The 57671-nt window shown below is 66.0% G+C and carries 46 protein-coding genes and 4 pseudogenes; 26 read left to right on the forward strand and 24 right to left on the reverse strand.

What is annotated here, in order from left to right:
- Positions 1-201: 201 nt before the first annotated feature.
- The 9 genes and pseudogenes from ABLE88_RS23320 to ABLE88_RS23360 form a co-directional block, all read right to left on the reverse strand.
- Positions 202-1530, reverse strand: coding sequence for a lipase family protein (locus ABLE88_RS23320; protein ID WP_348834298.1), 1329 nt, complete (start codon positions 1528-1530; stop codon positions 202-204).
- A gap of 219 nt (positions 1531-1749) precedes the next feature.
- A pseudogene (locus ABLE88_RS23325) lies at positions 1750-2034 on the reverse strand (transposase); the annotation flags it as partial.
- Positions 2035-2204: 170 nt separating this feature from the next.
- Entirely contained in the window at positions 2205-3218 is a 1014-nt protein-coding gene (locus ABLE88_RS23330) for an ABC transporter substrate-binding protein (RefSeq protein ID WP_348834299.1), read from the reverse strand.
- Positions 3219-3240: 22 nt separating this feature from the next.
- Positions 3241-4011, reverse strand: coding sequence for an ABC transporter permease (locus tag ABLE88_RS23335; protein ID WP_348834301.1), 771 nt, complete (start codon positions 4009-4011; stop codon positions 3241-3243).
- Entirely contained in the window at positions 4008-4868 is an 861-nt protein-coding gene (locus ABLE88_RS23340; RefSeq protein WP_348834303.1) for an ABC transporter ATP-binding protein, read from the reverse strand. Before ABLE88_RS23340 ends, ABLE88_RS23335 begins: the two co-directional genes overlap by 4 nt.
- 63 nt (positions 4869-4931) lie before the next feature.
- Positions 4932-5552, reverse strand: a complete 621-nt coding sequence (leuD, locus tag ABLE88_RS23345; RefSeq protein WP_348834305.1) for a 3-isopropylmalate dehydratase small subunit — start codon at positions 5550-5552, stop codon at positions 4932-4934.
- A 7-nt stretch (positions 5553-5559) separates the two neighbouring features.
- Entirely contained in the window at positions 5560-6981 is a 1422-nt protein-coding gene (locus tag ABLE88_RS23350; RefSeq protein ID WP_348834307.1) for a 3-isopropylmalate dehydratase large subunit, read from the reverse strand.
- Positions 6978-7868, reverse strand: coding sequence for an isocitrate lyase/PEP mutase family protein (locus ABLE88_RS23355; protein ID WP_348834309.1), 891 nt, complete (start codon positions 7866-7868; stop codon positions 6978-6980). The genes ABLE88_RS23350 and ABLE88_RS23355 overlap by 4 nt, the downstream gene beginning before the upstream one ends.
- Before the next feature lie 2 nt (positions 7869-7870).
- Complete coding sequence (locus ABLE88_RS23360) at positions 7871-8713, reverse strand: GntR family transcriptional regulator (protein WP_348834310.1); 843 nt, start codon at positions 8711-8713, stop codon at positions 7871-7873.
- Between the two features lie 170 nt (positions 8714-8883).
- On the opposite strand from ABLE88_RS23360, the gene ABLE88_RS23365 reads away from it, so the two are divergent.
- Complete coding sequence (locus ABLE88_RS23365) at positions 8884-9570, forward strand: isochorismatase family protein (RefSeq protein WP_348834312.1); 687 nt, start codon at positions 8884-8886, stop codon at positions 9568-9570.
- A 708-nt stretch (positions 9571-10278) separates the two neighbouring features.
- Here the strand turns inward: ABLE88_RS23365 and ABLE88_RS23370 are convergent.
- The 9 genes and pseudogenes from ABLE88_RS23370 to ABLE88_RS23410 form a co-directional block, all read right to left on the reverse strand.
- Positions 10279-10733 (reverse strand): annotated as a pseudogene (locus ABLE88_RS23370) (transposase); the annotation flags it as partial.
- Positions 10730-11578, reverse strand: a complete 849-nt coding sequence (locus tag ABLE88_RS23375) for a helix-turn-helix domain-containing protein (RefSeq protein WP_348834313.1) — start codon at positions 11576-11578, stop codon at positions 10730-10732. The pseudogene ABLE88_RS23370 and the gene ABLE88_RS23375, both read right to left, overlap by 4 nt.
- A 35-nt stretch (positions 11579-11613) precedes the next feature.
- The gene (locus ABLE88_RS23380; RefSeq protein ID WP_348834314.1) at positions 11614-12372 is read right to left on the reverse strand and encodes an SDR family NAD(P)-dependent oxidoreductase; all 759 of its coding nucleotides are present in this window, start codon (positions 12370-12372) and stop codon (positions 11614-11616) included.
- 326 nt (positions 12373-12698) lie between these two features.
- Positions 12699-13190: a MaoC/PaaZ C-terminal domain-containing protein gene (locus ABLE88_RS23385; RefSeq protein ID WP_348834315.1), complete on the reverse strand. Its 492-nt coding sequence runs from the start codon at positions 13188-13190 to the stop codon at positions 12699-12701.
- 2 nt (positions 13191-13192) lie between these two features.
- The gene (locus ABLE88_RS23390) at positions 13193-13432 is read right to left on the reverse strand and encodes a biotin/lipoyl-containing protein (RefSeq protein ID WP_348834317.1); all 240 of its coding nucleotides are present in this window, start codon (positions 13430-13432) and stop codon (positions 13193-13195) included.
- Between the two features lie 10 nt (positions 13433-13442).
- Complete coding sequence (locus ABLE88_RS23395) at positions 13443-14228, reverse strand: enoyl-CoA hydratase/isomerase family protein (RefSeq protein ID WP_348834319.1); 786 nt, start codon at positions 14226-14228, stop codon at positions 13443-13445.
- A complete protein-coding gene (locus tag ABLE88_RS23400; RefSeq protein WP_348834321.1) occupies positions 14225-15208 on the reverse strand; it encodes an alpha-ketoacid dehydrogenase subunit beta in 984 nt (327 codons plus the stop codon). Before ABLE88_RS23400 ends, ABLE88_RS23395 begins: the two co-directional genes overlap by 4 nt.
- Position 15209: 1 nt before the next feature.
- A complete protein-coding gene (locus ABLE88_RS23405; RefSeq protein ID WP_348834322.1) occupies positions 15210-16220 on the reverse strand; it encodes a thiamine pyrophosphate-dependent dehydrogenase E1 component subunit alpha in 1011 nt (336 codons plus the stop codon).
- 1 nt (position 16221) lies between these two features.
- Positions 16222-17370 (reverse strand): acyl-CoA dehydrogenase family protein, encoded by a 1149-nt coding sequence (locus ABLE88_RS23410; RefSeq protein ID WP_348834323.1) that lies wholly within the window; start codon positions 17368-17370, stop codon positions 16222-16224.
- A 110-nt stretch (positions 17371-17480) separates the two neighbouring features.
- On the opposite strand from ABLE88_RS23410, the gene ABLE88_RS23415 reads away from it, so the two are divergent.
- The 3 genes and pseudogenes from ABLE88_RS23415 to ABLE88_RS23425 all read left to right on the forward strand — a co-directional run bounded on the left by ABLE88_RS23415 (position 17481) and on the right by ABLE88_RS23425 (position 21470).
- The gene (locus ABLE88_RS23415; RefSeq protein WP_348834325.1) at positions 17481-19211 is read left to right on the forward strand and encodes an AMP-binding protein; all 1731 of its coding nucleotides are present in this window, start codon (positions 17481-17483) and stop codon (positions 19209-19211) included.
- 124 nt (positions 19212-19335) lie between these two features.
- Positions 19336-19790, forward strand: a pseudogene (locus tag ABLE88_RS23420) (MaoC family dehydratase).
- Positions 19791-19874: 84 nt separating this feature from the next.
- Positions 19875-21470: an AMP-binding protein gene (locus ABLE88_RS23425; protein WP_348834327.1), complete on the forward strand. Its 1596-nt coding sequence runs from the start codon at positions 19875-19877 to the stop codon at positions 21468-21470.
- Positions 21471-21572: 102 nt separating this feature from the next.
- Here the strand turns inward: ABLE88_RS23425 and ABLE88_RS23430 are convergent, their stop codons facing one another.
- Entirely contained in the window at positions 21573-22811 is a 1239-nt protein-coding gene (locus ABLE88_RS23430) for a CaiB/BaiF CoA transferase family protein (RefSeq protein ID WP_348834329.1), read from the reverse strand.
- A 654-nt stretch (positions 22812-23465) separates the two neighbouring features.
- On the opposite strand from ABLE88_RS23430, the gene ABLE88_RS23435 reads away from it, so the two are divergent.
- The 11 genes and pseudogenes from ABLE88_RS23435 to ABLE88_RS23485 all read left to right on the forward strand — a co-directional run.
- On the forward strand, positions 23466-24044 hold the full coding sequence (locus tag ABLE88_RS23435; RefSeq protein WP_348834330.1) for a TetR/AcrR family transcriptional regulator: 579 nt from the start codon (positions 23466-23468) through the stop codon (positions 24042-24044).
- 523 nt (positions 24045-24567) lie between these two features.
- Positions 24568-25833: an amino acid ABC transporter substrate-binding protein gene (locus ABLE88_RS23440; RefSeq protein ID WP_348834332.1), complete on the forward strand. Its 1266-nt coding sequence runs from the start codon at positions 24568-24570 to the stop codon at positions 25831-25833.
- Positions 25834-26081: 248 nt separating this feature from the next.
- Positions 26082-26948, forward strand: a complete 867-nt coding sequence (locus ABLE88_RS23445; RefSeq protein WP_348834333.1) for a branched-chain amino acid ABC transporter permease — start codon at positions 26082-26084, stop codon at positions 26946-26948.
- On the forward strand, positions 26945-27964 hold the full coding sequence (locus tag ABLE88_RS23450; protein WP_348834335.1) for a branched-chain amino acid ABC transporter permease: 1020 nt from the start codon (positions 26945-26947) through the stop codon (positions 27962-27964). The genes ABLE88_RS23445 and ABLE88_RS23450 overlap by 4 nt, the downstream gene beginning before the upstream one ends.
- On the forward strand, positions 27961-28713 hold the full coding sequence (locus ABLE88_RS23455) for an ABC transporter ATP-binding protein (protein WP_348834336.1): 753 nt from the start codon (positions 27961-27963) through the stop codon (positions 28711-28713). Before ABLE88_RS23450 ends, ABLE88_RS23455 begins: the two co-directional genes overlap by 4 nt.
- A complete protein-coding gene (locus ABLE88_RS23460) occupies positions 28697-29404 on the forward strand; it encodes an ABC transporter ATP-binding protein (RefSeq protein ID WP_348834338.1) in 708 nt (235 codons plus the stop codon). The genes ABLE88_RS23455 and ABLE88_RS23460 overlap by 17 nt, the downstream gene beginning before the upstream one ends.
- Positions 29391-30593 (forward strand): NADH:flavin oxidoreductase/NADH oxidase, encoded by a 1203-nt coding sequence (locus ABLE88_RS23465; RefSeq protein ID WP_348834340.1) that lies wholly within the window; start codon positions 29391-29393, stop codon positions 30591-30593. The genes ABLE88_RS23460 and ABLE88_RS23465 overlap by 14 nt, the downstream gene beginning before the upstream one ends.
- A 152-nt stretch (positions 30594-30745) precedes the next feature.
- On the forward strand, positions 30746-31369 hold the full coding sequence (locus ABLE88_RS23470; RefSeq protein ID WP_348834342.1) for an EthD domain-containing protein: 624 nt from the start codon (positions 30746-30748) through the stop codon (positions 31367-31369).
- Positions 31370-31418: 49 nt separating this feature from the next.
- Positions 31419-32789 carry an MmgE/PrpD family protein gene (locus ABLE88_RS23475; protein WP_348834344.1) on the forward strand — a complete coding sequence of 457 codons (1371 nt, stop codon included), beginning with the start codon at positions 31419-31421 and terminating at the stop codon, positions 32787-32789.
- A gap of 66 nt (positions 32790-32855) precedes the next feature.
- Positions 32856-33620 (forward strand): carboxymuconolactone decarboxylase family protein, encoded by a 765-nt coding sequence (locus ABLE88_RS23480; protein ID WP_348834345.1) that lies wholly within the window; start codon positions 32856-32858, stop codon positions 33618-33620.
- A gap of 102 nt (positions 33621-33722) precedes the next feature.
- Positions 33723-33980: pseudogene (locus ABLE88_RS23485) on the forward strand (transposase); the annotation flags it as partial.
- A gap of 573 nt (positions 33981-34553) precedes the next feature.
- On the opposite strand, the gene ABLE88_RS23490 reads toward ABLE88_RS23485, so the two are convergent.
- Positions 34554-35564: a dimethylarginine dimethylaminohydrolase family protein gene (locus ABLE88_RS23490; protein ID WP_348834347.1), complete on the reverse strand. Its 1011-nt coding sequence runs from the start codon at positions 35562-35564 to the stop codon at positions 34554-34556.
- Between the two features lie 352 nt (positions 35565-35916).
- Between ABLE88_RS23490 and ABLE88_RS23495 the strand changes: the two genes are divergently transcribed.
- The 10 genes from ABLE88_RS23495 (at position 35917) to ABLE88_RS23540 (ending at position 52268) form a co-directional block, all read left to right on the forward strand.
- Positions 35917-37152, forward strand: coding sequence for an ABC transporter substrate-binding protein (locus ABLE88_RS23495; RefSeq protein WP_348834349.1), 1236 nt, complete (start codon positions 35917-35919; stop codon positions 37150-37152).
- A gap of 26 nt (positions 37153-37178) precedes the next feature.
- The gene (locus ABLE88_RS23500) at positions 37179-37919 is read left to right on the forward strand and encodes an ABC transporter ATP-binding protein (protein ID WP_348834351.1); all 741 of its coding nucleotides are present in this window, start codon (positions 37179-37181) and stop codon (positions 37917-37919) included.
- Positions 37912-38631, forward strand: coding sequence for an ABC transporter ATP-binding protein (locus tag ABLE88_RS23505; protein ID WP_348834352.1), 720 nt, complete (start codon positions 37912-37914; stop codon positions 38629-38631). The genes ABLE88_RS23500 and ABLE88_RS23505 overlap by 8 nt, the downstream gene beginning before the upstream one ends.
- Positions 38628-39506 carry a branched-chain amino acid ABC transporter permease gene (locus tag ABLE88_RS23510; protein ID WP_348834353.1) on the forward strand — a complete coding sequence of 293 codons (879 nt, stop codon included), beginning with the start codon at positions 38628-38630 and terminating at the stop codon, positions 39504-39506. Before ABLE88_RS23505 ends, ABLE88_RS23510 begins: the two co-directional genes overlap by 4 nt.
- On the forward strand, positions 39503-40525 hold the full coding sequence (locus ABLE88_RS23515) for a branched-chain amino acid ABC transporter permease (RefSeq protein ID WP_348834355.1): 1023 nt from the start codon (positions 39503-39505) through the stop codon (positions 40523-40525). Before ABLE88_RS23510 ends, ABLE88_RS23515 begins: the two co-directional genes overlap by 4 nt.
- Entirely contained in the window at positions 40525-41502 is a 978-nt protein-coding gene (locus tag ABLE88_RS23520) for a LysR family transcriptional regulator (protein WP_348834356.1), read from the forward strand. Before ABLE88_RS23515 ends, ABLE88_RS23520 begins: the two co-directional genes overlap by 1 nt.
- Entirely contained in the window at positions 41499-42470 is a 972-nt protein-coding gene (locus ABLE88_RS23525; protein WP_348834358.1) for a LysR family transcriptional regulator, read from the forward strand. The genes ABLE88_RS23520 and ABLE88_RS23525 overlap by 4 nt, the downstream gene beginning before the upstream one ends.
- A 120-nt stretch (positions 42471-42590) precedes the next feature.
- The gene (locus tag ABLE88_RS23530; protein WP_348834359.1) at positions 42591-43871 is read left to right on the forward strand and encodes a 4-aminobutyrate--2-oxoglutarate transaminase; all 1281 of its coding nucleotides are present in this window, start codon (positions 42591-42593) and stop codon (positions 43869-43871) included.
- 21 nt (positions 43872-43892) lie between these two features.
- A complete protein-coding gene (locus tag ABLE88_RS23535; protein WP_348834361.1) occupies positions 43893-45173 on the forward strand; it encodes a Zn-dependent hydrolase in 1281 nt (426 codons plus the stop codon).
- 237 nt (positions 45174-45410) lie between these two features.
- Positions 45411-52268 carry a tandem-95 repeat protein gene (locus ABLE88_RS23540; protein ID WP_348834363.1) on the forward strand — a complete coding sequence of 2286 codons (6858 nt, stop codon included), beginning with the start codon at positions 45411-45413 and terminating at the stop codon, positions 52266-52268.
- A gap of 79 nt (positions 52269-52347) precedes the next feature.
- Here ABLE88_RS23540 and ABLE88_RS23545 read toward each other — a convergent pair whose 3' ends face one another.
- The 4 genes from ABLE88_RS23545 to ABLE88_RS23560 form a co-directional block, all read right to left on the reverse strand.
- Positions 52348-53670, reverse strand: a complete 1323-nt coding sequence (locus ABLE88_RS23545; protein WP_348834364.1) for an HlyD family type I secretion periplasmic adaptor subunit — start codon at positions 53668-53670, stop codon at positions 52348-52350.
- Positions 53667-55442, reverse strand: a complete 1776-nt coding sequence (locus ABLE88_RS23550; protein WP_348834366.1) for a type I secretion system permease/ATPase — start codon at positions 55440-55442, stop codon at positions 53667-53669. The genes ABLE88_RS23545 and ABLE88_RS23550 overlap by 4 nt, the downstream gene beginning before the upstream one ends.
- Positions 55443-55821: 379 nt before the next feature.
- The gene (locus tag ABLE88_RS23555) at positions 55822-55950 is read right to left on the reverse strand and encodes a hypothetical protein (RefSeq protein WP_348834368.1); all 129 of its coding nucleotides are present in this window, start codon (positions 55948-55950) and stop codon (positions 55822-55824) included.
- A gap of 207 nt (positions 55951-56157) precedes the next feature.
- Positions 56158-56370: a cold-shock protein gene (locus ABLE88_RS23560; protein WP_348834370.1), complete on the reverse strand. Its 213-nt coding sequence runs from the start codon at positions 56368-56370 to the stop codon at positions 56158-56160.
- A gap of 391 nt (positions 56371-56761) precedes the next feature.
- On the opposite strand from ABLE88_RS23560, the gene ABLE88_RS23565 reads away from it, so the two are divergent.
- On the forward strand, positions 56762-57625 hold the full coding sequence (locus tag ABLE88_RS23565; protein WP_348834372.1) for a transglutaminase family protein: 864 nt from the start codon (positions 56762-56764) through the stop codon (positions 57623-57625).
- Positions 57626-57671: the final 46 nt, after the last annotated feature.

Here is a 57671-nt window from a genome sequence, read left to right on the forward strand (position 1 = left end):
CGATCGGCTGCACAACCCCGACCAGCTCCGCCGATCGACCGTTGCTCAACCGGCGCACCAGCGCCAAACTCACCCGAGGACTCTGGCCTCAGCTGGATGAGAGACGGGGGGCACCGCAGATGTCCTGAATTTTCAGGACATCCCTTCAACTCCCGCGACGCGCATCGCCGTTCAATCGAAGGCCATACCGTGTAGCGGTGCTTACTCGCAGGTTCTCGGCGCAGGCTGTCCGCCAAACCGGTCGGCGATCCACTTGAGGAAATCCGATTGCGCGCGCGCCGCGAGCCGAATGTGATCTGTCGCTTCGTAGTGGGTATAAGAAATCGCGGTCCCCGAAGCACACGCCTTTGCGACATAGGCTGCTGTCGCCGCCGGCGCAACGGCCACGTCGTCATCGCCTTGGAACACGGCGACCGGCACTTGCGCCGGAACGGTCCCAAGGGAGTTTTCCTCGTACCGTCGGAGCCATCCTTCGGCATTGGCTGGCGTCTCGCGCGCGATTGGCCCCTTGTAGCTTTCGGTGTAGGTGTAGGTGTCGCCCATATGATGGTTGCACTGTCCAGCCCGAGCCGCTTCCGCGAAGAACTCCAGGCCAACAGACGTCAGCACGTCAGACAGTTTCAGCTCCGGATAAGTGACCGTCATGGCGTACCATCCCATCGTACGCTCGACGGCCTCCATCTCGCGGAGCTGTTGTCCGGATGCGACCATGCGTTCGATCACTTTGATCTGCTCTGCGACGTTGACCGGCGCCAGAGCGACTGCGCCAATCACCTTCATCCTGTCCGCAGCGTAGTCAGCAATTTGCGCCGCCCACACCGCCGCCTGGCCGCCTTGCGACCACCCCATGACCACCGCCTGAAGGCCGGCGCCCACCTCCGGCACTTGCCGAGCGGCGATTGCTGCATCAAGCACGTTGCGCGCCTCGGTCCGGCCAATCAGGTACTGGTGAATGCCTGGAGCCCCCAAGCCATTATAGTCGGTGGCAACCACAACATAGCCAGCATCGATCAGCCGTGTCAGGGCTGGAACGCCAAAATCGATGGCTTCTGAACTGTTCGGCAGGAAATAGAACGTCGCGTCACGCGCCGGATTATCCACCATCGACGGCGCACAATTTCGCGGAATGCCCGCGGTGCCATGCGCCCAGGAAATGATCGGCCTGCCGCCAGCAGGTGCTGCTGCGGTCGGGGCGATCAGCAGCCCGGAAACGGGAACCGGTTGACCATCGAGGGTGCTCGACCAATACATGATCTTCCACGCCTTCGCGCCCGGCACGCCCGCAGTGATCTCGCTTGCCCAGACGAGATCACCGTGCTGGCCGGGCCGGGTGGACGCTGGAGGGTCATAAAACGTCAACCCATCCGGACCTTTGCGCGGCGCTTCGATCTGTGATTGGGATCCTGTTTGCGCCTGCGCACCAGCTTCGATGGGAAGGAGTGTCGCGGGGATCAAGACAACGCAGGCCATCGCGGCTTGCGCGAAGAACCCATGCGATCGTTGCGGCAGGCGAAGCGAGACCCCGGTCATCCCGGCATTCCCTTATTGCTGATCTTCAAATCGCAGCATTGCGTCGATACTCTCGAACGTGCTCAAATCGACCTCATTGAGGCAACTCAAAACGACCCCGAGCAAATTGCGCCGCTGGCATTGGCAGCGTCTGGGTCGGCGCACCGTTCCAAAGGCATGATATGGGTCTTCAGCCGGGCGTTCTCCTCCTCAAGCGCCTTCAGCCGGCGGGCATCGTCACGTGGCATCGATCATGATGCGCTCGGGTTTGGGCCCTTCACCCGCCAGGCTGGCAAAGATGCGATCGAACACGCCCAGCCGGCTCCAGCGGACGAAGCGATTGTACAGCGTCTTGTGCGGGCCGTAGTCCTTCGGTGCATCCTTCCACTGCAGACCGTTGCGGATCACATAGACGATCCCGCTCACCACCCGCCGGTCATCGACCCGCGGCACGCCGTGGGCCAGGGGAAAGAACGGCGAGATGCGAGCCATCTGCTGCTCGCTCAATAGGAACAAATCACCCATGCCAGCCTCCGCAACAGAGACTGTGAATCACATCCTAATCCCGATTAATAGGTCCTGAGCCCAAGCGCTGTGGAAATCGAGCGCAGAGCCGGAATAGCTTAAATCGATGCCATCCAAACCGGGTACAGGCCAATGTGCCATTCATCCGCGCCCCTGCGGTCGTGCGCCGCTCAACGGGTGCTCTTCAACGCCTCTTCCACGATCGCATTCGTGAATGCTTCCTCCGGCTTGATCATAAGGCGACGACCGGACGTAGCTTCGATGAAATCCAGATTCTGCTGAATTCCCCGCGCGTCAATACGAGGAGTAGCCGGAAAGGCGGGCAGGTTGGTTTTAAACGCGACATCGAACACCTCGCGTTGCGTGCCCTGGAAATAGGAGATGACGGCCGTCCTGGCGGCTCCAGGGTCATCTCGTAGCAATTTCTGTGCGCGGCTAATGGCTCGCACGACCGCTGCTGCTTCGGCTGGCTTGCTTGCAAGCCACTTGTCCTGAGCAATGAGAGCGATGAAAAGGAATCCCTTCAGCGGTTCATATTGACCCGCCGCGAGGTTGAAGAGCATGAACGCGCCGCCGCTCATGGCGGCTTGGTCGGTGAAAGGCGAAGAGAGCGCGAATCCATCGATGCGCTTCTGCCCGAGTGCCGCAAGTAGAGCCGATCCGCCCCCGATGGGCACGAGGGTGAGATCGCGCTCGGGGTCAAGATTGCCGCCGCGGGCGAGGTAGCGGACCAGTTGATCAGTGGCGCTACCCGGACCGGTGATGCCAATGCGCAGCCCCTTGAGCGCGGCGAGACGTTCGGCCGTAGAGGATGCGTGCGTGAGCCCGGCCTTGCGCGCGGCTTCCTCGCTGATCACAACGTTTATGGCGTACTCAGTCATCACGGCGCCGAACGCCTTTACGGCCTGGCCTTTGGAGCGTGCTTCAAGACCAATCGCCGGCACTCCGACATAGACTTGCGCGCTGCCTCCGATCACGGCCGACATGGCGGTTGCGCCGCCTTTAAAGGATACGACCTCCGCGTCTATCCCCTCTTCTGCAAAGTATTTCTTGCTCACGGCGATATAGATAGGTGTAAAAAGAAAGCCATCACTCGACTGAGCAATCGTGATTTTTTCGCCTGCAGCGGCATTCGAGATGCCGATGGCCGCCAACGCCAAGCCTATAGCAAATCTCCGAAGCATGATATTTGATTCCTTTCTGGGCTTACACGGAGAATTCTCGGTCTTCCTCGACCTTCCGCCAGGGCATGAATGCCTTCTCGGCGAGTTTGACGAACAAGTTGAAGGCGAGGGCGAGGAACATGATGCCGGCTAGTGCCGCAAACGTGCCGGCCGTATCGAATTGCGAGGCCGCATGGGCCAGCATGAAGCCGAGCCCTCGATTAGAGGCGATGATCTCGCCGACAACGGCTCCGATCAGCGCGTTGGGTACGGACAGGCGCAAGCCGGCGAAGAACCACACGATGGCGGATGGGATGACTACCTTGCCGAGGAGATGGAACTCGTTCGCGCCCATAAGGCGAAGAATCGTAATCTGCTCCGGGCTTACCTGCTTCACGCCTATGTAAGTGTTGAAGAAGACGAAAAAGAAGACGATCGACGCTGCGAAGATGATCTTCATGTCGATGCCGATGCCCAGCCACAGAACAAACAGCGGCGCAAGTGCAGCCTTGGGCAGGCTGTAGAACGCCATGAGATAGGGCTCGCAAATATCCGCGAGCTGTGGTGTGCGCCCGAGCAAAAGCCCGAGGATCACACCGGTGATTGCACCGATAGCGAAACCGCCGGCGGCTTCCGTGAGGGTTATGCTGAGATGGTAGACCATCGATCCGTCGACGAGCGACTTCCAAATCGACTCGCCTACTGCCCCAGGGGTCGACAGAAAGAACTCGGTTCCGAGGAACTTCGACACCAGATACCAAACCGTCAGAAGAGCAATGCCCAGCAACGCTCGGTAGAGTGTGACGGCGCTCATTGCGTGGCCTCTTGCGCAAACGGCAGCAAGGCAGGCTCGTCTTCTGTTCCTACCCTGGCGATCTCCGGTGTGAGGCGCCGCCAGAGACGGGCGCATTCCTTCTGGTATTTGGAATCGAACCGTAAGCTCTTGAGGTTGCGCTCCACCGGGAGGTCAATCATGAAATATTCTGCGATGGTACCGGGTCGTCCCGTGAAGACCGCGCAGCGGTCGGCGAGCGCCACCGCCTCGTCGATGTCGTGGGTGACGAAGAGCACCGTCTTGCCCAAGCGCCGGCACAAGCCGCGCAATTCGATCTGCAGCAGCAAGCGCAATTGCGCATCCAGCGCACCAAAGGGCTCGTCCATAAGTAGCGTGTCTGGATCGCCGGCAATTAGGCGCGCGAGCGCAACACGCTTGCGCATTCCCCCCGAAAGCTGGGAGGGGTAGGAGGCTGCGAACTGATCGAGCCCGACCAGAGCGAGCAGTTCGTCGATCCGCGCCTTGATCTGCCGGCGAGGCAGGCCCGCGATCTCCAAAGGCACCGCGATGTTGCCGGAGACGGTGCGCCACGGCAGCAGATGATCGGCTTGAGTCATGTAGCCAACCTTGCGATTGAGCGCACCGACGGGGGTCCCATTATAAAGTACGCGTCCACTTGTTGGCGCGAAGATGCCCGCCACCATATTGAGCAGTGTGGATTTTCCGCAGCCGGAAGGTCCCACCAAGGTGACGAATTCACGAGGTGCGACCTTCAAGTCGATATTCTGAACCGCAACCCGTGCTCCCGCGAACGACTTACTGACGTCCTCGAACAGGATAAGCGGTTTTGTCTCCTCGTCACAGGTTGTTAGCGCAGGTTTAGCTTGTTGTCCCATCTCTCGTCTCTGGTTGGTTCGTCATTGTTCATCGAATGCACTTGATGCCGGCCACCGGCCGCGTCATTCCCCAGGCCACCAGATCCAAGGCCGCAAAGTTCGATCGGCGGTGAAAAACCGTTCAATCTCCTCACATCTGCCGAAAGTCCAACCGATGGGATCGAGACCCAGAAGCAACATTTCTCGCTCGCGCGATCCGATCTTGAATGCGAAGGTCCGGCCGCCCTCCGTTCGCACTTCGCAAGCGAGCAGATCAACTTCGAGTGTTAGTGGGGTTGTATGTGCGAGGGTCGCGAGTTCATCAATGTGCTCCGCGGGCAGTGTCACCGCGAGCAGACCATTGTGCAGGCAATTATCTGCGAAGATGGCCCCGTAGGAGGGAGCGATGAGGCAACGCAGGCCGAACTGCCTCAACGCCCATACCGCCATTTCACGGGAGGAGCCGCATCCAAAATTAGCGCCGGTGAGAAGGATTGCCGAACGGCGATAGGGCTCCTGGTTAAGGATGAAGTCTGGGTTTTCTCGACGCCCCTCTTCCAGATAACGCCAGGACGCAAAGGCCTTCTCACCAAAGCCTTCTCTGCTCGGCGAAGTGATTTCGCGCGACGGAATGATGATGTCCGTGTCGATGTTCGCTTGCAATAATGGCGCCGCGATGCCGATCAGCTTCTCGAATTTTTCCATTGTGCTCTCAATGTCGAAGGTGCGGGCGCGGATCGGCGATGTGCCCGGCGACGGCGGATGCAGCCACCGTCAGCGGGCTGGCAAGATGGGTGCGAACCCCGGGTCCTTGTCGCCCTTCGAAATTGCGATTGGTGCTGGAAATGATCCGCCGGGCGCCGCTAAGACCCTCACCGCCGGCATAGAAGCAAAGACCGCAGCCGCTCTCGCGCCACTCGAATCCCGCCTCACGGAACACGCCATCGAGGCCTTCCGCCTCTGCCGCGGCCTTCACGCTGCTGGAACCCGGAACGACGATTGCCCTTACCCCTGGTGCGATCTTCGCTCCCTTGATAACGGCTGCCGCAGCCCTCAGGTCTGACAAGCGCGCGTTCGTGCAAGAACCGATGAAGGCGGCATCAATGGGTAAGCCCACCAACGCATCGCCGGGCTTAAGCTCCATATATGAGAGTGCCCGCTCACACGCAGCCCGGTCTGCGGCGTTCAAGCCAGAGTCGGGACAAGGAACAACCCCGCCGATGTCGACCGCATGCGCTGGGCTTGTACCCCATGTCACCTGCGGAACAAGGTTCGTGCAATCCACGTTCAACTCGGCATCCCACACAGCATTCGCGTCGGATGCAAGCGACCGCCAATGAGCGGTCGCCCGATCGAACAAGGAGCCAGCCGGCGCGAAAGGACGACCGGCGATCCACTCAATAGTGGTGTCGTCCGGAGCGATGAGGCCAGTCCAGGCTCCGAACTCAACAGCCATGTTGCACAACGTAAGCCGCGCTTCGACAGGCAATGTGCGCACGGCCGCGCCGGTGAACTCGATGGCGTGGTTGCCGCCGCCCGCTGCACCGTGGTTCTTGATGAGCGCGAGGATCATATCCTTGGCGCTGACACCGAGGCCGAGGCTCCCTTCGAAGTTGACGCGCATGCTGCGGGGCCGCTTGCGGATGAGCGTCTGAGTCGCAACCGCGTGCTCGCCTTCCGTGGACCCGATGCCCCAGGCGAGCGCGCCAACACCGCCCACCGTACCAGTATGGCTGTCGGGACAGACCAAGGTCATACCTGGCAAGGCAAGTCCTTGCTCGGGTGACACTACATGAACGATACCCTGCCTGGGGTCGCCTAGGTCGAACAGGGTTATCCCGAACGCGCCGCACCTCTTGCGAAATTCCGCAATGAACTGTTCTCCGCCTTTCAGTGGCGTGCGATCGCCACGGCCCGGCCGAGTCTCAACGATATGATCCATCAAGCCGAACACGAGCCGCGGATTGGCTGGCCGCCGGCCGGCCGCCGCGAGGCCGGACAGAAGCGCGGGTCCAGTGCGCTCATGCAGCAGAATACGGTCGATCTGCAGTAGGCATTGGTCCGCGCCGAGATTGGCAACGACGTGCGCGTCCCATATCTTTTCAATGATATTGCGGGCCGGTGACGGGTTCATGGCGCGGCCTTTTCGGCGTGCGGCGCCAGATATTTGCGCTCGAGCGCGAAGACTTCATCGAAGCCCGCCAGATGCTTAAAGTCCTCAAAACTCGCGACAATCTGGCTACTCGCGGAAATGCCGCGGGCGTGCCGTACCGCCGACAACGCCTCGCGCATGCCGCGCACCGCTGCCAAGGCCAAGGTAAGAGGCAGGCTTACCCTCGCTATGCCGACACGCTCCATTTCGTCGAAGTCAAAGTCCGTTGGCGATTTACCACCTTCCACCAGGTTGATGGCGACCGGTCCACGAATGTTTCGCACCGCCTCGACGGCAAGATTACGAGATGTAAGGCCATCGATAAAGACCATAGTTGCGCCGGCAGCGAGATATGCATTGCCGCGTCGGATGACTTCGGCAATGCCGCACATCGCCAGTGCATCAGTTCGGGCATTGATGACAAAATCAGGATCGGACCGTGCATCGGAACAGGCCCGAATCTTGGCAACAGCCTCATCGATTGGCACAATGCTCTTGCCGTCGAGGTGGCCGCACCTCTTGGGCATGACTTGGTCTTCGATGTTGATGCCTGCACAGCCGATGCGCTCGAACGCTCGCACCATGTGCCACGCATTGACGGCATTGCCGAAGCCGGTGTCACCATCCGCCATTACCGGAATGTCCACCGCATCGACGATCTTCTGCGTCACCGCAAGCATATCGCTCATGGAGAGAAAGCTATAGTCGGGCAACCCCAGATGGGTGACCGACATAGCAAAGCCGGAACACTGAGTTGCCGTGTATCCACCCTCCTCTACGATACGCGCGCTCAGCGGGTCGAAGCAGCCGGGCATCACCAGCAGTTCTGGCGCAAAGATGAGGTTTTTCAGGCGTGTGGTGCGTCTCATCGCTATTCCTCGGGGGAATCTGTTGAGACCTGGACCTGGATTCGGCCGCTCTCGCGCGTCAATCGCAGGCGGTACTCGTAGTATTCAGGGCGGAACACGCCCCAGAAATACTGGATCGGAGTGCCGACCTCGTCCTTCAAGACACGCTTGACCGACAGAAGGGCGGCACTCAGCGGAACGCCGAGGTTTTCTGCCATTTCAAGCTCTGCATTGTGCGCGCTCAGCACCTCCTCGGCTTCCGCGGCCTGCATCCCATGTTCGTTGAGAATGCGCAGAAGCGGTTCGGTTCTGAGGCGCTCCACTGCCAGCTCGGGTATGGCGTGGGCTGGCAAATAGACGAGGCTGCGCGCCATGGGCAATTCGCCCTGAAGACGCAATCGCACGATGCGCCAGACCCGGGCACCTGGCATTAACCGCAGGATGCGGGCGATGTCATCGGGGGCCTCGACGATTTCGGCCGAAAGAACGCGCACCGATGTTGCCAATCCCATCTGGAGGACACTGTCCATGAGCCCTTCGAAAGGGTTCATCGACCGTCTCGGATCGTCAGCGCCAGACTTGCGCCGGAAAACCACTTCCGTGCCGTGGCCGTGCTTGCGCGTGATGAAACCATCACGTTCAAGGGCTTCGAGCGCAGTGCGAACGGTGATGCGCGCCGCCTCAAACTCCGCGGCGAGTTGCCGTTCGCCCGGCAGCAACGAGCGGAAAGGGAACTCGCCTTCAATGATGCGATTACGCAGAAGCAGATAGATGTGATGGTAGCGGTGCAGCGGGGCCATAGCCGGCCGAGATGTCTCGGCGATGGGCCCGCTTGATTTCGGATTTTCCGAACTGGCGTTCCGCATCTTTCGTCCCTTCTCATCCCCCTGCTGCCCAAGTCGACGTTGCCTCACAGTAAGAATGCCGAACGAGGTTCTGTCAATAGAACCATATGGCCTCATTGACCAATCCAGACGGATCGTTAGTGAGTTCTCGGAGGCAGCCGTCCTGCTGCTAAAATTGGGCGAGATCGTAGATGAACGGGCCGAGCACTCTCCCTGACCATGTCATCGCACGCGTCAAGTTTAAGCGCGGTAGACTACGCGTTTTCGAGCGGTTTGATCTGGAGAAAACTGCGGTCCTTGTCGTAGACATGCAGCGTTACTATCTGCCGCGCATCAGCGGCATCCGCGAGATCGTGCCCAAGATCAACGATGTGGTGGCGCGCTTGCGCGCGCGGGGAGCGACGATCGCGTGGATCATGAACACGCTGGCGCGCAACGGCGTGTCGACTTGGCCATTTTATCACGCCCATTTCTTCAATGCGTCCGGCGCGGAAGACCACCGCAATGGCCTGATGGCGGGCGCCCCCGGCCATGCACTTATTTCCGACCTCATCCCGACAACCGACGACCTCGTCGTGGAAAAGACGCGCTTTTCCGCCTTCGCACCTAATTCCAGCGAACTGCCGGCTCTGCTCAGGAAAAGGGGTGCCGAAAATCTCATCATCGTCGGCACCGCGACGAACGTGTGCTGCGAATCTACCGCGCGCGATGCCATGATGCAGGACTATCGTGTCGTCGTTCTCTCAGATGCCACGGCGGCGATAACACAGGAAGACCACCTAGCTGGGTTGTCGACGCTCTATTCCTGCTTTGCGGACGTGATGACGACAGATGAGCTCCTGCGAGTCGTCAATTGTGCGGCCCTTACGCACGAATAATCCAGAGCGCCGCGTTCGCCCTGCGGGTCTGCCAGAAGGCCTTCGGGCTCGACTTCTGGCGGCCTGGCAAAACACTCCCAAAGCTGATGTCGCGTCACCGGCCTTGCAGCATGATCCTCGGAGTTCATCGTTTGGCCCGTGACGAGTCAATTCCCAGATTTGCCTAATCCCACGGGCGTATGTTCCGGCGGACCGCAGCGGCCGTCAATGCCTCGCCGGGGTGTCTGCCTTTCCGCTTCAAAAAAGACTCCCTTTCGGTCCCCGCATCACACCCCACACCTTGAACTGATGGGGTGGATGCCCCCTCCGGCCGGCATCGTATGATGTCTGTGCAGCGCCTTGGCGGCGCTTTCAGGGGAGGAGCACATGCCAGATGTTCACTTCAGATGCGCATTGATCCGACGAAAATGGACTGAGAGCCTCGCAGTTTGCCAATGGGGCTCCCGCAACACTCCCGATATAGCTGATGGCCGTCACCCACTTCGAGCACGCTGGTTCCGTATGGTCCTATAGCCGAGAATCTATTGTCCCGCGTTTGTCCCGTGTTCAGCGCCCCATCGCCGATCCTTTCGATCACCGCCTGGCTCGTGCATCTTCGCTAATGCAGCTCAAATGACGTTGCCCCCAAGCTTTATCCAGCGGTGAGTTCGCTCCGGCGGGTGGTTTTGGCCTGTTCGGCGGTGTGAGCGGCGTGCTGTGACCCCCGTCTCTCATCCAGCCGAACCGCCGCCGCTCCGTCGCCAGTTCCCGCAGACGACCACGCAGCACGTCGTCGTTCCGCCGGGAGCGGTAGCGGATGGTCGATCGGTCGGCACCGATGATGGAACACGCCCGCCGCTCGCTCACGTCGTGCTCGCGCAAGACGTGAGCGACGGCTTCCCGAACGGCGGCGGGCGTCACCATTTTTTTGCCAGCAGGTCTTTCAGGACGGAGGCGTCGAGAATGGCGTCGGCCAACAGTCGCTTCAGCTTGGCGTTCTCCTCCTCGAGCGCCTTCAGCCGCTTCGCCTCGGAGACCTCCATGCCGCCGAACTTCGCCTTCCAGGCGTAGAACGTCGCAGTGCTGATGCCGTGCCGGCGACAGACGTCGGCCGTCTTGCCGCCCGCCTCCTGCTCACGCAGCACGCCGATGATCTGTTCTTCCGTGAACCTCGCTCGCTTCAGCGTCCGGTCCTCTCGCTGGGCCGGACTCTAGCGTCAGATGGATCTAAATGCGGGGGGCACAGCACCACCGCCATACCCACCTCGATCACCGGCAGGGCGGTTTCGCGAAGCAGGTGGCGCGCCTCTTTCACGCGCAGACTGATGAAGTACTGCCGCGGTGAGAAGCCCACTGATCGTTTGAACATCCGGCTGAAATGGAAAGGACTCAACCCCGCGACCGAAGCGAGTGCGACGAGCGAGAAGGGCTCAGCGAGATGGTCGCGCATGAACTGGACCACGGCACGCAGCCGGGTCGAGGGCAAGACACCCCGGCGGCTGAGTCGGGCGCTAGAGTCTGTGAAGCGCCGCAGCACGCACACAGCTAGCGCTTCACTTACCCCTTCAAGCAGGAACGCCGACGGTGTGCCGGCACCTGTCATCTCGCGATGAAGGGTGTCCAGCAGCGCCGAAATGGACTCGTCCCGAGCGCCGGACGGTTCGCTCAGGCTCGGCCGTTGGCGTTTACCATAGATGGCGAGCGCCGCCGCCTCAATGAGCGCGACGCCCGGATAGATGTGGAGCGCCTGAAAGGACGTCCCAAGCGCTTGCCAGCGCAACTCGTAAGGCTCGTCCGAATCGACCACGAACAGGTCCCCTGGGACGACCTCGATGGTGCGCCAACCGCAGCCTTCGGTGCGCTCCTCCACTCGGGCTGCTCCAGCGGCGATCCAGACCAGCAGAGGCTCAGCGACCGCAGGCACGAGCACAGGCGCCTCGATCGTGCGGTGTGCAAAAAGATGCGCGGTCAGGCCGCCTGGTCCTGTGTCCACCTCGGCGATCAACTCACCCGGCACGTGGCCGAGCAACCAATTCGCCTTGGACTCCGGGGCAGCTTTATCGATCACCCGACAGGAACGCTCATTCCGCCGTCTGCCATCAGAACGGCACCGACTATGAAGCTCGCTCGGTCGGAAGCCAAGAAAGCGACGATCTCGGCGATCTCGCGCGGTTGCGCCGCACGACCGATCGGCGCTTTGCCACCGTGCTCGGCCAGAAACTCGCGACCGTCCTCGCGGAAGTGGTTGAGAATGTTGGTCACCGTGTCGCCCACGCCAATCGCGTTGACACGGATGCCGTATGGGATCGCTTCCAGAGCCTGCGTCCGGGTGAGCTGCGCCAGCGCCCCCTTGGATGCCGCGTAAGCGGAGATGCCAGGGAAGGTGAAGAAGGACGCGTAGGAGGCGATGTTGATGATCGCGCCGGAGCGCCGGGGCATCATGGCTCTTTGCGCTTCACGCGAGTGGAGGAAGGCTCCCGTCACGTTCGTCCGCATCTGCCAGTCCCACTCCTCGCGGCTGAGATCAACGATGTCCTTGTAGACGATCCGCCCGGCGTTGTTGACGAGAATGTCAAGGGCGCCGAACTTTTCCAAGGCAAGCGAGACCGCGCGTTCGGCTGCGCCATCTTCGGTGATATCGGCGACGAGCGGCACCAAGCCGTCCAGAGCAAGCTCCTCGACCACCGGGTTGACATCCTCAGCCACAACCTTGGCTCCACGCTCGTGCAGCAACTGCGCCACGGCGCGGCCGATGCCACTCGCCGCACCTGTCACGATCGCGACCTTGCCTTCGACCTCCCTGATAAGCGTGCCTTCTGTCATCCTGTTTCTCCACTGGACTGCTTCACCGCACGAGTCGTTGGAGCAAGGCGGCCGATGCATGCGATTAACGTGCCGAGTGAAGGCGGCCCTTTCGCTCGTCGGCTTGCGCGCACTGTCGCGATCTTGCGCAAGACTTTTGATCTTCCCTCGTTTCAGCGGACATCGATGCGCCAGGGCTGGAGATTGGAGCCGCTAGGCGCGTCCTGCTGTCGCCAGCAACGGCTCGATCATTGGGCGCGGAATAGGGCCGGGCCGGCCCCCGGATGCCGCGCCGGCCCTCGATGGCTCGGCCACGCTCGGGGCCGTGCGTGCGCTGCCTCGATCGGTCATGACCGCTCCTGCCGGGTCGGCCCGGGCGCAGCGGAGCCCCCCGCCGGGCGGGCCGCCACGAGGGCGGAGAGCGAGAAGGTGAGAACGATGTCCCCCGCAGCGTCGCGGGTCATCATGTCGATGCGCACGATGCCACGACCTGGCTTCGTCGATGCCCGCACCTCCGCCAGCGCATATTCCACTTGGATCGTGGCACCGGGCCGGAGCGGGCGGTGAAAGCTCATCCGGTCAATGCCCAGCCCGGCGAGCGCCGTTCCCTTGAGCAAGCCGTCGTCATAGTAAAGCCGGTAGCTCAACAGCAGCGTCTGTAGCCCGCTTCCGACCAGCCCGCCGAACACGCTGTCCTGCGCCGCGATCGCATCCACATGGAATGGCTGGGCGTCCCACTCCATCGCGAAGCGGATCACCGCGTCCTCGGTGACGGTGAAGCGCGCTGTCTTGTATTGCGCGCCCTCCCGAAGCTCGTCGAAATAAAGCCCACGCTGCATCGCTAGCCGATCTCCACCAGGGCGATCTCCCCGCCCACCGGCACAACGTCGCCTTCCGAGGCCAGTTGTTTCAACAATTTTCCGGCGGCCGGCGATGTCACCTCGAACGTGGCCTTGTCGCCCTCTACGGTAGCGATCGTCTCGTCGGCGCCGACGTTGTCGCCCTCTTGCTTCTCCCAGGTCGAGAGGGTCACCTCCTCGACGGTCAGCCCCACCTTCGGAACCTTCACTCGGATCTTCATCGCTCGTTCCCTAGTTGCCGGTGTAGCGGGGCGGACGCTTTTCGAGAAAGGCGCTCATCCCTTCCTTCTGGTCGGCGCTGGCGAACAGGCGCACGAATTCCTGCAGCTCGTATTCGAGCGCCACGTCGAAGCTTGCCTCGGCGCCGGTGTTGACGGTGGCTTTCGCGGCGCCGAGGGCGAGCGGCGCCATCTGCGCCAGCTCCTCGCACAGGGCCATGGTCTCCGCCTCCAGCCGGTCCTCCTCCACGCACCGGTTGGCGAGCTGCCACTCCACCGCCTCCGGGCCGGGGAGCAGGCGGCCGAGCATCAGCAGTTCCTTGGCGCGCAGCCGCCCGACCCAGCGGGTGAGCCGCACGCCCGCTCCGGCCCCGGGGATCACGCCGATCTTGATCTCGCTGAGGCCGAACCGCGCCGAAGGCGTGCAGAGGACGAAGTCGCAGGCCAGCGAAAGCTCGGTGCCGCCCCCAGTTGCCCAGCCCCGCACGGCGGCGATCACCGGCTTGCGGCTGGCCTCGATGCGGCGGAAGAGGTCCAGCCAGTCGCGGTTGTAGCTCAGGATCTCGCGCGGGCCGAAGTCGCGTAGCTCGCTGATGTCGGCGCCGGCAGTGAAGGCCCGCTCGCCGGCCCCGGTGAAGACGATGCTCCGCACCTCGGTGGCATCGCCCGCCTCCACCACCGCCACGATGCTCTCGCGGATGCACTGGCGGTTCATGGCGTTCAGCACGCGCGGGCGATTGAGCTTGATCCAGCGGGCGGCGCCGCGATCCTCGACGGTGATGGTCTCGAACGCCATCATGCCGGCTCCAGCATGGCCCTCACCGTCTGCGCGATGCGCTCGGGCGAGGGCAAATAGAGCGCCTCCAGCGACGGGGTGAAGGGGCTCGGCGCGAAGGGCGGGGTGACCCGCCGGGGTGGGGCTTTCAGCGGCACGCCCGCCTCGCACACCGAGGCGATCACCTCCGCGCCGAGGCCGAAGAAGCCGTGCGCCTCGTGCACGACGCACAGGCGGCCGGTGCGCAGCACCGACGCCAAGACCGTTTCCATGTCGAGCGGGCTGATGGAGCGCGGATCGATCACCTCCGCCTCGATGCCTTCTTCGGCCAGCAAAGACGCGGCCTTCAGGCCCGCCTGCACCATCTGCCCGGCGCAGAGCAGCGTCACGTCGTGGCCGGCGCGTTTCACATCCGCCTTGCCGAGCGGGACGAGATGGTCGGTGCCGAGGTCGGGAACGTCGCCGGCGGAGCCGATCAGCTTCTTGGAAAGGAGGCAGATCACCGGATTGTCGTCGCGGATGCCCGACTTGACGAGGCCGAGCACGTCGGTCGGCGTGGACGGCTGGATCACCTTCAGGCCAGGCACGTGGGCGAACCACGCGGCGAGGCTCTGGGAGTGCTGTGGCCCCGCATTCACCCCACCACCGCCGAAGGTGTAGAGCAGCAGCGGGATGCCCACCTGCCCGCCGAGCATATAGCGCAGCTTGGCCGCCTGGTTCACGAGCGGATCCATGCAGGCAGTCACGAAATCCTCGAAGCCGATCTCCACCACCGGGCGCAGGCCGGTCATGGCCGCCCCGACGGCGGCCGAGACGAAGCCGTTCTCGGCGATGGGCGTGTCGCGCACCCGGTTAGCGCCGAAGGTCGCGTAGAGGCCGCGGGTCTGGGCGAAGATGCCGCCGCTCTCGCCGACGTCCTCCCCCATGAGGATGACGCGCTCGTCGCGCTGCATCTCCTCGCGCAGGGCGCGGGTGAGCGCTTGGTAATACTTGGTCTTTGCCACCTCACGCCTCCGCATATACGTCTTCGGTGAGCGCCGAGGCGGGCGGGCTCTGCAGCCCTGCCGCCCAGGCCGCGGCGGCATCGATCCGCCCGCGCGCCTTGCTCTCGATGTCGTCGAGCTCGTGCGCCTTCAGGCCCGGGACATCGGCCGCCTGCTGCCGCGCCAGACTGATGGGATCGAACGTCTGGGCCTTGGCGTGGTCGGCGTCCGACTTGTAGTTCTGCGGATCACCCTCGTAGTGCCCGTGCCAGCGGAAGGTCTTGGCTTCCACCAGGGCCGGGCCGCCGCCGCGCCGGGCACGCTCGACTGCCTGCCTTACGGTGGCGTAGACGGCAAAGACGTCCTCGCCGTCGACGGTGATGCCGGGAAAGCCGTAGGCGGCCGCGCGCTGCGCCACATCGGGCACGCTCACGTGGGTCCCGAACGGCGAGAGCTCGGCAAAGGCGTTCGCCTCGCAAAAGAAGATGATCGGCAGCTTCCAGATCGCCGCCATGTTCATCGCCTCGTGGGCGATGCCGGCGCCGGATGCGCCCTCGCCGAAGAAGGCGATCACAACGTTGTTGCGCCCCTGCACCTGCAGGGACAGCGCCGCGCCGATGCCCAGGCCCATGGACTGGCCGACGATGCCATTGGCCCCGAGGACGCCCGCCGCCACGTCGGCGATGTGCATGGAGCCGCCGCGGCCCTTGCCGTAGCCCTGCGCCTTGGCGAACAGCTCGGCCATCATGCGAGCCGGGTCAGCGCCCTTGGCGAGGCAATGGCCGTGGCCGCGATGGGTGCTGGTGATGTAGTCGCCCCGCTCGAGGGTCGCGCATGCGCCGGCGGCGCACGCCTCCTGGCCGAGCGAGAGATGGATGAAGCCGGGCAGTTCGCCCAGCTTGTAGCGCTCGCTGGCCACCTCCTCGAAACGGCGGATCTCGCACATGGTGCGGAAGAGGCGGCGGGCGACGTCCGCGGAAATGCCGGCGCCTTGGGCGCCGGGAACGGAGACGTTGAATGCGCGCGACTTCATCTCAGCACCCGAGCGCACGGGCGACGAGGATCTGCTGGATCTCGTTCGTGCCCTCGCCGATGGCGAGGATCTGCGCCTCGCGGTAGAGGCGGTTGACGCGATATTCGTGCATGAAGCCGTAGCCGCCGTGGATCTGGTAGGCCTCCGCCGCGGCCTGGATGGCGAGCCGCGTGCCGACCAGCTTCAGCATGGCCGCTTCCGTGTGGCAGTCCTGCCCGGTGGCATGCATCCACGCGACCCGGTGGGAGAAGCTGCGCACCGTCTCGGCGTGGGCCGCCATGTCGGCCAGCTTGGCCTGGGTGAGCTGGAACGTGCTCAGGGCCTTGCCGAACTGCTTGCGCTCCTTGGAATAAGCCAGCGCCTCGTCGAGGCAGGCCTGGATGAGCGCGCCTCCGAGCGTGCCGAAAACGATGCGCCCCAGATTGAGGCCACCGAGCGCCTGCTTGAGCCCTTCACCCTCGATGCCGAGCAGGCAATCGTGCGGCAGCTTGACGTTATTGAAAACGAGCTCGCGGTTGTCCATTCCGTGCCAGGCCATCTTGTCGAAGGACTGGCCCAGCTCGTATCCGGGCGTGCCCGTAGGCAGGATGAAGGACGAGATGGCCTTGCGTCCGTTCGGACGCTCCCCGGTCACCGCCATGACGACGGTGCCGTCGCTGATCTTCGTCCCGGCGTTGGAGATGAAGATCTTGTCACCGTTGAGAATCCAGTCTTCGTTGGACTCGCGCACGGCGCGGGTGCGCATGCCGGCAGTGTCGGAGCCGGCGCCGGACTCGGTCAATGCGATCGCGCCGAGCTTATCGCCGCGCGCGAAGGACGGCAGCCATTGCGCCTTCTGCTCGGGCGAGCCGAGCTGCACGTACATGTTGGCCACCAGCACGTGGACCTGCCAGATGAGCGCGAAGGTCTGGCTGATCCGACCCATCTCCTCCATGGCGAGGATGTAGGTGAGAGAATCGAGGCCGCTGCCGCCGTAAGATTCCGGAATGAGGATCCCGGCCATGCCGAGATCGCTCCACTTGGCCCAGACCTCGTAGGGAAACTCGTGATCGCGGTCCATCTGCTCCTGGGCGCGCGCGACCTCCGTTTCTGCGAAGTACCGCACCATCGTGCAGAGCTCCCGCTGCTCTTCGCTGAGAGCGAAATCCATTGCTTGCCTCCCTTGAAAATTGCGGCGCGCCACCCTTCGGCGGCGGCTCTGCGGAGGGCCCGCCTCATGGCCGAGCGGGCCCACATATCGGCAATTAGAAGATCAAACGCTTGTTCAAATGTCAAGGCGCGATGGTGAGCCAAAAACCCTGTTACAGCTATGTTTCTATTGCATGTGTTGAGCGGTTGGCGTATTTGACGTCAACAGATGCATTCAAACAAGACATTGATTGGGGAGGGGTGATGGCCGGGACGTACGCTTTCGATGCACTGCCCGACACGCTGCACCATTTGCTGGATGAACAGGCGGCGCGGCACGGCGAGCGCACCTATGCGATGATGGGTGATACGACCTGGACCTATGCCGAGATCGCCGCCTTCTCGCTGCGTATCGCCTCGGGCCTCCAGAGCGCCGGCGTGCGCACAGGCGAGCGGGTCATGCTGATGCTCCCGCCCGGCGGGCTGCATTTGGGATTGTGGTTCGGGATCTCGCGGGTCGGCGCCGTGGAGACGCCGGTCAATCCGGCCTACAAGGGCATGCTCCTGCGTCAGTTGATCGAGACTGCTGAGCCGTCCCTGTGCGTGATCCACCAGGACTTCATCGTGGAATTCCGCTCGGCGGCCGAAGGCCTCGTGGCCCCGGATCGGATCGTTCTGCCGGACACGATCGAAAATGACATGCCCTTCGCGCCCCCGGCGGTCGAGGCCGATCCGCGACAGCCGTCCTGCATCGTCTTCACCTCCGGCACCACGGGCCGCTCCAAGGGCGTGGTGATGAGCCATCGCCACCAGATGTGCTTCGGCCAGTCATTCCGCGAGATCGCTGGACTCACGGAGGCGGATACCACCTACAATTTCCTGCCCTTCTTCCACGTGGCGGCGAAGTTCGTCGCACTCGGCACCATGCTGGCGGGAGGCCGCATGCTGCTGCGCTCGGTCTTCAGCGTCTCGAACTTCTGGACCGACGTTCGCGCCCATCAGGTTACGGTATCCGCGGCTGTCGGCGGCCTGTGCCACATGCTGAACAGCCAACCCCCGCGACCCGACGACGCCGAAAATCCGCTGCGGATCATCTATGCGGTGCCGGTTCCCTGGGAGTTCAAAGCGGACTTCCAGAACCGCTTCGGCGTCGAGTTCATCGAGGGCTATGGGGCGACCGAGTCCAATCTCGTCGCCTATTCACGCCTCTCGGACCCGACCCCGCGCGGCGCCGCCGGCCGGGCGAGCCCGCATTTCGAGATCGAGATCCAGGATGCCTTCGGTAATCGCGAGAAGCCGGGTCAGGCCGGCGAGATCTGCGTGCGCCCGCGCCACCCGGCGACCATGATGTCAGGCTACTTCGGCATGCCGGACAAAACTTTGGAAGTGCTCACCGATTGCTGGTTCCACACCGGCGACCGCGGATACCTGGACGAGAACGGCTACCTCTATTTCCTCGATCGTCAGAAGGACGCCATTCGGCGCCGGGGCGAGAACATCTCCTCGTTCGAGGTGGAGCGTGTCCTCAACGCCTTCCCCGCCATCTCCGAGTGCGCGGTCATTCCCATGCCTTCGGAAGTGGGCGAGGAGGAGGTGAAGGCGATCATCGTGCTGAAGGAGCCCGGCAGCGTGACGGCCGAGGACATCTTCCATTTCGCCATGGCCAACATGCCCTACTTCATGGTGCCGCGGTTCATCGAGTTCCGCAACGAGCTGCCGCGCACGCCGACCATGAAGATCCGCAAGACCGAGCTGAGGGTGCCGGGCAACTCGGAAGCCACCTGGGACTGCGAGAAGGTCGGGCTGAAGATCAGCCGCGCGGCTGCCGCCGCGGCCGCGCAGAAGGCGCGAAGCACGGGCTGAGTCCCCTAAGGGGGCGCCAGGAACCTCCCGTGCGGGGGAGACGAGCGGCAGCGGGCGCACCGGCGCCGGTCTCTCTCCGCGCGGTGCACGGGAAGCTCCAGAACACCGGACCGAGGACAACGCCATGACCTATCCGACGGCCACCGACCTGTTTCTCGACGATTTCTGCCTCGGCCAGGTGGCGGAGCGTCGCCACGTCATCGAAGATGCTCACATCGTGACGTTCGCCGGCCTCACCGGCGACTACCGCCCGCTGCATGTGGACGACGAATTCGCACGCGCTCGCGCTTCGGCCGGCGCCTTGCGCACGGGCTGCTCACCTCCTCCTTCATCACCGGCATCATCGGCATGGAGCTGCCCGGTCGCAACGGCATCTACATGAGCCAGACCCTGCGCTTCCGCCGTCCGGTTTTCATCGGCGACGAAATCCTCGTGCGCGCGACCATGGCGACCATCGACGAGGAAAAGTCCCGCATCACGCTCGCCACCAGCTGTCTGGTGGACGGCGAGGTCGTAGTGGAAGGCGAGGCGCTCATCTTCGTTCCGCGCCGCCCGCACCAACAGGCACCGGCCGCCTGAGGTCGCAAAAGGCGCGCAGCCGCGCCACGCATCACACAAGAACGCGGCCACCCCGAGGGCCCGCCGCCAAGATGGGAGAGACGTGTGCTAGACTTGACGCTTGAGGAGCGGGTCGTCACCGCTCGGCTGCGCGCCGCCGCCGAGCGAACGCCGGAGGCACCCTTCCTCCAATTCGGCGACGATGTCACAACCTACGGCGCCTTTCACCTGCGCACCAACCGCGTGGCCAACGCGCTGGCGGAGTGCGGGCTCGGAGCGTTCGCGAAGATCGCCGTGTTCGCCCGCAACTCCCCCGGCTTTCTCGACGCCTGGTATGGCGCCACGAAAATCGGCGCGATCTACGTGCCCATCAACACTGAGTACAAGGGCGAGATCCTGCGCTACCAGATCCATCACGCCGACGTCACCCACATCGTCATCGACCCGGAGTTCGTGGATCGCCTTGCCGATGTCATCGCCGGCCTCCCCCAGCTCAAACACGTCATTCTCACCCAGCCGGCGCCTGTGCCCGACGCCATCACGCGCCACGCCGACATTCACCTGCTGGGGGACTTCCTCGCGGCTCCGGATCGCGATCCCGGCGTCGAGGTGGCATACGACCACCCCCACGCCATCAGCTTCACGTCCGGCACCACCGGCCCGTCAAAGGGGGTGCTGTGCCTGAATGCCCACGTAACCACCTTCGCCCTCGACTGGATCCGCTTCCTGGCGTTCCGTCCGCACGAATCCATCTACACACCCCTCCCGCTGTTCCACGCGATCGGCGCCTGGCTGGGCGTGGTGCCGGCCATGCTCAGCGGCGCGCGCATCAGCGTCTCGGCGCGCTTCTCCGCCTCGGGCTATTGGGACGACGTGCGCCGCGCGAACGCCGACGTGGTGCACGGCATATTCTCCATGATTCCCATCCTGCTGAAGCAGCCGGAGCGAGCAGACGACGCCACGCAGCCGGCGCGCGCCTACTATATCGGCAACCGTAATCCCGCGTTCGAGGAACGCTTCAAGTGCCGGATCGTGGAGGTCTACGGCGCGACGGAGACCGGGATCGTCTCCGCTCACGACTTCGATGCGGAACGTCGGCCGAAATCCTGCGGCAAGCCCAACGTGGATACGTTTGACGTCGCCGTGCTCGACGACAAGGACCAGCCTGTTCCCACGGGCGAGGTGGGCGAGATCGCCGTGCGCCCGCGTCGGCCCTTTTCCATGGTCAAGGAGTACTACGGCCGCCCGGACGCCACGCTGGAAACCTTCCGGAACCTGTGGTTCCACACCGGCGACAACGGAAAACTGGATGAGGACGGATATCTCTACTTCGTCGACCGCAAGAAAGACGCGATTCGCCGCCGCGGCGAAAACATCTCCTCCTATGAGCTCGAGTTCGCGGTGAACCAGCATCCGGCCGTGATGGAGTGCGCGGCGGTCGCGGTGACGTCCGATCTCGGCGAAGACGAGGTCAAGGTCGTAGTGGTGTCGCGTCCCGGTGTGGAGCTGAGCGCGGAGGAGCTGTGGCGCTTCTGCGAGGCGACCATACCCCGCTTCTGGATCCCGAGCTTCATCGAATTCCGCGGCGAGCTGCCCAAGACGGCAAACCAGAAGATTCAGAAATTCCTGCTGAAGGACCGCGGCGACGACGCTTTGCTCTTCGAGCGGGACTGGAAGACCGGGGAGATCAGCGCGCGCTGAGACCTTCGCCCCAGAGTACCGGGCAAAGAAACGCCCGCGACCATGTCGCGGGCGAGTTGGCGGTCCGGCCCCAGGAGGATCGACCGGAGTCGCAAGAGAAAATCAGATGACGCCTGCGTCCCGCATCTCGCGGACCTCCTCTGCCGTGTATCCCACGGCCCCAAGCAATGACTCACTATCGGCGCCAAGCCGGGGCGCAGGACGGCAAGCATTGAAAGCCTTCCCATCGAATCGCAGCGGGCTTCCCGCATGCTTCAGCTTGCCCTCGATGGGATCGTCAATCTCAAGAACGATCCCGCGCGACGTCACGTGCTCGCACGCCATCGCTTCCCGCGCGGACAGCACAGGCGTCACGCACGCCTCCGATTTGGCGAACAGGTCCAGCCATTCGTGACGAGGCCGGGACAGAAAGGCCGTGGCAATTGCGGCACGCTGCGCGTCCTGCTCGACTCCCTCGACCCACTGACGGTCGATCCACTCGGGAATGCCCAGCACCTCGCAGAGATTGCGCCAGAACTTCGGCTCGTACGCGCCCACCACCACGTGCTTGCCGTCCGCCGTCTCATAGACACTGTAGAATGGCCGGTCGAAGGGAGCATCGAAGGGATTGTCCTCCTCGGCGAGCTCGGGCGCGTTCCACCGCGCCGTGACGAAGCTTGCCCAGGTGAGCAAGCCGTCGGCGACCGAAACATCGACGAAACGGCCCTTCCCGGAGCTGCGCGCCTCGACCAGCGCTGCGAGGATTCCGCCGAGCGCCATCAGCGATCCGCCTCCCACGTCCGCCAGCGGAATGCCGGTGGACCGGAGGTTCGTGGCGGATCCATTGACGAGCTGCAGGAGGCCCATCATGCCGGTGTAGTTGAGATCATGCGCTGCCAGCTTGGCGAGCGGGCCATCCTGTCCGAAGCCGGTGAGCGCGCACACGACGAGGCGCCGATTGCGGGCATGGAGCTCCGGCGGCGAGAGCCCGAGCCGGGCCATGACGCCGGGACGAAAGCCCTCCAGCAGGACATCGGCTCGCTCAGCCAGCCGCAGGAGCGCCTCTCGCCCTGCGGGCGCCTTCAGATCGAGCGTTATGCTCCTTTTGCCCCGGTTGAGCGCCAGGAACTGCACGCTCTGAGTCTTCACGACCGGTGGGATCCAGCGCCAGTAGTCGCCTTCACCCGGCTGTTCGACCTTGATCACCTCGGCGCCCATGTCGGCAAGCATTTGCGTGCAGAAGGCGCCGGGCAGGAGGCGGGTCAGGTCGAGAACCACAAGACCGGCGAGCGGCCCCGACGACTCTCGGCCTGATGTATCTTCAATGAGGATCTCGTCGGCATCTCCGACCCCGCCAAGCATATCCGGTCTCTCCTTGTAATAATATGGAAAATTTTATTGTGGAGATCACATTCCAGGGCGGCTGGTGATTGCGGACCGCGTAGGCAAAGGCTCGGAGAGCGAACTGCGATTCCATGTGTACGCCGCACCCTGCAGCTACTACATCCCGCTCGGGAGAATGAACCGCCAGAGGATCAAGGCACAACTAACAATCAAACGGTAGTTTGGGACACAAGAACTGTCAAGGCGGGAATCGAGTGCAAAGGCGAGATCGGCGAGCCCTTGGCGCGAGCCTGGGAACCCGACAAGCCCAGACGAACACACCGGCATCTCTCGCTTACAGGCTGCGGCCTGCAATGGGGAAGTGTGTGAAGGCCGCAGCCGGTCGCCGCTGCAAGGTAGAGGCCTCGCCGCCCGCCAAGCCCAGCGTCGGCATGCGGGCTGCACTCTCTGCCAAATCGGCACGAGCGAGCCCACAAGGTGCGCCAGCCTCTTTCAAACGCTCGGTAGATCGTCGTAAACTGCTTGCTTGGCTGGAGGAGATCGACCGGGTCGACCGGGCGGTGCCGTTCAGTGAGGCGGAGGCCAATTGGCGGGAAGAGGTCGGCGCATTGCCGCTGGCCGACCCATTGATGGCATCTGCACCTTGCGGGCTGGTGGAGAGTCGGGGAAGAGATGGCAACTGCATTGGCTCAGGGAGTGGCGCGTCGCGAAGTCGTCGTCGAAGCCGCAGCGAAGCAATTCGCCAAACACGGGTACGATGCAACCACGATGCGAAACATCGCCGCATCCACAGGTATCCTCCCCGGATCACTTTACTATTATTTTTCTTCGAAGGAGGAGCTTTTTGCCGCCGTCCACGAGCGGGCGATCAACCATATCTGCACAGGCGTCGTAAAGGCCATCAATCCGGAGGCTGATCCCTGGACGCGGCTCGAGCAGGCCTCGCGGGGCTACCTCGATGCAATGCTGAACAGCTCGATCTACGCAAGCCTGATCGTCACAGAATTTCCGCGGCGTCGCTCGAAGAAGCTGCGAGAGCGATTGATTGCAGACCGTCAGCGATTCGAACAGATGTTTGTTGAAATTATCGAGGAACTCCCGCTGGCGCGCGGCGTGGACCGCAGCTATTGGCGCCTCGCCCTCCTTGGCATGCTTGCATGGACATATGTCTGGTACAAGCCGTCGGGCGATCCACCTGGGGTGGTCGCCGGAAAACTCGTCTCTCTGTTGAGGGATCGCACGGCCGCCTGAGGCTGGACTCGCCGATATTAACTCGCCGGAGCGGTCCAACTTGGGCGGCAAATCCATCTGCACTCAATAAGTTGGAGGCAGGACCGGGCCGGCCAAGGCATGGCTTGCCGCAGCCCGTTTCCGCATTTTTTGCGCTAACCACTTCCATCAACATCGCAGCGGGTCCGGACGTCCCTCAACAGCCAAGGGCCAATGATCGCCAACGCTCCAGATGCACGGGATCTTGCGCCATTATGTCGTCAGATCAGCTTGACTCCTGGGAAGGGCTTTGCCGAGGGTGCGAGTTCCGTGTCCCCCCGAGACAGCCGGCCCTCCCTCAGCACCGCACGGCCACATGCGCAAGTCCCCCTTTCGCGCCGCGGCGGCAGCCCTTCTGACGCTACTCAGGATCAAACAACGTAAGACCAGAGACGTCCATAACCCCGATGAACATTGAGATTGGCAGTGTTGACATCGCTCATAATTCAAACTACCGTTTGATCATAAGAGCGGGCCCCAGCCCGACCATGAGGGGAGGACTGCAATGGACGATACTTCCGGCGCGGGGGTTTCCCGCAGACGTTTTCTTGGCCAGACCATCGGCGCCGCGGCATCTGCGAGCGTCATTGGATCGCCAGCATACCTGCGGAGCGCTGCGGCCCAGTCGAAGGCGGTGCATATTGGCGCATCGCTTCCTCTTACCGGCACCTATGAGAAGGTCTCTCGCATCTGCCGGGATGGCTACGAATTCTTTCTCAAGGCCAATAATGGCAAGATGATCGTTGCCGGCGAGCCGCGCGACGTCCGTCTAACCATCTATGACGACGAGAACAACGCCTCGCGCGCCGCGCAGCTCACGGAGCGGCTGATCAGCAGCGACAAGGTGGATCTGGTGCTCGGGACCTACGGCACCGACACGGTGCTGGCGCAGGGCGCAATTCTCCAGAAGAACGGCTGGGTGTTCTTGCAGTCGGGCGCGGCATCGCGCCGCGTGGACGAGGAAATCGGCGGGCGCACGGCCTTCACCTGCATCGGACCGCCGAGCACTTACGGCGTCGGCGTCGTGAATTTCCTTGCGCGCCAGCAGCCCAAGCCCGCGACCCTCGCAGTCGTGACCATGGACGATCCCGTCTATCACGAGATCGGACAGGGCGTGAAGGACAAGGCGGAGCAGCTGGGCATCAAGCTGGTGCAGGAAATCGTTCTGCCCATGAACGTACAGGATCTTCGCCCCGCCGCCCTCAAGCTGAAGAGCGCTGGCTCGGTGGATATCGTCTACAATACTGGCTGGGATCTCATCTGCGTGAAGCTGGTCCAGGAGATGTCCGCGCTCGGGGTCATTCCGAAGGCGTTCGTCGGCGGCCACTTGACCATGAGCCCCATCGTGCGCGAGACCCTTGGACCGAAGATGGATGGCATCGTCGGATCGACCTTCTGGGCTCCTCAGCTGAGGTATTCGGACCAGATTTTCCCGTCTGGCACCGCATTCGCCGAAAAATTCAAGGCCGTGTTCGGTTATATGCCCACCTATCATGCGGTCTATACGTATATCCTTCCCTGGATTTACCAGGAGGCTCTGAAGGACGCGGATCCCAAAGACCCCTTCAACCAAGCCGAGCTGCGCAGGACGCTGGCGACGTTCAAGCGCGACAACTCCATGTGGGGGCCGATCTCGTTCAACGAGAAGGGACGGATCAAGGTGGACGCCGCGCCGGCCATTCAGTGGATCGGTAAGCCCGCCGAGCCGCTGGTGGTGGAGCCGAAGGACATGGCCCAGTCCCCCGGCGTCTATCCCATGCCCGCATGGTGATGCACGCCGGGGCTGCGGCGTTGCGCGTGCTGTCCAACTGATCTGGGTTCCGGCCGCGCCCCTTCAATGAAAAGTGCCGGGTCAGGAAGATGGGTATGCTAGCGCTCCAACGGTGCGGCGCCGACCCGGTGGCGCAGATCGTCTCCCCGGAAGGCATGGCCTAGGCCCACGGCGCCTCCCCGAGGTGCCGCGGTGAACGTGCCCCGTGATCATGGCTGGTCGAGCGCTTCGCCAATCGAGGAAAAGCGATGGAAGACGTAATCATCTACGGACTGCTGCGCGGCGGCATCTATGCGCTGGCCGCGTTCGGGTTCAGCCTAGTCCTCGGCGTCATCGGCATCGTCAATTTCGCACACGGGGCGTTGGTCGTGTTCGGGGGACTGCTGACGCACTACCTGGCGACCAAGTTTGCCCTCCCCTATGTGCCCGCCCTGCTGCTGGCGGCGGTGATGACCGGCCTGCTGGCGGGTCTGATCCAACGTCTGTTCATCGCCAGGACCTTTACGTCCGAGCCGCTGATGGTGCTGGTCCAGACCTTCGGCATTGCGACCGTCGTCACCGAGCTGGGCATCCACTATTGGGGATCCCAGGAGCGAGTCCTGCGTGTGGAAACGGGTCTGCCTCCGGGCTTCTTCATCGGCAACACCTTCGTGCCCTCGTTCGACTTCCTGCTGTTCCTGCTCAGCCTGATCTCGGCCGGCGTGCTCTACCTGCTCATCCAGAAGACGCGCTTCGGCCGCGCCGTGCGGGCCTGCCGCGACGAGCGGCAGTCGGCCCAGCTCAACGGCATCAACCTGTCGCGCACCTTCGAGCAGACGATGTTCGTCTCCGGCGCCTGGTCTGGGCTTGCGGGCGGCATGTTCATCGCCTTGAGCCCGCTCGCGCCCTATATGGACTTCGACTGGACCATCAATTCCTTCCTCGTCATGGTCATCGGCGGGTTGGGAAGCATGGTCGGCGTCTTGGTCGGCGGCCTCATCTTCGGAGTTCTGGCGTTCGCGTCCTCCTTCTACTTTCCGACGATCGCGCCGTCGGTCACTTTCTCCGTTCTTCTCCTGTTTCTCCTGTTCCGGCCGGAGGGATTGTTCCGCACCGGTCAGGGGGCGAGGAAATGATGATGCGCTCCCTCTTAGATCGATCTGGGAGCACCGGCGCGGCCAGGCTCCGCATTCAGTTCGCATGGCTGGCACTGTTCGCGCTCGCGCTCATGCCGCTGCCGTTTCTCCTGAACGATTACTGGATCCGCGTGGCGGTGTTCGTGCTGATCAATATCGGGCTCGCCTCAGCCTGGAACGTCATTGGCGGCTTCGCGGGCTATGCCAGCTTCGGGCATGGCGTGTTCTTCGGCCTCGGCGCGTTCGTCGGAGCGATCGGCATCGTGCGCTACGGGCTGCCGCTCCCGGTGGTGATGATCGGCGGCGGTCTCGTGACAGGTGTTCTCGCCCTTCTGTTCACGCCCATCTTCAAGCAGCGTGGCCTCTACTTCGCATTGTCCAGCCTCGCGGTGCTGCTCATCTTCGACAACGTCCTCCAACGCTGGAGTGTCACACGGGGTCTGCGCCAATATGACGTCGGCTGGAGCGTCGAGACCTCGCTGAGCCTGGACGCCTTCTACTACACCTTCCTTGGCCTCACCGTGGTGCTGATCGGCTCGGTCATCCTGCTGGCACGCTCACGGATAGGTTATGCGCTGCACGCGCTGCGGCGCGACGAGGTGCTCGCCTCCTCCATCGGCATCCGGGTGCTGAAGTACAAGGTCATCGCCTTCGTCTTCAGCGCCGCCTGGCCAGGGGTTCTAGGTGCCGCCTTCGCGCCCTTCATCTCGTTCGTCTCGGTGCAGAGCGTGCTCGACATGAAGTTCACGTTGAACATGATCCTCGCTACACTGTTCGGCGGTGCGGGGACGGTAATCGGGCCGGTCGTGGGCGCGATCGCTTTGTCGGTGATCGATCAGCTCACCTGGGGCAATTTTCTCGAATATCACCGTCTCATCTTCGGCGCGCTCATCGTCGCCATCACCACGTTCGCGCCCGGCGGGCTGGTGAGCCTCTTCCGCTCCTTCACCCGTCGGGCGCCCAAGGCACTTGCCGAGACGACCCCTCCCATTGTTAAGATCAAGGTGGGCTCATGAGCGGCGCTCGAACTCCCCTGCTCGAGGTGGAGCACGCCTCCCGCAACTTCGGCGGCGTCGTCGCCCTGAGGGACGTGTCCTTCCAAGTGTTTCCCGATGAGGTGGTCGGCCTCATCGGCCCGAACGGGGCCGGCAAGACCACGCTGTTCAATCTCATCTCCGGGCTGCTGCCACTGTCCGGCGGCGACATACGCCTTCAGGGACAGTCCCTGTCCCAGCTGCGGCCGGACCAGATCTGCGCCCGTGGCGCTGTACGCACGTTCCAGGCGGCTTCGCTGCTCGGCAACATGACGGTGTGGGACAATGTCCACGTCGCCAGCCTGTTCCGCGGAAATGGCGGTCGGGCTGGGCCCTCCGCCGCCGCGTGCACGGCCGACGCGCTGCGCCTGTGCGAGATCGAACATCTGGCGGACATGGCGGCCGAGCAGGTGACGGTCGGCGACCAGAAGCGCATCGAGATTGCACGAGCGGTCGCGTCCGGGCCGCGGCTGCTGATGACGGACGAGATCCTGGCCGGCCTGAACCCCACCGACGGCGCGCAGATCCTCGAGATCCTGCGCAAGGTCCGGCGTCAGGGCATCAGCATCATCTTCGTGGAGCATGACATGCGCTCGGTCATGTCGCTGAGCGACCGCGTGGTGGTGATCGCCCAAGGCCTCAAGATTGCCGACGGCCCGCCCAGCGAGGTCGCCCGCTCGCCCGAAGTGATCTCGGTCTACCTCGGAGGGCGCTATGCTCAGGGTGTCTAACTTCACCGGCGGCTACCGGCGCGGCGTCGCCATCATCGAGGGGATCTCCTTCGACATCGGCCGCACGCCGGTCACCAGCATCGTCGGCTCGAACGGCGCCGGCAAGACGACCCTGCTGCGCGGCATCGGTGGCCTGCTGAGCTGGCACAGCGGCGAGATCCATTTCGACGGGCGGCGGATCGACCAGTTGCCCGCCCACGAGATCGCACGGCTCGGCATCCGCATGGTGCCGAGCGGACGTGGCACCTTTCCCAGCATGACGGTGCTGGAGAACTTGCAGGTCGGCGGCCATCACCTCGGTGCCGCCGAGCGCGCCGCCCGGGCGGATCGCGAGATGCAGCGCTTTCCCCGCCTGCGTGAGCGCTGGTCGCAGCAGGCCGGCATGCTCTCGGGTGGCGAGCAGCAGATGCTCGCCATCGCGCGAGCGATGATGAGCGATCCGCGCCTCCTCATCCTCGACGAGCCGTCCCAGGGCCTCGCCCCTATCGTTGTGGACCAGATCTTCGAGCTCATCCCCTCCCTCGCAGGGCAGAACGCGCACGTGCTGCTGGTGGAGCAGGACGTGGGCCGCGGCCTCGAGGTGAGCGAGGAAGTCTTCGTGATCGAGAAAGGTCGCGTGACCCTGTCGGGTCGCAGCGCCGACATGGTGAACAACGACAAGATCCGGGAGTCCTATCTTGGCCTTGGCTGACATGGAGAAAGGCGCGGCGGTCGCCGCGCCGGCAGCGCCGTTGCTGATGACCCCACTCAAGCTGCGCGACCTGGAGCTGAAGGGCCGCGTCATGATCTCCCCCATGTGCATGTACAGCGCGCGCGAGGGGTGGATGGATGATTTCCACCTCGTCCATCTCGGCCGCTTCGCCCTGGGCGGCGCGGCGCTGGTGATGGCAGAGGCGACAGCGGTCTCGCGCGTGGGCCGCATCACCCACGGCTGCGCCGGGCTCTGGGACGACGGGCAGGTCGCGCCCCTGAAACGGGTCTGTGATTTCCTTCACCGCTTCGGTGCGGCCGCCGGCGTCCAGCTCTCCCATGCCGGCTTCAAGGCCGCGTCGCAGCGTCCATGGGAGGGCGGCCTCGGCCTCACCGGCCAGGACCTCGAAGCGCGCGGCGAGGGCCCGTGGGATCCCCTCGGCGTGACGTTCGCGCCGTTCGACGATGGCTGGCCGCCTCCGGCCGCCATGACCATCGCGGACATCCAGGCGGTGGTGGGCGAGTTTGCCGCAGCTGCACGGCGGGCGGACGCGGCGGGCGTGGACGTCATCGAGCTGCACTGCGCCCACGGCTATCTGCTGCACTCCTTCCTGTCGCCGATCGCCAACACCCGCGACGATGCCTATGGGGGCGAGATCGAGGGGCGCATCCGCTTTCCGCTGGAGGTGGTCTCGGCTGTGCGTGCCGTCTGGCCCGCAGGCAAGCCTCTGTTCGTGCGCATTTCGAGCGTCGATGGCATCGACGTGGGGTGGTCGATCGAGGATTCGATCACGTTCTGCAAACGCTTGAAGGCGCTGGGCGTGGACGTCATCGACTGCTCGTCCGGCGGGATGAAACTGCCGTCGCAGCAAAGCTTCGTTTGGCGGGGGCCGGGCTTCCATGTTCCGTTCGCCGCGCGCATTCGGCAGGAGGTGGGCATTCCCACCGTCGCGGTCGGCCTCATCACCGCGCCGGTCCAAGCGGAGGCTGTGCTGGCGGAGGGCAAGGCCGACATCGTCGCCATCGCGCGCGAGGCGCTGTTCGATCCCAACTGGGCGCTGAAGGCGGAACTCGAGCTTGGCGGCGCGTCGGCGTGGAGTCGCTGGGCCGAGCCGTTCGGCTGGTGGCTCGTGCGCCGTTCGCGCCAGCGCAAGGACGCCTATTCCACCCCGCGGCCGCCCGCGCCATAGGGCGGCGGGGTGGGGGGGCGCGCGTCGCCGGACAGGATTGGCAGGTGCGGGCCGCCCCGCCGCGCGGGGCGGTGGCGTTCGGGACAAAGGATGGAGACCGCTTGGTGATGCGTAAGGTCGTCTTACTTCACAAACGCAGCGCCGGGAGCGCCGTGGATCGATTCCAGTCCGACCTCGCCGGGCTATGCGAGCAGGACCCCGACATCACCGGCCTGTCGCGTTATGTCCAGTCGCACACGCTGCTGCAGGGCTATCGCAAGGGCGAATTGCTGTTCGACGCGGTGGAGGAGTTCAGCTTCGCCTGCCTCGAGGGCGCCGCCGCCTTCCAGGCGAGCCCCGCCTTCGCGCAGATCCGCGCGGCGCGCGCAGCGCTTACCGCCGCGGCCGCGGGCGTAGAGATGGTGGTCGACGTCCACCGGGTGAAGAGCCGGCCAGTGCCGCAGGGCGCGCTGAAAAACATAGAGTTCGTCAATCGCCGCCCCACCGTCGCACTCTCAGCCTTCCGCCGCTATTGGCGCGAAGTGCACGGGCCGCTCGGCGCGACCATCCCCTCCATGCTGCGCTACGAGCAGAACCACCTCGCGCCCGAGGCCTATCTGCCGGACGAGCCGGCGCCCCGCTTCGACGGGCTGGCCATCACCTGGTTCGCCTCCACCGCCGCCATGCGCGCTGGCGCGGAGACGGAGGAGTATGCCGTCACCCGCGCAGACGAAGCGGCGTTCCTGCCGGACGGGCACCTGCCCATCATCATCACCCGGGAGGTGCTGGAGCGCTGAGGGAGGCTCCACTGGCAACGGAAAAGACAGCCTGGGCGGGCACAGCACCATGCCGATAAGTCAGGACCTCGGCGCATTCGTCGCGAGCCTCACAGCGGACGCTATTCCTGAGCCGGTGATGGAGAGCACGCGCCGGGCGCTGCTCAACGCCTGCGGCATCGCGCTGGGCTGCTTCACCACCCCCTATGCCGGCGTGGCGCGTGCCGCGGCGCTCGCTGCCGACGGCGAGGTCGCCGGCGGAGCCACCCTATTGGGCGACGGCCGACGCACCACCATCGGCGCCGCGACCCTTGCCAATGCCGCTCTGTTCCACGGCCGCGCCCAGGAGGACACCCTGGGCGGCGCCCACATCGGCACGGTGGTCATTCCCCTTCTCATCGCCCTGTTCGAGGCGCGCCGGCTGCCACCGGCCCGGCTCCTCCCCAGCATCCTCGCCGCCTATGAAGTGGCAGGACGGCTGGAGCAGGTCTATGCGCCGGTCACCACGCCGATCGGCTTCCGCGGCACGCCGCTCTACGGCACCATCGGCGCGGCGGCGGCCGTGGCGCGGGCCCTGGAGCTACCGCCCGAGCGCGTCGGTGCGGCCATCGCCACCGCGGCGTCACTCACCGGGGGCACCCTTCAGAGCTTCGGCGACGGCACCGACGAGTGGCGCTACCAGCCGGGCCTCGCCGCCCGCACCGGCTGGATGGCGGCCGAGCTCGCCGCGGCCGGCGCCGTAGCCTCGCCCAACGCATTCGAGGGCAAGGCTGGGTTCGCCCGTGTGTATGCGCGTCAGGAGGCCGACGCAGCAGCGCTGGTGGCCCCGCTGGGGCGTTCGTGGTCGATCCTGCGCAACGCGTTCAAGCGCTACCCCGTATGTGCCTACAACCAGACGCTGGTCTCCACTACGCTGGCACTCCGGCCCGTTGCCGTGGCTGATATCGCCGCCGTGGAGGTCCGCATGAATCCGTTCGAGCTCGGGCTTCCAGGGATGCTATATCGCGGCCCATTCCAGTTCGTGGGGCAGACGTTGATGAGCGTCGCCTTCGGCGCGGCGGCAACGCTGGTCCACGGCATCCCCACCCTCGCGGTGATGAGCGCCTTCGACGATGCGGCCGTGCAGGCGCTGATCGGGAAGATCACCGTCGTTCCGGACGAGACTGTCGAGACCTTCAGTTGCTCCGTGATGCTTGGACTGGCTGACGGTACCACGCGCTCCCACACGATCCGCGCCCGCGGCGAGGACATGAACCTCGACCGGACCGCCCTCCTCGACGTGCTGGTGCGCGTCGCGGCAGAAGGCGGCATCGGCCGACAGCCGGTCGAACGGCTGGACCGGCTCGTGTTCAAGATCGAACACCACTCCGACCTCAGCGCGCTCGTGCAGATCTTCGCCGAGGCCGCCGCGGTCCACCAGCCGCGCAGCCGCATCGTCTAGTCGCGTGCACGCCAGCCGCACCACCACGTCTCCCGCGCGCCTGCGCCAAAGCTCCCGAGGATAGTGATGGACACTCTGACCGACGAACAGCAGCAGCTGAAGCAGCAGTTCACCGTCGAGCGCGGCTACTGGAACGATTTCTGGAACGGCCTGCTGACCCTGAGCCCCGAGTTCTTTAAGGCTTATCTTGAATTCTCCACCATACCGTGGAGGAGCGGGCCGCTCGCGCCGAAGGTGAAGGAGTTCATCTATATCGCCATCGATGCGGCGACGACGCACCTCTATGAGCCCGGCCTGCGCATCCACATCCAGAACGCGCTCAGGTACGGCGCAACCAAGGAAGAGATCATGGAGGTCTACCAGCTGACCTCCGTGCTCGGGATGCACACCTGCACCATGGGCGTGCCTGCGCTCCTGGACGAGCTCAGGACTGCCGGACGCGGCGCCGAACTGGAGGGCGAGCTCTCGCCCGAACAGCTGGATCTGCAGGCACGCTTCACTGAAAACCGCGGCTGCTGGAATCCGTTTTGGGACGGCCTGCTCAGGCTCGACCCACGGTTCTTCAAGGCCTATCTCGAATTCTCCACGATACCGTGGAAAAATGGTCCGCTTGAGCCCAAGGTGAAAGAGTTCATCTATATCGCCATTGATGCGGCGACCACGCACCTCTATGAGCCCGGTCTGCGCATCCATATCCAGAACGCACTGAAGTACGGTGCCACCAAGGAGGAGATCATGGAGGTCTATCAACTCACCTCCGTGCTCGGGATGCACACCTGCACCATGGGCGTGCCGGTCCTGCTGGATGAGCTTAAGAGGGCGGGCAATTGAGCGAAGGCCTTTGACGTGCTCCCCTGAGTTCCTGCCACGGATAAGTTGGGTCCTTCGATCAGGAGAAGGACCATGCGGCGCAGCCGTTTCAGCGAGGAGTAGATCATCTCGGTGCGGAAGGAGCACGAGGCGGGGATGAAGACCGGCGACGTGTGCCGCAAGCACGGGATCTCGGACGCCACGCTCTACAAGTGGAAGGCGAAGTACGGGGGCATGACGGCCTCCGAGACGGCACGGCTCCGCACGCTTGAGGAGGAGAACCGGCGGCTGAAGAAGCTGCTGGCCGAGCAGATGCTCGACAATGCGGTACTGAAGGATCTGCTCGGAAAAACTGATCTCGCCTGCGGCGCGGTTCGCGACGGTGAAGCGTGTGATCGACGATCACGGCTCGCCGCCATGTCGCCCCGGAAGGGGACATGCGATTTCCAATTTCGCGCGGCCCTTCTCCGGCGTCAGCCGCCCTGATCCTTCTTGGCCAGATTGATGGGCCGGGCTCCGCGCGATCGCGGGCCACAAGATTGTGCTCGGCGAACCCGGCAGGGGCAAAAGCACGCCGATGCGCGAGCTCGGGCGGCGGTTCGGCGTCGAACCTGTCCCCGCGGTCCGGCGTATCAGCGCCTGAGGCCCGGCCCAATTGGTGCCGGCCGGCAAGCCGGTGCGGATCAAGGGTCCCGACGCGGCGATGCCGCGGCGCGCGGGCGAGGCAACCGACGCGATTCGGGCACAGCTCAAGGTCGCCTGCACCCCAGGGCGAACAGTCAACGCGCAGGTTGACAGCGCCTGCCGCCCCCGCCTGCCGGCGCCGCCCCCAACGCGTGTAGGACATGCGTGCTGCACGCGCCGCAATTCCGGTGGGGCCTCCACTGCGATCGGAGCCTCACGGCGGACACGCCATCTGGACACGGGCCATGCAGCGACGGGGCCGCCGCGCCATCATGCGGGTTCGTCCTCCCGGATGATCGGCATGGTCAGGCAGTGAAGGGTCCCGCTGTTGCGGGGGAAGGTGAGCGTGTCGAGGTCCACGCCGACCACCTCGAGGCCGAGATCCTCGAGCAGGCGCCTGCCGCGACGGCGCTGCTCCTGAACGCCGTCATCATAGAGCACCCGTCCGGGGCGCAGCACCACGGTGCCCTCCACGTAGGTGCCGGCGGGCTTGTCGATCACCTCGCATCGGGCATCGCGCGAGAGCCAGGCACCGAACCAGTCGGGCACGCAGGAGCGGTCGAGCACGGCGGTGCGCACATTCACCATGGTCAGGGGCACGTCGAGGTGGCCCGAGGGGTGCTTCACCTCGACGAAGCGGACGTCCACGTCCGGGTCGGCGGCCAGGACGACCTCCTTCACCTGCCGCGCACCCTCGGCGTTGCCGCGCGGCGTGATGCCGATGGCGAGGTGCTTGGGCGTCACCCAAACCACGCTGCCGCCCTCCATCGTGGCAGAACCGTTGAGCGTGTGCAGGATCGGGCAGCCGATGGCGGCGTAGGTCTGGGCGGTGGGCTGCTCCTCGCCCCGCCGGAGGGCATCATAGAGGCGCCCGATGATGACGCCGCCCCTGACCGTGAAGGACGGATCGCGGGTGTAGATCGACTTCACGAGGCGGGCGCCGGCTGGTGCCTCGGGCTTGCGCAGCACCACCTCGACGCCTTCCGCCTGCAGCGCGGCGACAAGTCGCTCATGGGCCGCGATCATGGCGGACAGCTCGGGCTTCTCGGTGTAGCGCCAGCGCGAGAGCGGCTCGGCGATGGCGCCGATCTCGGGACCCGGCCGATGAAGCAGGACCGAGCGCAGGCGCCCGACCTCCGTCGGCGCGCCCCAGGGGCGGCCCCAGTAGTGGGCAACCTCGTCCTCGAAGCGGGTGGTGAGTGGCGGATGATCCTTCAGATAGATCGCACCAAATTCGGCGATCTTTGCCGTGATGTCGGGAGCTGTTGCGCTCTCTGACATTGTTGTTCTCCTTCTTCTACTTGTCCACACCGCCGGATCCGGTCGAGATCCGAGGATCAGTAGAGAAAAAGGCTAGGATGGAGGTGCCGCGCCCGTCCAATAATGAAAGGCGCCGCTCTCATATCGCATTTCATATACTCGCCGGGCGTCGGGGAGATAATGGTCCCGTGAAGGCCAGGGCCGGGCAGGGGGCGGCGCGGACCGAGCCCGCCGCATCGGCAGCCGTTTCTTTTATAATTATCAAACTTACGTTTATCACATTGATATTGTGGCAGGCATTCCCTTCGCCGATCATGATCCATCAAGACCCAGCCGGCGCCTGTCGAGGCCCCACTTTCCGGGAGATCCAGCGATGAACTTGCGAGCTTACGCCGGGTGTTTGACCGCGGCCGCCGTCGGCGTCTTCCTGGGAGCGGGCGCGGCGCTTGCGCAGGGCACGGTCACCATCGGTGCGGTGGGGCCCTTCTCTGGCCCTTCCGCCACCTCCGGGCTCGCCATGAAGAAGAGCTGGGACTATGTGACCGGCAAAATCAACGCGGCAGGGGGGATCGAGATCGACGGCAAGAAGAAGCAGATCAAGATCATCTTTGAGGACGACCAGTCAAAGCCCGAAGTGGGGGTGAGCGCGGCCCAGAAGCTCCTCACCCGCGACACTGTGGACATCCTGCTCGCGGGCCTGTTCAACAGCTCGGTGACCCTCGCCATCATGGAGCTGGCGCCGGACTACGATGACAAGATCTTCTACAGTGGCCAGTCGGTGAGCTCCGCCATCGCTGGCCGCATCCGTGCCGAACCCGCGAAATTCAAGCATTTCTGGAAGTTCGGCTACAACAGCGACGCGCTCGGCTCGACCGTGGTGGGGACCATCACCGACCTCGCCAGGGATGGCAAGATCCCGGCAAAGGCCAAGACCATCGCCTTTGTCGTGGAGGACACGGACTATAGCCGCTCCAACATCGAGGTGATGAAGCCGGATTTCGCCGCCGACGGGTGGAAGATCATCGCCACCGAGGCGGTGCCGCTCGGCTATGCGGACTTCTATCCGCAAATCTCCAAGCTGAAGCAGCTCAATCCGGACGTCATCATCTCCATCTTTACGGCGGCGAATTCCGGGGCGGCCCTGGTGCGCCAGCTCGACGAGCAGAAGATGGCGACCACCCACATGGCGGTCTACTATCCAGGGCTCAAGGAATTCCGCGAGGCCGTGGGGCCGCTCGCCAACGGGCTGCTCTACACGCCGCTCCTGGTGGATGCCGAGGGCAGCGCCGCGCACCGCGCCTTCGCCGCCGAAATGGTGGCCAACGGCATGGCGGCCTCGCTGGATTACGGCCTCGGCATCTGCAACGCCCAGGTGCTGATGGACGCGCTCGCCCGGGCGAAGAGCGTGAACGCGGACAAGCTCAGCGCCGCCCTGGAGAAGACCGACTACAACTGCGCCATCGGTCGCTGGGTGTTCGATCCCAAGAGCCACTCGCCGCGGGTGGGCAAGGACTATTTCGTGCTGCCCGCGGCGCAGATCCAGGACGGCGTGCCGCGCATCGTCTGGCCGGCCGACCGCGCCGCGGTGCCCTTCAAGCCGCGCGCCTGACACCGGCGGTGGCGGAGGAGATCCCCGTGGGAGATCGGTCGGGCGCCATCCTCGAGACGCGGAGCCTGAGCGTCCATTATGGCGGCGTGGCCGCCGTGGACGCGGTGAGCCTCGCCGTGCGTCCGGGCGAGATCTTCGGCCTGCTCGGCCCCAATGGCGCCGGCAAGACCACGCTGCTCGCGGCGATCGCCGGCGCCGTGCGCCCGACCGCGGGGGAGGTGCGGTTTCGGGGCGAGCCGGTCACGGCGCTGCGGCCCGACCAACTGGCGCGCCGCGGCATGGCCCGCACCTTCCAGATCACCCGGCCGTTCGAGGACTTGACCGTCGAGGAGAACGTGATGGTCGGCGCGCAGCCGCGCTGCGCCTCGCTCGGGGAGATGCGGGCGCAGGTGGCGGAGCTGGTGGAATGGGTCGGCCTGGGCCACAAGCGCCATGCCCTCGCCAAGGGCCTTTCCACCGGCCAGCGCAAGCGCCTCGAGCTCGCCCGTGCGCTCGCCACCCGGCCCGCCTTGCTGCTGATGGACGAGGTCTCCGGCGGCCTCGACCAGCCGAGCGTCCCCGGGCTGATCGAGCTGGTGGCGCGGGTGCGGGCCTCGGGCGTCACCGTGGTGCTGATCGAGCACAACATGCGCATCATCAGCGCGCTGTGCGACCGCGTGATGTTCCTCGACCGCGGGCGGCAGCTGGCGGAGGGCGCGCCGGCCGCCGTCATGGCCATGCCCGAGGTGGTGGACCTCTATCTCGGCTCCGGGGGTGCCCATGCTTGAGATACGCGGGGTCTGCGTGCGCTATGGCGCGACCCAAGTGCTCTGGGACATCGACCTGTCGGTAAGCGAGGGGGAGGTCGTCGCGGTGATGGGCCCCAACGGCTCCGGCAAGAGCACCATCTTCAAGGCCGTGATGGGACTCGCCCCGCCCTTCGCCGGGGCGATCTCGTTCCGGGGCGAGGACATCACGCGCCTGCCGGTGGAGAAGCACGTGGCGCGGGGCATCGCGCTGGTGCTGGAGCGCCGGCGCCTGTTTCCCACCATGACGGTGCGCGAGAACGTGCTGATGGGCGCCTTCCATCCGCAGGCCGCAAAAGGGGCGGATGAGGCCCTGCGCTGGCTCCAGGGGCTTTTCCCCGTGCTGCGCGAGCGCGGCGGCCAGATCGCCGAAAGCCTCAGCGGCGGCGAGCAGCAGATGGTCGCCATCGCCCGCGGGCTGATGTCGCGGCCGCGCCTTCTGATCCTGGACGAGCCATTCCTCGGCCTAGCCCCGAAGATGGTGGCCCAGGTGGTCGATCTCATCCGCGCCGTCAATGCCGAGGGGATCGCGGTGCTTTTCAACGAGCAGAACGTGCGCACCTCCTTTTCCATCGCCGACCGGGGCTACGTGATCGAGAGCGGCCGCAACGTGGTGGATGGGACGGGCCTGGGAATGCTCGAGCATCCCGACATCCGCCGGGTCTATCTCGGCGAGCAGGGAGCCGCCCCGTGAGCGGCCAACTGATCGAGCAGATCGTCAACGGCGTGATCCTCGGGGCCATCTACGCGCTCATGGGGGCCGGCCTCACGCTCATCTACGGCACCATGCGGGTGCTGAACTTCGCCTATGGCGAGTTCTACATGCTGGGCGGCTATGCCTTCCTGCTGCTGACGTCGGGGGCAGAGACGCCGTGGCCGCTCGCCCTCGTTCTCGCCGCGATCCTCGTCTTCGCGTTCGCGGCGGTCACCGCCGCGGGCGTGGTGCAGCCGCTCCTCGCGCGCCCGGGCTGGGACTTCAGCACCATCGCCGCCACGCTCGGCATCTCCATCGCCATGCAGAACGCGGCGCTCGCCATCTGGGGCGAACGTTTCCAGTCGGTGCCCTACATGGTCGACGGCACGCTGGAGGTGGCGGGTCTCTACATCCCTTACCAGCGCCTGCTCATCGTCGCGGCCGCCGCCGTGCTCATCGCCGGCACCGCCGCCATCCTCTCCTTCACCCGCTTCGGGCGCGCCGTGCGGGCGACCGCCCAGGATCGGGAGGCCGCGCGGGTGCTCGGTGTGCCGGCGGACCGCACCAGCATCCTCGCCTTCGCCTTCGGCTCGGCGCTCGCCGCGCTCGCGGGCATGATCCTCGCGCCGATCTATGCGGTGAGCCCCTGGATGGGCGTGCCGCTGGCACTGAAAGCGTTCGCGGTGGTGGTGCTGGGCGGCCTCGGCAGCTTCCGCGGCGCCGTCGTCGCCGGACTGCTGCTCGGGATCGTCGAGGCCGTGGGCGTGGCGCTCACCTCGTCGGAATGGCGCGAGGCGATCGCCTTCGCCGTGCTCATCGCCGTCATCTGGGTCCGGCCCTGGGGCCTCTATGGAATGGAGCGCTTGGTCCGATGAACGGCATGTTCGCTCCGCGCAAGGGCCGCACGCTCGCCGCGGCGGGCCTCGCCGCCGCCGCCTGGCTCTCGATCCCCCTGGTGGTGCAGCAGCCTTACGTGCTGCACGTCCTCATCCTCACGGCCATCTTCGCCACCTTTGCCATCGGCTGGAATCTCGTCACCGGCTTTGCCGGGCTGAAGACCTTCGGCCACCATGCCCTGTTCGCCATCGCTGCCTATGCTTCGGCGCTGCTGGCGAAGAATTTCGGCTGGAGCCCGTGGCTCACGGCCTGGCTCGGCGCCGGCCTTGGCACATTCGTGGGGTTCCTGGTTGCGCTGCCGGCGCTGCGCATCCGCTCGGTGGCCCATCTCGCCATCGTCACGCTGGCGTTCGCCGAGATCATCCGCATCCTGATCTCCAACCTCAAGGAGGTGACGCGCGGCGAACTTGGTCTCGTCGGCATCCCTGCCTTCGATCCCCTCATCTTGCCGGTGCTCGGACGCGTGAGCTTCGGCGGCTCGGGCCGGCCCGCCTTCTTCTACCTTGCCTCGGTGCTGATGCTCGCCGCGCTTGCCAGCGTCTGGGCACTGATGCGCTCGCGCGTCGGGCTGGCCCTCGTGGCGCTGCGCAACTCCCAGGAGGCGGCCGAGAGCCTCGGCATCAACCTCGCTCGCTACAAGTTCCTGGCATTCGCCGCGAGCGGCTTCATCGTCGGCCTCAGCGGGGCGGTCTATGCGCACTATGTGCGGGTGCTCACGCCCCACTCGGTGGCCGGCCTGGAGGTGATGATCATGGTGATCGCCATGGTGCTTGTGGGCGGCATCGGCACCCATCTCGGGCCGGTGGTGGGCGCGCTGGTCCTCGTCGGCGGCGCCGAGGCGCTGCGCGACGTGGGCAACTACCGCCTGCTGCTCTACGGCGCCTTGATCGTGCTCGCGACCCGGTTCTTCCCGCAGGGCATCGCCCGGCTGGCGGAGCATGTGCGCTGGCCGCGTCCCGCTTTCCTTAAGCCTCAGCCAGATCCGGAGCGGCTGTGATGTCCGGCGAAATCCCGTTCGATCATGCCCGAGAGGCACAGGACCCGCGTCCCGTGGGCGACGCCGCCCTGGTGCCGCCGCTCTCCGACGTCGACCTGAAGCTGCTGGCCGTGTTCGTCACGGTGGTGCGCTGCGGCGGCTTCGCGCTGGCGCAGAACGCGCTCAACGTCAGCCCCTCCACCATCTCGATCCACATCTCGAACCTGGAGATCCGCGTCGGCGCCAAGCTCTGCAAGCGTGGACGCTCGGGCTTCCAGCTGACGCCCGAGGGCGCGGAGGTGTTCGAGGCCGCCAAGAGCCTGTTCGCCCATATCGAGGAGTACCGGGCGCGGATTGCCGGCATCAACGGCCTGCTTCTGGGCGAGATCAATGTGGGGGTGATCGACAACATGGTCGAGCATCCGAGCTTCCGCCTGGACGCCGCTATCGCCGCCTTCAAGCGCTCGGCGCGAGACGTGAAGGTAAACGTCACTGTGGCCCCGCCCAACAACCTGGAGCAGATGATCCTGGACGGGCAGCTGCACATGGCCATCTCCTTCTTCCCCCGCCGGCTCACCCGCTTCCTCTACGAGCCCATGTTCTCGGCGCAGATGGATCTGTGCTGCGGCCGCGACCATCCGTTGTTCGACGTCGACGATGCCGAGATCACGCCCGAGCACGTCACCGCCGCCGAGCATGCCCAGCGCGGCTATGTCACGCTGGAGCAGATGCAGCCGCTGCATCGGCGCTTCCGCTTCACCGCCAGTTCGCCGAGCATCGAAGGCCTCGCTTATCTCATCCTCTCGGGCAGCTATCTCGGCTTCCTGTCCTCGGTCTATGCGCGACGCTGGATCGAGCGGGGGCAGATGCGGGTGATCCGCCCGGACCTGTTCTCCTACCGCTCGGACTATTTCCTGGCCTACAACAAGACGGCGCCCGAGACGCGGGCCTTCCGTCTGATGCTGCAGTATTTGCGCGCCGAGGCGCACGCGCCGTGAGGGCGGCGGAGCATTCGCCGGCGCTGAGCCTGCGCCAGCTGCAGGCTTTTCGGACCGTGATCGCCACCGGGACCATGACGCGGGCTGCCGAGGCGATGAACACCTCCCAGCCCGCCATAAGCGCCATGATCGCCGCTCTTGAGCGCGAGGTCGGCTTCAAGCTGTTCTTCCGCCGCGGCTCCGCCCTGGTGCCGACCCCGGACGGCATGGCCTTCGACGCCGAGGCGCAAAGCGCCCTGCTCGGGATCGAGCGGGTGAAGCGCGTCGCGGTCGATATCCGCAACCGGCGCCGCGGCGCGCTGCGCGTGGCGGCCTGCTCCTGGCTGGGCAGCGGCTACCTGCCGGAACTCGTCACCTCCTTCGCGCGCGCCCACCCGGGCATCGAAATCCAGATCATTCCGTTCAGCAGCCCGGACGTGAGCGCCTCGCTCCTGGAAGAAACGACCGACATCTGGATGCTCGATGCGCCGGCCTCCCATCCGCTGCTGGAGAGCGAGGAGCACACGGTGCCCTGCGTCTGCGTGTTGCCGCAATCCCATCCGCTGGCGGAGCGCGCGGTGCTGGATCCCGGCCTGTTGGGCGGGATGGCCCATGTGGCGCCGCCGCGCGACAACCCGATCGCGGCAAAGGTGGAGGCGGCCTTTGCCGCCGCTGGCGTGCGCCTGCGCACCACGATCCGGGCAGAGAGTTTTGCCACGGTATGCTCGCTGGTGTCCTTCGGCCTCGGCTTCGGCCTGGTCGACGAGGTCACGGCGCGCCACCTGAAGCCGCTCGGCCTGACCATACGCCCGTTCGCACCCGCCATGGGCCTGACGCTCGCCGCCATGCACCGCACCGACCGTCAGATATCGATCGCCGCCCGTTCGTTCCTCGATGCCCATCGCCGGCTTATCGGCGCGGCTCAGGCCGAAGCGGGGCAGGTCGGCGCCGAGCCAATCGGCTCTGTTCAGGCAAAGGCGCCGTCGTGAGCGCGCCATGCCTGACGCCGGGATGCCCCGCGACCGTACACACGATTGCCGGAAAGTGGCGAATTGATAGGACGCATCGATGTGCGCGGCGCGCATCAGGACTGGCGAGGGGAGGCGGTCATGGGGAATGCAGAGCTTGAGGCGCGCAGGCGGCAGGCGGTCTCGCGCGCGGTCGGGGTCACCACCGAGATCTACGCCGTCCGCGCCGAGAATGCCGAGATCTGGGACGCGGAGGGCCGGCGCTACATCGATTTCGCCGCCGGCATCGCCGTGGTGAACACCGGCCACCGCCACCCGAAGGTGCTCGCCGCGGTGCGCGAGCAGCTCGATCGCTTCACCCACACCTGCCACCAGGTGGTGCCCTACGAGACCTACGTGCACCTCGCCGAGCGGCTGAACGCGGCGGTGCCGGGCGACTTCGCCAAGAAGACGGTGTTCGTGACCACCGGCGCGGAGGCCACCGAGAATGCGGTGAAGATCGCCCGCGCCGCCACCGGGCGCGCCGCGGTGATCGCCTTCGCCGGCGGCTTCCACGGCCGCACCTTCATGGGCATGTCCATGACCGGCAAGGTGGCGCCCTACAAGACCGGCTTCGGGCCCATGATGCCGGAGGTCTACCATCTGCCCTTCCCGGTGGCGCTGCACGGCGTGACGGAAGAGGACGCGCTCGCCGCGCTCGACCGGCTGTTCAAGGCCGACGTGGACCCGGCGCGCGTCGCCGCCTTCATCGTCGAGCCGGTGCAGGGGGAGGGCGGGTTCTACGAAGCGCCGGCCGCGTTCCTGAGGGAGCTGCGGGCGATCGCCGACCGCCACGGCATCGTGCTGGTCGCCGACGAGGTGCAGACCGGTTTCGCCCGCACCGGGCGCCTGTTCGCCATGGAGCGCACCGGCGTCACGGCCGATCTCACCACCATGGCCAAGGGGCTGGGCGGCGGCTTTCCCATCGCCGCGGTCACCGGTCGGGCAGAGCTGATGGACGCCCCCGGCACCGGCGGGCTCGGCGGCACCTATGGCGGCAATCCGCTGGCGGTGGCGGCGGCCCATGCGGTGCTGGACGTGATCGCCGAGGAGGACCTGTGCGCACGGGCCGAGGCGCTGGGGGCGCGCCTCAAGCAGCGGCTGCATTCGCTCGCCGGCGCCGTGCCGCAGATCGCCGATATCCGGGGGCCGGGCTTCATGAACGCGGTGGAGTTCACCCATCCGGGCGCGGGCACCCCGGCGGCCGATTTCACCAATGCGGTGCGCCAGCGCGCGCTCGCCAAGGGGCTCATCCTGCTGTCGTGCGGCGTCTACGGCAACGTGATCCGCTTCCTGGCGCCGCTGACCATTCCCGACGCGGTGTTCGGCGAGGCGCTCGACATCATCGAGGCCAGCCTGCGCGAGTGCGCCGCCGAGGCGTGAGCGAGACCGGGAGCGGGACCGATGCGTGATGCTATGGGCGAGGCGGCGCAGAGCGGCGGGGCCAATCTGGCCATCAATCCCCGGCGGCTCTGGGAGAGCCTGATGGAAACCGCCCGCATGGGCGGAACGCCCAAGGGCGGAATTTGCCGGCTGGCCCTGAGCGCCGCCGACCGCGAGGTGCGCGACTGGCTGCGTGACGCCTGCACCGCGCTCGGCTGCACGGTGACGGTGGACGAGGTGGGCAACATGTTCGCATTCAGGCCGGGCCGCCGGGAAGACCTCGCGCCCATCGCCTTCGGCAGCCATCTCGACACCCAGCCCACCGGGGGCAAGTTCGACGGCGTCCTGGGCGTGCTCGCCGGCCTGGAGGTGTTGCGCACGCTGGACGAGGCGGGCTTCGACACCAATGCGCCGCTCATGCTGGTGAACTGGACCAACGAAGAGGGGGCGCGCTTCTCGCCGGCCATGCTGGGATCCGGCGTCCATGCGGGCGTGTTCGACCGTGCTTATGCCGACGCACGGCAGGACCGGCAGGGCGTCTGCTTTGGCGACGCCATCGCCGCCATCGGCTATCGCGGCACGGCGCCGGCCGGCTCGGTTCGCTTCGGCGCCATGTTCGAGCTGCACATCGAGCAGGGGCCGGTCCTAGAGGCTGAGGGCCGGACCGTGGGCGTGGTCACGGGAGTCCAGGGCATGCGATGGTACGACGTCGCGGTGACCGGCCGGGAGGCCCACAGCGGTTCGACGCCCATGGGCCTTCGCGCCGATGCCCTGCTCGCAGCGGCGCGCCTCGTGACCGAGGTGCATGCCATCGCCCTGGCATATGGGCCGGAGGCGGTGGGCACGGTCGGGTCCTTGGAGGTGACCCCGAACTCGCCGAACGTGATCCCCGGCGCCGTCCGCCTCACGGTGGACCTGCGCCACCCGGACGATGCCATTCTGGAGGCCATGGAGGCGCGCCTTCAGGCCGCGACGCGGTCTCTTGCGAATGACGCTGGCCTTGAGGTTCTGTCCGTCAAAATCTGGGATTCGCCTGCGGTCCGTTTCGATGCCGACTGCATCGCCGCCGTCCGCTCGGGTGTGGCCGCCGCCGGGCTGCCGATGCGCGACATGGTTTCCGGTGCCGGCCATGACGCGGCTTACATCGCGCGCATCGCTCCCACGAGCATGATCTTCGTGCCGAGCGCGGGCGGTCTGAGCCACAATGAGGCCGAGAGCACCACCGCCACCGAATGCGCCGCCGGCGCCCAAGTGCTGCTCAACGCCATTCTGGCCTACGACCGGGCGGGGGAAAACCGATAGCGGGCATCCGCTCGGCGCCGTCGCCATCCCCTCGACGGCCTGGGTCTTCCAGGCATTGATCATGGTCTGTGGACGCCGGGGCCTGTTCTGCGGGTGTTTTGCGTTATGGCGAAGGCCACCCAATTGGGTGATGTGCTCCCGCCCGCGCCGTGCCAGCGTCCATCGACCGAGATGCGCCTTCGAAGATGTCCCTTCGGGGGCGGTTGGCCGATGGCTGCGTGGACCCTGGAGTTCGTCATGGCGCTTTTTCCCTTCCGCTTCCCGGGCCTCGGCGCCCGCGCGAAGACGCCGGCCTTCGGCGCGCTCGACGCCTCGAAGACCGTGCGCGAGGCCGCGGCCAATGCCGGGCCGGTGCAGCTCGATCCGAACGTCACCCTCACCAATGCCGACGGCACCGGCTTCGGCGGCGGCCGCCTCACCGTCTCCATCGCCGGCGCCACGGCCGCCGACAGCTTCTCCATCGCCGAGACCGGCGGCATCACCGTTTCGGGCGATGCGGTCTATTACCAGGGCGCGCGCATCGGCACCGTGACCTCGGACGGGGCAGGCGGCAGCGCCCTCACCGTCGCCTTCGACAGCGGGCCGGTGAGCAACCAGGCGGCGAGCGCGCTCGCCCGCGCGGTGAGCTATGCCTCCAGCGCCGACGCGCCCGGCAGCGCCGCGCGCGCCGTCACGTTCCAGGCGGTGGATGCGGAGAACACCGCGGGCGCCGGCCGGATCAACTTGAAGATCGCCGCCGACCGCGATGCGCCGGTGGTGAGCGACCTCGATGCCCATGTGGTCCGCACGCCGCAGGAGGCGCTGACCGCGCGGGTGGTGGACGGCGACGTGACGGCGCGCAATCCGGACGGCACTGGCTTTTCGCGCGGGTCCTTGAGCGTGCACCTCGACGGGGCGACGGCGGGCGACGACCTGACCCTGGCGGAGGGGCCGTTCCGCATCCAGGGCACGAAGGTGTATCTGGGCACGGCCCACGTCGCCAACGTCACCTCAAGCGGGCAGGACGGCGCCGACCTCACCATCAAGTTCAAGGCCGCCGCCAAGATCTCCGACGCGCAGATGACGCAGCTGATGGAGCAGGTGGCGCACAGCACGTCCGATGCCGCGCCGCCCGAGGGCGCGCGCACGCTCACCTTCACGCTGACCGACAAGGAGGGCGACGTCGGCCGCGCCTCCGTCGGCCTCTCCGTGGCGCAGCCCAACCGCGCGCCGGCGGCGGCGGACGATGTGCGGACCATGGCGGAGGACACGCCGCTGGTGATTCCGGCGGCGGAGCTTCTCGCCAATGACGGCGACCTCGACGGTGACACGCTGAGCGTCACCGGCTTCGGCGGCGCCAGCGGCGGGACGCTGGTCTATTCCGGCGGCACCTTCACCTTCACGCCCGATGCCGATTACAGTGGCCCGGCCTCCTTCACCTACACCGTCTCGGACGGCAAGGGCGGGGCGGATACGGCCACTGTGGCGGTGACCGTGACGCCGGTGAACGACGCTCCGGTGGCCACGGGCGACACGGCGACCACCGCGGAGGACACGCCGCTGGTCCTCACCGCCGCGCAGCTTCTTGCCAACGACGCAGACCTCGACGGCAACACGCTGAGCGTCACCGGCTTCGGCGGCGCCAGCGGCGGGACGCTGGTCTATTCCGGCGGCACCTTCACCTTCACGCCCGATGCCGATTACAGCGGCCCGGCCTCGTTCACCTACACCGTCTCGGACGGCAAGGGCGGGACCGACACGGCCACCGTGGCGGTGACCGTCACGCCGGTGAACGACGCGCCGGTCATCACATCCGAAGCCGCGGCGACGTTCGCGGAGAACGGCACCGGCACCGCCTATCAGAGCGCGGCCAGCGACGTGGAGGGCGATGCGCTCACCTTCTCCCTCTCGGGCGCGGACGCGGACCTGTTCACGGTGGATGCGGACGGCAAGGTCGCCTTCAAGGCGGCGCCCGACTTCGAGGCCCCGGCGGATGCGGGCGGCGACAATGTCTACGACATCGTCGTCGAGGCGCACGACGGCACAGCCACCACCAGCAAGGCGGTCGCCATCACGGTGACGGACGTGGCGGAGAACAGCGCGCCGCGCCTCGTCGAAGCGCCCACGCCGGCGGCACTGGACGTGGGAGCGCTGGGGCAGGCCAATCGGGAAAGCGGCGGCTATGCCGTCCTCTCGCCGGACGGCACCAAGGTCGCCTTCGCTTCGACGGCGAGCAATCTCGCCGCGAACGACACCAACGGCCGCGAGGATGTCTTCGTGAAGGACCTCGTCACCGGCGAGGTGACGCTCGTCTCCATCGCGTCGGACGGGATGGCGGGTGGAGGAAGCACTTCGGAACTCACCTTCTCGCCGGATGGCTCAAAGGTCACGTTCGTGAGTCGGGACCAACTCACGCCGGGCGATACCAATGGCGAGGATGACTTCTATGTCACGGACCTCGCCACAGGCGCTGTGACGCTGCTCATTTCGGCGTCCGACGGGACGTCCGGGAACTTTGAATACGATCGCTATAATGCAAATTATACTTACCTTCCTGGAAGTTCGAAGATGCTGTTCGAAGCCGAGGCCACAAATCTCGTGGCGAACGACACCAACGGCCGACGAGACATCTTTCTGAAGGACTTGTCTACGGGGGAGACGACGTTGGTCTCGGCGGCGGCCGACGGCACGCCCGGCAACGACTCCAGCTACTGGCGTGCGCTGACGGACGACGGCACGAAGGTGTTGTTCCTGTCGTACGCAAGCAATCTGGTGGCGGGCGACACCAACGGCTCCGTCGACGTCTTCGTGAAGGATCTCGCCACCGGCGAGGTGACGATGGTGTCCTCAGCGGCCGACGGCACGCCCGGCAACGGGGAGAGCTACGACGCAAAGCTGTCGGCCGACGAGACCAAGGTCGTGTTCGAATCCCGCTCCAGCAATCTCGTGGCGGGGGACACGAACGACGCCATGGACGTCTTCGTGAAGGACCTCTCCACAGGGGCGGTGACACTGGTCTCGTCTGCGTCTGACGGTGTGCCGGGAAATGCGTCCAGCGACACCCACTTCGACTTTTCTGCGGACGCGACGAAAGTATTCTTCATTTCCGAGGCCAGCAATCTGGTGCCGGATGACACCAACAACACCCGAGACCTCTTCGTGAAAGATCTCGTCACCGGAGAGACGAGGATGCTGTCCTCGGCTGCGGATGGCACTGCGGGGAACGGCTACACGTCCTACTACACCGTGTCGCCCGACGGCACCAAGGTGATGTTCTTATCCCAAGCGAGCAACCTTGTGGCCGGCGACACCAATGGCAATGCCGACGAATTCGTGAAGGACCTCGCCACAGGCGCAGTGACGATGGTCGCGTCGGCATCCAACGGCACGCCGGGGATCGGGTATAGCAACTCATTCACCTTCTCCCCGGACGGCACCAAAGTGCTGTTCATGTCCGAGGCCAGCAACCTTGTTCCGGACGACACCAACGGCGCCACCGACATCTTCCTGAAGGATCTGGCCACCGGCGAGCTGACGCTGATCTCCTCCGCATCGGACGGCACGCTGGGCAATGACTATAGCGGCTCATTCGCTTTCTCGCCCGATGGAACCAAGGTTGTGTTTTGGTCCTACGCCAGCAATCTCGTGGCGGGGGACACGAACGACGCCATGGACGTCTTCGCGAAGGACCTGGCAACGGGAACGGTGACGCTGCTCTCCTCCGCCTCCGACGGCACGCCGGGCGATGGTAGCAGCTACTATCTCGGCTTCACGCCCGACGGCACGCAGGTGCTGATTTCGTCGGAGGCCGGCAACCTGGTGCCGGACGACTTCAACGGTGCTGGGGATATTTTTCTGAAGGATATCGCCACCGGCGCGGTAACGCGTGTCTCCGCCCCCACCCCTGTGCCGCTCACGCGGACCGGCTCTTTCACCTTCTCGGATGCCGACGCCACCGACACCCACACGGTGAGCATCGTGCCCGCTGCCGGTGCGCTCGGCACCCTTCAGGCCGTGGTGGTGCCGGTGGCGGACGGGCCGGACCGGGTGGACTGGTCCTACAGCGTCGACCCCGCCCTCATCGCGGACTTGCCGCGGGGTGAGAGCCTCTCCGAGACCTTCACCGTGACGGTGGACGACGGGCACGGCGGCACAGTTGCGGTGGATGTCGTGGTCGCGGTCAACCGCGTGAACACGGCGCCGGAAGCATTCGCGACCGGCACCCACTTTCTTGTTGAGGACTTTCCGCTGGTGCTGGACGTCGAGAATCGGCTCGGGAATGACATCGACCTTGACGGCGATGCGCTGACTTTGGCCGGCGTCGGCGACGCGATCGGCGGGACGGTGGCGCTGGAGGATGGCGCGATCACCTTCACGCCGGACGCGGACTTCAACGGGGATGCCTCCTTCACCTACACCATCGCCGATGGCCACGGCGGCACGGACACCGAGACCGTATCGATCTATGTGGTGCCGGTGAACGACGCGCCGGTAGCCGGCGACGACGCCGCCACCACGGCGGAGGATACGCCCCTGGTCCTCACCGCTGCGCAGCTTCTCGCCAACGACGCCGACGTGGACGGCGACACGCTGAGCGTCACCGGCTTCGGCGGGGCCAGCGGCGGGACGCTGGTCTATTCCGGCGGCACCTTCAGCTTCACGCCCGACGCCGATTACAGCGGCCCGGCCTCGTTCACCTACACCGTCTCGGACGGTAAGGGCGGGACCGACACGGCCACCGTGGCGGTCGACGTCACGCCGGTAAACGACGCGCCGACGCAACTCGCGCTCTCCAACGACCAGATCGCAGAGAACCTCGCCGGGGCCACAATCGGGACGCTCAGCGCGAGCGATCCGGACAGCACCGACACGCTGACCTATTCCATCGTCCCGGAACTCGACGGCGCCCTGTTCACCATCTCCGGCAACGAGCTTCGCGTGGGTCAGGCGGGGTTGGACTATGAGGTGTCGGCGACGCGCTCCGTCACCGTGCGCGCAACCGATTCCAAGGGGGCCTACACCGAAGAGACTATCACCATCGACGTGCTGGACCGGCCGGAGACCGTGCTCACCACTGGGCCGGACGTGTTCGAGGGCACGGCGGCGGATGAGCAGGTGTTTGCAAACTACAATACCCTCAATCCCGAAGACCGGCTTTCGGGCGGAGACGGGTACGATATTCTGTTCGTCAGTGCGAGTTTGGACACTCTGGATCTCTCGACGCCGACGACCTTCTCCGGCTTCGAGGAGGTTCGGCTTGGCGGCTTTTGGGGCGGCCTCCGGCTGCGCGATGGAACAGACCTTCGTGTCGTCAGCACCAGCACCAGTTGGGGCAACTCATTTTATCTCTCCACCGGCCGGGAAAACATCAGCGGCGGTGCGGACTCGGAGTATTTCGAAGCGGATCGCGTGGCGGAGCTCTCCGATGGCGATGTCTTGGACGGGGCAGGAGGAAGCGATTCCTTGCAGCTGTCCGGCGGGGGTACTTTCGACCTGACGCCGCCTGACCTTCGCAACATTGAAGTCCTGTATATCCAGTCATCGACCACCGCGCGCGTCGATGACGATGCGCTCGCCGACTTCCGACAAGTATACGGATCGACCGGCAGTCTCCTTGTCACCGGCGCCGACAGCCTCGACCTTTCCGGGAAAACCCTCTCCGGAGTGGCCGTCACCAGCGACAATACCTCGGGCACGGTCTTCACCATCGACCGCCCGGCGAACAGCTTCCTTATCCAGGGCGGGCCGGGTAACGACACTCTGGTCGCCGACGGCTTCACCTACACGGACGAGCAGCGGGCGCTGATCTTCGCCACCACCTCCATCGAGACCATCCAGGACAGCAGCGGAACGTATGTGCAGTCGACGCCGGCGCCATGGAGCTCCACGCTGACGACAGCCTCCGATGTGGTCACCGCCTACGTCGCCAACCAAACCGTCTACGGCACGGCCGAGACGCTCAGTCCCGGCGATGCGCTCGCCGCCGGCGAGGGGCACGACACGCTGGTGCTCGCCGGCAGAGGCACGTTCGATCTTTCGACGCTCGCCGAATTCAGCGGCTTCGAGGAGGTGCAACTCGTCAATGACTTCGATAGTTCCTATTCCATTCTTATCCTGCGCGACGGCGTCGATCTCACCGTAACCGGCGGCGCCCACTTCACGTCCTTCTATCTTTCGACCGGCGCTGAGAAAATCTTCGGCGGCAACGGCGGAAACTCGTTCTATACGACGACACCGGCCGATCTCACCCTCAACGATGAACTCCACGGCGGCACGGGGTCGGACACCCTCTATCTGCGCGGGGACGCGGTGACCTACGACCTGCGCGGCATGCAGATCGAGGGCATAGAGACCCTGGGGATCCAAAGCGGGACCGTGATCGTCGACAGTGACGTGCTGACCGATGTCACATTCATAGAAAGCTATGACGGTGGCACTCTCAGCACGCCGGATGCGGAGCTCGATCTGAGGGGCGTCGAAATGAGCTCTGTCTTCAGCTATGTCCCAATCCAGAGCATCAACGCCACGGGCACCACCTTCATCGTGGACGATGCCGACACCGCGCGCTTCGTGCGCGGCGGCACCGGCATCGACACCCTGGTCGCCTCCGGCCTCGGCCTGACGGAATACGAGCGCCAGTCCATCTTCACCAACGGCTCCGTCGAGATCATCCGCGACTCCACCGGAATCTATGGCGACGAGACCGCCAATGCCCTGGTCGGCACCGCCGCGAGCGAAATCATCAGCGGCGGCGGGGGCGCGGATGTGCTCACGGGCGGGGCGGGGGCGGACACGTTCGTGCTCGCCACGCAGGCCGGGGCGCGGATCACCTTTTTCGACGCGGGGGGCCAGCCCGACGCCGGCGACGACATCCTCGACATCGGCGCGCTGGTCTCGGCCTCGAGCTTCGTCGCCGGCGACGACCTCTCGGACTTCGTGTGGTTCGAGGATGCCGACGGCGACGCCGGCACGGCGGGCGCCTATGTCATGTACGACGCGGACGGCGCCGGGGCCGGGGCGGTGGTGCAGCACACCCAGCTCGACGGGCCGAATGTGGGGGACACGCTCTACCTCGCTTATGGCGGCACGACGGCCACCGACCTGATCATCCTCTGAGGCGCGGGGGCGGGCCGCCGTCCTTTCCACGCGGTCCTTCCTAAGCCGGCACCGGGACGGGGCGCCACCCCGCCCGGTCCTATCCGGCGCGGAAGGTGCGGCGCAGCTGGTCGGCCAGCGGCTTCAGGAGATAGGACAAAGGCGTGCGCTCGTGGGTGGCGAGGTGCGCCTCCACCGGCATGCCGGCCACCAGGTCGAGCCCGCCGAGGCTCGCCAACGCCGCGGCGTCAGGCACGATCTCCACCACATAGAAACTCGCGCCGGTGCGCTGGTCGCGCGTCACGTCGGCGGAGACGCGCGTCACCGTGCCGTCGATCTCCGGCGTCGTCTCCTGCTGGAAGGCGCTGAAGCGCAGGCGCGCCGGCTGGCCGGCGCGCACCTGGTCGATGTCGGTCGGCTCCACCTGGGCGGTGACGACGAGCAAATCGTCGCGCGGCACGATCTTCATCACCGTGTCGCCCGCCGCCACGTAGCTCTTCAGCGTGTGCACGGCGAGCTCGTGCACGGTGCCGGCGCTGGGCGCGCGCACGTCGAGGCGCGCGAGCTGGTCGAGCGCGGCGACGCGGCGCTCCAGAAGCTCCGACAGCTTGCCCTCCGCCTCGCGCAGCTCGCCCAGCGCGTCGCCCCGCATCTTCTGGTCGATGGCGAGGATCTGCAGGCGGATCTCGGCCATGCGGCCGCGCGCGGCGGCGCCGGAGGCGCGCAGCTGGCCCAGCTCGCCCTCGATGCGGGCGGCCTCGCGGCGCACCGCGGTGGCGCGGGCGATGGAGACCAGCTTCTTGTCCGCCAGCTCCTCCATGGAGGCGAGCTCCACATGGACGAGGGCGATCTCCTTCTCCTTGGCGTCCGATTGCAGCTCCAGCCCCTTCACCTGCTCGTGCAGCTGGTTGATCTGCTCGGACAGCTGCGACTTCTGCCCCTCCCGCATCTCCTCCCGTGCCCTCAGCAGGCTGCGCTCGCCCGTCCAGACCGAGGCGAGAACCGGGCTCGGCTGATGCTCGGGCGGCAGGTCCGCCTGCGCGGCCATGGCGGCGGCGAGGCCCGCCTCCACCTTGAGCCGGGCGATGCGCGCCAGCAGTTCGTCGATCTGCTGGGTGACGATGGCGAGGCTGGCTTTGGCGAGAGTGTCGTCGAAGCGCAGCAGCAGGTCGCCGGCCTTCACGCCGCCGCCCTCCGCCACGGCGATCTCGGCGACCGTGCCGCCGATGGGCGGCTCGATGGACTTGACGGAGCCCTGCAAGGTCAGGGCGCCGCCGGCGATCACCGCGCCGGACAAGGGCGCCAGCGCCGCCCAGGCGCCGCCAGCCACGAGAAAGAGCGCCACCACGGCGCCGCCGACGGCGAGGTCGCGGCGCGCCCGCTGGAGCGGGCCGGACGCGCCCGGCCCCTGCGCCGCGCTCACGGCCGGCCTCCCGCCAGCGGCACGAGGGTGGGCGAGGCGGCCTCGCCATCGCCGGCGGCGCCCAGCCGGGCGAGGATCTCGTCGCGCGGGCCGAAGGCGGCGAGGCGCCCGTCGCGGATGGTCGCCACATGGCTCGCCGCGCGGATCACGCTGGCCCGGTGGGCGGCGACCACGACGATGGCGCCGCGCGCCTTCACCCGCTCGATCGCCGCCAGCAGCGCCGCCTCGCCTTCGGCGTCAAGATGGGCGTTGGGCTCGTCGAGGATGACGAGGAACGGCGCGCCATAGAGCGCGCGGGCGAGCGCCACCCGCTGGCGCTGGCCGGCGGAAAGGGCGATGCCGCCCTCGCCGATCCGCGTGTCGTAGCCCGACGGCAGGCGCAGGACGAGGTCGTGCACGCCCGCCTCGCGCCCGGCCGCGATCACCGCCTGCGGGTCGCGGTCGGCGTCGAAGCGGGCGATGTTCTCCGCCACCGTGCCGTCGAGCAAAGCCACGTCCTGGGGCAGATAGCCGAGATGCCGGCCGAGCCGGTCCGGCGCCCACTGGTCGAGGCGCGCGCCGTCGAGCCGCACCGCGCCCGCCGCCGGCTCCCACAGGCCGGCCAGCACCTTGAGCAGGCAGGTCTTGCCGGCCCCGGACTTGCCCACCAGCGCCAGCGCCTGCCCCGCATCCAGGGTGAAGGCGACGCCCTGGAGGATCGGCCGGGCGCCGCCTCGTGCGCTCCCCGGTGCGCCCACCGCCACGCCCTCCACGTCAAGCCGCTCGACCGGCGCCGGCAGCGCGGTGCGCTGCGTGGCGTGCTGCGCGCGCAGCGCCGCGAGCCGGGGCGCGAGCCGGTGCCAGGCCTGGCGGGCGGCGAGGTAGCCCTTCCAGTAAGCGGCCGCCAATTCCACCGGCGCGAGCGCCCGGCCCATGAGGATGGAGGCGGCGATCATCACGCCGCCGGTGGCGTCGCCGCGCAGCACCAGAAGGGCGCCGATGCCGAGCAGCAGCGACTGCAGCAGCGCCCGGAACGATCGCGACAATGCCGCGAGGTTCACCGACGAGACGGCGAGCCGCTCATTGCCGGCGCGGCTCTCCTGGTCGAGCGCAGCGAAGCGCGCGCGCATGTTGCCGACCATGCCCAAGGCATGGGCCGCCTCGGCGCCGCGCCGCGCGCCCTCGATGAAGCCGGCGCGGCGGGCGGCGACCTCGGTCGCGGCCTTCACGCGGGCCTGCGAGCGCGCCTCGCCGACGAGCGCGAGGCCGACGATGGTGAGGGCGCCCGCCAGCGCCGTGAAGCCGAGCCAGAGATGCAGCAGGAAGCACAGGCCGACGAACAGCGGCACGAACGGCGCGTCGAACAGCACCGTGGGGCCTGGGCCGGAGAGGAAAGTGCGCACCTGGTCGAGATCGCGCAAGGCGGCGGTGAACTCGCCCGGCGCGCCGAGACGGGCCGTGCGGTGCAGTCCGTCCGCGAACAGCTCCGGCGCCAGGCGCTCCTCCACCGTGGCGCCGAGGCGCGCCAGAAGCCGCCCGCGCGCGGCGTCGATCACGCCCTGTACCGCATAGGCGGCGATCACCAGCCCGGTGAGCGCCACCAGCGTCGGCAGCGAGCGCGAGGGCAGGGCCCGGTCGTAGACCTGGAGCATGTAGATCGCCCCGGCCAGCATCAGGATGTTGATCGCCACCGAAAACAGGCCGATGCCGGCGATGAGCGGGTAAAGGTCGCGCAGGCCGAGCCGCTGCGGGCCCAGCCCGCTTTCGCCGCCGCTCCCGGCGCGCCGCGTCATGCGCCGCTCCGCGCGGCGGGAGCGGTGCCCGCCGCGGACAAAGGCGCTCTTGGCCAAAGGGCACCAGCCATCATCAACCGTTCCGACAACTCACCAGTGCCCACTTGCGCATGGCCGCGGTGCGGCCGCATCACCCAATTGGGTGGGGGCATCGGTGTTCCGGCTCGAACCGATCACGGTTCTCTCAGGGGGGATGATCTGGCATTCAGGCGCTGGCAGCGCGGCCCGCGATGGGCTCTGATTCAGGCGTGGTCGCGGTCGCGCAGGGGTCGGCGTTCTCCCCCGGCGCGCCACAGGGCGCCATCGGTGGTGCTCCGCCGGAACGGGGGATCGACCGTGACCCGGGTTTCACGGCTTCGCTCGCCCGCGACGGCGGCGCTCAATTCTTCTTCTTGGGCGACCCTAAGGACACGGGCGTTCCCTTCGCGAATGCGGGCGCGGCCTCGGGCACTTTGACTTTCTTGGGTTTCTTGGCTTCGCGATTGCCGCGAACCTGTCCTTTGGCCATGGCCGCCTCCTATGGGTCGTGTCGGTTGGTCCTGCGGGCGAAACGAACAACGCCCGCAGCCGCAGGGGCTTCAAACCATCCCGGCATCCCGCCGGGCGCGGGGCCGGCGCATCGCCGTGGGAATTGCCGGCGCAGGCGCGCTTCGCCTTGTGGAAGCGATGCGCGGGGCCGGCGGGCGCGACAGCCCCGGAATGCCGGCCGATGCGGTCAGCTCAGGTCCTTGAGCATGTCGGCGGACATCTTCCCGCTCTTGCGGTCGGCGACCAGCTCGTAGCTCACCTTCTGGCCCTCGCGCAGCTCGCCGAGGCCGGCGCGCTCAACGGCGCTGATATGGACGAAGGCGTCGCTGCCGCCGCCATCGGGGGCGATGAACCCAAACCCCTTCTGGGCGTTGAACCACTTCACGGTTCCCTCAGCCATGGGAAACCCTTTCAATTTATATCCAGCTCACCGGCGCAGGGCCGATGGTCGAAGTCGCATTTCCCGGCGAGAATTTTTGGTTGGGCGCAAAAGATACTTCTGCGCAAAGCCAAGTGGTCAGGCTTTCGATCGACTGGGCGAATATGCTCGTGAATCCTGTAATTCGCAACAATATTTTGCGGGTCGATCATTCTGCCGCCCGCGCTGGCATGTGTTATGCTTCTGCTGACAGTAGTCCCCGGGGTGGTCCTGCTCTGCGGTGGCTCGTCCCGCGCGCGCACGGGATCCGACCGGCCCTTCAACCGCCCGGATCAGGGTCCTGCGACGCCCGCGGATTGCCGTTGCAGCCCGCCCGCGCCCTCGACCGAGACCCCAGCCCAGCGGAGCGCCCTTGATCTCACTCCAGATCCGCCACACCACCACCTATCGCTTCCATCGGCCGGTGACGTTCAGTCCCCACCGCCTGATGCTGCGCCCGCGGGAGAGCCGGGACCTGCGGGTCATCTCGAACCACGTCATGCTGGCACCGGCGGCGAGCGTGACCTGGGCGCAGGACGTCTTCGGCAATGCGGTCGCGACGGCGGCCTTCGCGTCCGCGGGCGATCATCTGGTGATCGACAGCACCACGCGTCTGCAGCTCGACGCCCTGCCCTGGCCGGTGTTCGCCATCGCCGGGTCCGCCGTCGGCTTCCCGTTTCGCTATTCCGACGCCGAATGGACCGATCTCGGCGCCCTCGGCACACCGCAATTCCCCGATGCCGCGGGCCAGCTGCGGACCTGGGCGCAGCGCTTCGTGCGGGGCAACCCCACCGACACGCTGTCGCTGCTCAAGGATCTGAGCGCCGGCGTGTCCCAGCAGATCTCCTATCAGAGCCGGGACGAGGAGGGCACGCAGTCGCCGGTGCAAACCCTCGACCGCGGCTGGGGCTCGTGCCGGGATTTCGCCGTCCTGTTCGTGGAAGCGGTCCGCAGCCTCGGCTTCGGCGCGCGCATCGTGTCGGGCTATCTCTACAATCCCGACGGCACCCGCACCGGCGCCGCGGGCGGGGGCTCGACCCATGCCTGGGCGGAAGTGTTCGTGCCGGGGGCGGGCTGGATCCCGTTCGATCCGACCAACCGCAGCATGGGCGGCTTCAACCTGATCCCGGTGGCGGTGGTGCGCGACATCCGCCAGGCGAACCCGGTGCAGGGCAGCTTCGTGGGCGAGGGCGGCGCGTTCCGCGACATGACGGTGGAGGTCCAGGTTACCGCCTGAGGCGGCGCCGCCCCCCCGCGCGACCTCGGGAGCCTCCCTGACCCAT

This window comes from Xanthobacter luteus, from assembly GCF_040049235.1.
GTDB lineage: Bacteria > Pseudomonadota > Alphaproteobacteria > Rhizobiales > Xanthobacteraceae > Xanthobacter.

Coding starts and splice junctions, on each gene's coding strand:
- ABLE88_RS23320 (WP_348834298.1), bottom strand. CDS start 1,530: ATGACCGGGGTCTCGCTTCGCCTGCCGCAACGATCGCATGGGTTCTTC.
- ABLE88_RS23330 (WP_348834299.1), bottom strand. CDS start 3,218: ATGCTTCGGAGATTTGCTATAGGCTTGGCGTTGGCGGCCATCGGCATC.
- ABLE88_RS23335 (WP_348834301.1), bottom strand. CDS start 4,011: ATGAGCGCCGTCACACTCTACCGAGCGTTGCTGGGCATTGCTCTTCTG.
- ABLE88_RS23340 (WP_348834303.1), bottom strand. CDS start 4,868: ATGGGACAACAAGCTAAACCTGCGCTAACAACCTGTGACGAGGAGACA.
- leuD (WP_348834305.1), bottom strand. CDS start 5,552: ATGGAAAAATTCGAGAAGCTGATCGGCATCGCGGCGCCATTATTGCAA.
- ABLE88_RS23350 (WP_348834307.1), bottom strand. CDS start 6,981: ATGAACCCGTCACCGGCCCGCAATATCATTGAAAAGATATGGGACGCG.
- ABLE88_RS23355 (WP_348834309.1), bottom strand. CDS start 7,868: ATGAGACGCACCACACGCCTGAAAAACCTCATCTTTGCGCCAGAACTG.
- ABLE88_RS23360 (WP_348834310.1), bottom strand. CDS start 8,713: ATGCGGAACGCCAGTTCGGAAAATCCGAAATCAAGCGGGCCCATCGCC.
- ABLE88_RS23365 (WP_348834312.1), top strand. CDS start 8,884: ATGAACGGGCCGAGCACTCTCCCTGACCATGTCATCGCACGCGTCAAG.
- ABLE88_RS23380 (WP_348834314.1), bottom strand. CDS start 12,372: ATGACAGAAGGCACGCTTATCAGGGAGGTCGAAGGCAAGGTCGCGATC.
- ABLE88_RS23385 (WP_348834315.1), bottom strand. CDS start 13,190: ATGCAGCGTGGGCTTTATTTCGACGAGCTTCGGGAGGGCGCGCAATAC.
- ABLE88_RS23390 (WP_348834317.1), bottom strand. CDS start 13,432: ATGAAGATCCGAGTGAAGGTTCCGAAGGTGGGGCTGACCGTCGAGGAG.
- ABLE88_RS23395 (WP_348834319.1), bottom strand. CDS start 14,228: ATGATGGCGTTCGAGACCATCACCGTCGAGGATCGCGGCGCCGCCCGC.
- ABLE88_RS23405 (WP_348834322.1), bottom strand. CDS start 16,220: ATGAAGTCGCGCGCATTCAACGTCTCCGTTCCCGGCGCCCAAGGCGCC.
- ABLE88_RS23410 (WP_348834323.1), bottom strand. CDS start 17,370: ATGGATTTCGCTCTCAGCGAAGAGCAGCGGGAGCTCTGCACGATGGTG.
- ABLE88_RS23430 (WP_348834329.1), bottom strand. CDS start 22,811: ATGCTTGGCGGGGTCGGAGATGCCGACGAGATCCTCATTGAAGATACA.
- ABLE88_RS23435 (WP_348834330.1), top strand. CDS start 23,466: ATGGCAACTGCATTGGCTCAGGGAGTGGCGCGTCGCGAAGTCGTCGTC.
- ABLE88_RS23440 (WP_348834332.1), top strand. CDS start 24,568: ATGGACGATACTTCCGGCGCGGGGGTTTCCCGCAGACGTTTTCTTGGC.
- ABLE88_RS23445 (WP_348834333.1), top strand. CDS start 26,082: ATGGAAGACGTAATCATCTACGGACTGCTGCGCGGCGGCATCTATGCG.
- ABLE88_RS23450 (WP_348834335.1), top strand. CDS start 26,945: ATGATGATGCGCTCCCTCTTAGATCGATCTGGGAGCACCGGCGCGGCC.
- ABLE88_RS23455 (WP_348834336.1), top strand. CDS start 27,961: ATGAGCGGCGCTCGAACTCCCCTGCTCGAGGTGGAGCACGCCTCCCGC.
- ABLE88_RS23460 (WP_348834338.1), top strand. CDS start 28,697: ATGCTCAGGGTGTCTAACTTCACCGGCGGCTACCGGCGCGGCGTCGCC.
- ABLE88_RS23475 (WP_348834344.1), top strand. CDS start 31,419: ATGCCGATAAGTCAGGACCTCGGCGCATTCGTCGCGAGCCTCACAGCG.
- ABLE88_RS23480 (WP_348834345.1), top strand. CDS start 32,856: ATGGACACTCTGACCGACGAACAGCAGCAGCTGAAGCAGCAGTTCACC.
- ABLE88_RS23490 (WP_348834347.1), bottom strand. CDS start 35,564: ATGTCAGAGAGCGCAACAGCTCCCGACATCACGGCAAAGATCGCCGAA.
- ABLE88_RS23495 (WP_348834349.1), top strand. CDS start 35,917: ATGAACTTGCGAGCTTACGCCGGGTGTTTGACCGCGGCCGCCGTCGGC.
- ABLE88_RS23505 (WP_348834352.1), top strand. CDS start 37,912: ATGCTTGAGATACGCGGGGTCTGCGTGCGCTATGGCGCGACCCAAGTG.
- ABLE88_RS23515 (WP_348834355.1), top strand. CDS start 39,503: ATGAACGGCATGTTCGCTCCGCGCAAGGGCCGCACGCTCGCCGCGGCG.
- ABLE88_RS23520 (WP_348834356.1), top strand. CDS start 40,525: ATGTCCGGCGAAATCCCGTTCGATCATGCCCGAGAGGCACAGGACCCG.
- ABLE88_RS23530 (WP_348834359.1), top strand. CDS start 42,591: ATGGGGAATGCAGAGCTTGAGGCGCGCAGGCGGCAGGCGGTCTCGCGC.
- ABLE88_RS23535 (WP_348834361.1), top strand. CDS start 43,893: ATGCGTGATGCTATGGGCGAGGCGGCGCAGAGCGGCGGGGCCAATCTG.
- ABLE88_RS23540 (WP_348834363.1), top strand. CDS start 45,411: ATGGCGCTTTTTCCCTTCCGCTTCCCGGGCCTCGGCGCCCGCGCGAAG.
- ABLE88_RS23550 (WP_348834366.1), bottom strand. CDS start 55,442: ATGACGCGGCGCGCCGGGAGCGGCGGCGAAAGCGGGCTGGGCCCGCAG.
- ABLE88_RS23555 (WP_348834368.1), bottom strand. CDS start 55,950: ATGGCCAAAGGACAGGTTCGCGGCAATCGCGAAGCCAAGAAACCCAAG.
- ABLE88_RS23560 (WP_348834370.1), bottom strand. CDS start 56,370: ATGGCTGAGGGAACCGTGAAGTGGTTCAACGCCCAGAAGGGGTTTGGG.